Annotated in this window: 40 protein-coding genes and 2 tRNA genes (1 of these 42 cut by a window edge); 27 read left to right on the forward strand and 15 right to left on the reverse strand. The window is 36.2% G+C overall.

What is annotated here, in order from left to right; all coding sequences use genetic code 11:
* Positions 1-3: 3 nt before the first annotated feature.
* Positions 4-77: transfer RNA gene (locus M0R16_08985), tRNA-Ala, on the reverse strand.
* A gap of 60 nt (positions 78-137) precedes the next feature.
* Between M0R16_08985 and thpR the strand changes: the two genes are divergently transcribed.
* The 5 genes from thpR to infB all read left to right on the forward strand — a co-directional run bounded on the left by thpR (position 138) and on the right by infB (position 5,683).
* Positions 138-695: an RNA 2',3'-cyclic phosphodiesterase gene (gene thpR / locus M0R16_08990; GenBank protein ID MCK9613016.1), complete on the forward strand. Its 558-nt coding sequence runs from the start codon at positions 138-140 to the stop codon at positions 693-695.
* Between the two features lie 100 nt (positions 696-795).
* Positions 796-868 (forward strand) — tRNA-Gln (locus tag M0R16_08995).
* A gap of 57 nt (positions 869-925) precedes the next feature.
* Positions 926-1,381, forward strand: a complete 456-nt coding sequence (gene rimP / locus M0R16_09000; GenBank protein MCK9613017.1) for a ribosome assembly cofactor RimP — start codon at positions 926-928, stop codon at positions 1,379-1,381.
* A gap of 34 nt (positions 1,382-1,415) precedes the next feature.
* Positions 1,416-2,651 (forward strand): transcription termination factor NusA, encoded by a 1,236-nt coding sequence (gene nusA / locus M0R16_09005; GenBank protein ID MCK9613018.1) that lies wholly within the window; start codon positions 1,416-1,418, stop codon positions 2,649-2,651.
* 53 nt (positions 2,652-2,704) lie between these two features.
* Positions 2,705-5,683 carry a translation initiation factor IF-2 gene (gene infB / locus M0R16_09010; protein MCK9613019.1) on the forward strand — a complete coding sequence of 993 codons (2,979 nt, stop codon included), beginning with the start codon at positions 2,705-2,707 and terminating at the stop codon, positions 5,681-5,683.
* Between the two features lie 30 nt (positions 5,684-5,713).
* Here the strand turns inward: infB and M0R16_09015 are convergent, their stop codons facing one another.
* A complete protein-coding gene (locus tag M0R16_09015) occupies positions 5,714-6,481 on the reverse strand; it encodes a TatD family hydrolase (GenBank protein ID MCK9613020.1) in 768 nt (255 codons plus the stop codon).
* A 135-nt stretch (positions 6,482-6,616) separates the two neighbouring features.
* The gene (locus M0R16_09020) at positions 6,617-7,336 is read right to left on the reverse strand and encodes a glycosyltransferase family 2 protein (GenBank protein MCK9613021.1); all 720 of its coding nucleotides are present in this window, start codon (positions 7,334-7,336) and stop codon (positions 6,617-6,619) included.
* A gap of 110 nt (positions 7,337-7,446) precedes the next feature.
* On the opposite strand from M0R16_09020, the gene M0R16_09025 reads away from it, so the two are divergent.
* Positions 7,447-9,201 carry a hypothetical protein gene (locus M0R16_09025; protein ID MCK9613022.1) on the forward strand — a complete coding sequence of 585 codons (1,755 nt, stop codon included), beginning with the start codon at positions 7,447-7,449 and terminating at the stop codon, positions 9,199-9,201.
* Positions 9,191-11,119: a hypothetical protein gene (locus M0R16_09030; GenBank protein ID MCK9613023.1), complete on the forward strand. Its 1,929-nt coding sequence runs from the start codon at positions 9,191-9,193 to the stop codon at positions 11,117-11,119. The genes M0R16_09025 and M0R16_09030 overlap by 11 nt, the downstream gene beginning before the upstream one ends.
* A 4-nt stretch (positions 11,120-11,123) precedes the next feature.
* Here M0R16_09030 and cysS read toward each other — a convergent pair whose 3' ends face one another.
* Positions 11,124-12,602, reverse strand: coding sequence for a cysteine--tRNA ligase (cysS, locus tag M0R16_09035; protein MCK9613024.1), 1,479 nt, complete (start codon positions 12,600-12,602; stop codon positions 11,124-11,126).
* A gap of 121 nt (positions 12,603-12,723) precedes the next feature.
* Between cysS and M0R16_09040 the strand changes: the two genes are divergently transcribed.
* The 15 genes from M0R16_09040 to M0R16_09110 all read left to right on the forward strand — a co-directional run bounded on the left by M0R16_09040 (position 12,724) and on the right by M0R16_09110 (position 33,822).
* The gene (locus M0R16_09040) at positions 12,724-13,473 is read left to right on the forward strand and encodes an electron transfer flavoprotein subunit beta/FixA family protein (GenBank protein MCK9613025.1); all 750 of its coding nucleotides are present in this window, start codon (positions 12,724-12,726) and stop codon (positions 13,471-13,473) included.
* Between the two features lie 31 nt (positions 13,474-13,504).
* Complete coding sequence (locus tag M0R16_09045) at positions 13,505-14,476, forward strand: electron transfer flavoprotein subunit alpha/FixB family protein (protein ID MCK9613026.1); 972 nt, start codon at positions 13,505-13,507, stop codon at positions 14,474-14,476.
* A gap of 67 nt (positions 14,477-14,543) precedes the next feature.
* The gene (locus M0R16_09050; GenBank protein MCK9613027.1) at positions 14,544-15,458 is read left to right on the forward strand and encodes a restriction endonuclease; all 915 of its coding nucleotides are present in this window, start codon (positions 14,544-14,546) and stop codon (positions 15,456-15,458) included.
* Between the two features lie 189 nt (positions 15,459-15,647).
* Positions 15,648-16,892 carry an insulinase family protein gene (locus tag M0R16_09055; protein ID MCK9613028.1) on the forward strand — a complete coding sequence of 415 codons (1,245 nt, stop codon included), beginning with the start codon at positions 15,648-15,650 and terminating at the stop codon, positions 16,890-16,892.
* A 22-nt stretch (positions 16,893-16,914) separates the two neighbouring features.
* Positions 16,915-18,195 (forward strand): insulinase family protein, encoded by a 1,281-nt coding sequence (locus M0R16_09060; protein ID MCK9613029.1) that lies wholly within the window; start codon positions 16,915-16,917, stop codon positions 18,193-18,195.
* Positions 18,196-18,360: 165 nt separating this feature from the next.
* Positions 18,361-21,705 (forward strand): gliding motility-associated C-terminal domain-containing protein, encoded by a 3,345-nt coding sequence (locus M0R16_09065; GenBank protein MCK9613030.1) that lies wholly within the window; start codon positions 18,361-18,363, stop codon positions 21,703-21,705.
* Positions 21,706-21,798: 93 nt separating this feature from the next.
* Positions 21,799-23,271: an IMP dehydrogenase gene (guaB, locus tag M0R16_09070; protein MCK9613031.1), complete on the forward strand. Its 1,473-nt coding sequence runs from the start codon at positions 21,799-21,801 to the stop codon at positions 23,269-23,271.
* A gap of 45 nt (positions 23,272-23,316) precedes the next feature.
* Positions 23,317-25,305 carry a peptidylprolyl isomerase gene (locus tag M0R16_09075; protein MCK9613032.1) on the forward strand — a complete coding sequence of 663 codons (1,989 nt, stop codon included), beginning with the start codon at positions 23,317-23,319 and terminating at the stop codon, positions 25,303-25,305.
* A gap of 49 nt (positions 25,306-25,354) precedes the next feature.
* Positions 25,355-26,254: a hypothetical protein gene (locus M0R16_09080; protein MCK9613033.1), complete on the forward strand. Its 900-nt coding sequence runs from the start codon at positions 25,355-25,357 to the stop codon at positions 26,252-26,254.
* Positions 26,255-26,308: 54 nt separating this feature from the next.
* A complete protein-coding gene (locus tag M0R16_09085; protein ID MCK9613034.1) occupies positions 26,309-27,667 on the forward strand; it encodes a peptidylprolyl isomerase in 1,359 nt (452 codons plus the stop codon).
* Between the two features lie 19 nt (positions 27,668-27,686).
* Positions 27,687-28,655 carry an AAA family ATPase gene (locus M0R16_09090; protein MCK9613035.1) on the forward strand — a complete coding sequence of 323 codons (969 nt, stop codon included), beginning with the start codon at positions 27,687-27,689 and terminating at the stop codon, positions 28,653-28,655.
* Between the two features lie 32 nt (positions 28,656-28,687).
* Positions 28,688-29,851: a hypothetical protein gene (locus tag M0R16_09095; GenBank protein ID MCK9613036.1), complete on the forward strand. Its 1,164-nt coding sequence runs from the start codon at positions 28,688-28,690 to the stop codon at positions 29,849-29,851.
* Between the two features lie 51 nt (positions 29,852-29,902).
* Positions 29,903-30,994, forward strand: coding sequence for a hypothetical protein (locus M0R16_09100; GenBank protein MCK9613037.1), 1,092 nt, complete (start codon positions 29,903-29,905; stop codon positions 30,992-30,994).
* Entirely contained in the window at positions 30,987-31,475 is a 489-nt protein-coding gene (locus M0R16_09105; protein MCK9613038.1) for a gliding motility lipoprotein GldH, read from the forward strand. The genes M0R16_09100 and M0R16_09105 overlap by 8 nt, the downstream gene beginning before the upstream one ends.
* Before the next feature lies 1 nt (position 31,476).
* Positions 31,477-33,822 (forward strand): penicillin-binding protein, encoded by a 2,346-nt coding sequence (locus tag M0R16_09110; protein MCK9613039.1) that lies wholly within the window; start codon positions 31,477-31,479, stop codon positions 33,820-33,822.
* Between the two features lie 215 nt (positions 33,823-34,037).
* On the opposite strand, the gene M0R16_09115 is transcribed toward M0R16_09110, so the two are convergent.
* The 11 genes from M0R16_09115 to M0R16_09165 all read right to left on the reverse strand — a co-directional run bounded on the left by M0R16_09115 (position 34,038) and on the right by M0R16_09165 (position 49,698).
* Positions 34,038-35,534 (reverse strand): B12-binding domain-containing radical SAM protein, encoded by a 1,497-nt coding sequence (locus M0R16_09115; GenBank protein MCK9613040.1) that lies wholly within the window; start codon positions 35,532-35,534, stop codon positions 34,038-34,040.
* 924 nt (positions 35,535-36,458) lie between these two features.
* Complete coding sequence (locus M0R16_09120; protein MCK9613041.1) at positions 36,459-37,658, reverse strand: M20 family metallopeptidase; 1,200 nt, start codon at positions 37,656-37,658, stop codon at positions 36,459-36,461.
* A 12-nt stretch (positions 37,659-37,670) separates the two neighbouring features.
* Complete coding sequence (locus M0R16_09125; protein MCK9613042.1) at positions 37,671-40,895, reverse strand: hypothetical protein; 3,225 nt, start codon at positions 40,893-40,895, stop codon at positions 37,671-37,673.
* A 254-nt stretch (positions 40,896-41,149) separates the two neighbouring features.
* On the reverse strand, positions 41,150-41,905 hold the full coding sequence (locus M0R16_09130; GenBank protein ID MCK9613043.1) for a tetratricopeptide repeat protein: 756 nt from the start codon (positions 41,903-41,905) through the stop codon (positions 41,150-41,152).
* A 6-nt stretch (positions 41,906-41,911) separates the two neighbouring features.
* Positions 41,912-43,795, reverse strand: a complete 1,884-nt coding sequence (locus tag M0R16_09135) for a BatD family protein (GenBank protein MCK9613044.1) — start codon at positions 43,793-43,795, stop codon at positions 41,912-41,914.
* Positions 43,796-44,010: 215 nt separating this feature from the next.
* The gene (locus M0R16_09140) at positions 44,011-44,694 is read right to left on the reverse strand and encodes a tetratricopeptide repeat protein (protein ID MCK9613045.1); all 684 of its coding nucleotides are present in this window, start codon (positions 44,692-44,694) and stop codon (positions 44,011-44,013) included.
* 12 nt (positions 44,695-44,706) lie between these two features.
* A complete protein-coding gene (locus M0R16_09145; protein MCK9613046.1) occupies positions 44,707-45,678 on the reverse strand; it encodes a VWA domain-containing protein in 972 nt (323 codons plus the stop codon).
* Between the two features lie 82 nt (positions 45,679-45,760).
* Positions 45,761-46,765, reverse strand: coding sequence for a VWA domain-containing protein (locus tag M0R16_09150; protein MCK9613047.1), 1,005 nt, complete (start codon positions 46,763-46,765; stop codon positions 45,761-45,763).
* A 3-nt stretch (positions 46,766-46,768) separates the two neighbouring features.
* Positions 46,769-47,773 (reverse strand): hypothetical protein, encoded by a 1,005-nt coding sequence (locus tag M0R16_09155; protein ID MCK9613048.1) that lies wholly within the window; start codon positions 47,771-47,773, stop codon positions 46,769-46,771.
* Positions 47,774-47,775: 2 nt separating this feature from the next.
* Positions 47,776-48,651: a DUF58 domain-containing protein gene (locus M0R16_09160; GenBank protein MCK9613049.1), complete on the reverse strand. Its 876-nt coding sequence runs from the start codon at positions 48,649-48,651 to the stop codon at positions 47,776-47,778.
* Positions 48,652-48,702: 51 nt separating this feature from the next.
* Complete coding sequence (locus M0R16_09165; protein ID MCK9613050.1) at positions 48,703-49,698, reverse strand: AAA family ATPase; 996 nt, start codon at positions 49,696-49,698, stop codon at positions 48,703-48,705.
* A gap of 277 nt (positions 49,699-49,975) precedes the next feature.
* Between M0R16_09165 and M0R16_09170 the strand changes: the two genes are divergently transcribed.
* From M0R16_09170 to M0R16_09190, 5 genes are all read left to right on the forward strand, one after another.
* Complete coding sequence (locus tag M0R16_09170; GenBank protein ID MCK9613051.1) at positions 49,976-51,118, forward strand: T9SS type A sorting domain-containing protein; 1,143 nt, start codon at positions 49,976-49,978, stop codon at positions 51,116-51,118.
* A 153-nt stretch (positions 51,119-51,271) separates the two neighbouring features.
* On the forward strand, positions 51,272-52,690 hold the full coding sequence (locus M0R16_09175) for a carboxypeptidase-like regulatory domain-containing protein (protein ID MCK9613052.1): 1,419 nt from the start codon (positions 51,272-51,274) through the stop codon (positions 52,688-52,690).
* 60 nt (positions 52,691-52,750) lie between these two features.
* Positions 52,751-54,103: an outer membrane beta-barrel family protein gene (locus M0R16_09180; GenBank protein ID MCK9613053.1), complete on the forward strand. Its 1,353-nt coding sequence runs from the start codon at positions 52,751-52,753 to the stop codon at positions 54,101-54,103.
* Positions 54,104-54,122: 19 nt separating this feature from the next.
* A complete protein-coding gene (locus tag M0R16_09185) occupies positions 54,123-54,884 on the forward strand; it encodes a GLPGLI family protein (GenBank protein MCK9613054.1) in 762 nt (253 codons plus the stop codon).
* A gap of 386 nt (positions 54,885-55,270) precedes the next feature.
* On the forward strand, positions 55,271-57,671 hold the 5' portion of the coding sequence (locus M0R16_09190) for a hypothetical protein (GenBank protein ID MCK9613055.1). The gene runs 1,250 nt beyond the window's last position; 2,401 of the gene's 3,651 nt are visible here — the first part of the coding sequence; it begins with the start codon at positions 55,271-55,273; its stop codon lies off the right edge, out of view.

Here is a 57,671-nt window from a genome sequence, read left to right on the forward strand (position 1 = left end):
GTGTGGAGCGTATGGGAGTCGAACCCATGACCTTCAGACTGCCAGTCTGACACTCTAGCCAACTGAGCTAACGCCCCAACAGCTTGCAAAAGTAAAATATTTCTTTATATTTTTACAAAATTTTTTGTGTTTCTTCAATGAAAAGAATATTTGCAGCCATAAAAATTGAACCCTCAGTGGAGTTGCTTGAAAGTTTTGAAGCCCTCAAACAATCTTTGAAACATGAAAAAATTAAATGGGTGGGAAATAAAAACCTTCACTTGACATTGAAATTCTTTGGAGAAACACCTGAAGAAAAAGTAAATGAAATTTGTAGTGAATTTAAAAAAATATCTGCCGATTCATTTAATATCAGATTAATGAACTTAAAGATATTCGGCAGCCATTACAAACCTAGAGTAATTTTTATGGAAACAACTCTAAACCCGAACCTGGAAAAGTTAAGCAACCTCATACAGGAGTCTATATTGCCTTTGGGATTTGACCCCGGGCGAGATGCCATGGTGCTGCATCTAACATTGGGAAGAATAAAAAATATCAGCGATAAAAGATATTTTCAACAAATTATTCAAACGACATCCAACAGTTTTGTACTGAATCAATATGTTGACAGGTTTTATTTGTTCGAGAGCATCCTTCGGACTAAAGGGCCAGAATATCATGTGTTAGAGACATTCTTTTTTAAAAAGAATTAAGAATAACATTTATAGCGTTTAATGCAATAAGTTGAAAAATTATCTCTAATTGAAAAAAATGTTTGCAAATTGAAATTTTATGTATCTTTGCACCCGCAATTGTCCTATGGTGTAATTGGCAACACGTCTGATTTTGGTTCAGAAGAGTCCAGGTTCGATTCCTGGTAGGACAACAGAAAACGGTAAAGAGGAAGAGGGGACGTGAGTCCCCTATTTTATTGAATATAAATATGATAACAGAAAAACAGCTCAGCAGAATTATTAATAAAAAACTTCAGGATACGGAACTATTTTTAGTAGAAGTTAGTATCGGAAGAGGAAATCGTATTACGGTCTATATTGATTCCGATAAATATGTCAGTATTGATGATTGCGCTACACTTAGCAGGCATATTGAATCCGAACTCAATCGAGATGTTGAGGATTTTGAACTTGAAGTATCCTCCGCGGGCCTTGACAGACCTTTGAAAATTACCAGGCAATACACAAAAAACATTGGTAATGACCTTAAAATAACTTTGCATGATAATAAAATAATTGTCGCTGCTTTGTTAGGAGCCGACGAAAAAGAAGTACACCTGCTTATACCTGAAGACAAGAAAAACAAAAATCCGGAGTTGGAACTTAAACTTAAGTATAATGAGATTAAAAAAGCTCAGGTGATAATAAAATTTGAAAAGAAATAATAAATATTTGATTAACAATTAAAAATGCTGTACAATGGAAAGCATCAATTTAGTAGAATCGTTTTCGGAATTTAAAGAGTTTAAAAATATTGAACGCGAAACCATGATGCGTATCCTGGAGGATGTTTTCAGGCATATGCTTATAAAAAAATACGGTTCGGATGAAAATTTCGATATTATTGTGAATATTGACAAGGGCGACCTTGAAGTATGGCGTAACCGTAAAATTGTTGATGATAATGAGGTAACTGACGATAATAAGGAAATAGCTTATTCTGATGCAATAAAAATCGAACCCGATTTCGAAATAGGAGAAGATGTTTCGGAAGAAGTAAAGCTTTTGGATTTTGGCAGACGTGAAATCTTGGCAATGCGTCAAAACCTGATATCAAAGATACAGGAATATGAAAAAGAAAATATCTACAAAGAATATATTGAAAAAGTAGGCCAGATAGTTACCGGCGAAGTTTATCAGGTTTGGAAAAAAGAAATACTTGTGCTTGACGATGAAGATATAGAACTAATACTTCCTAAATCAGAGCAAATTCCCTCGGACTTTTATCGTAAAGGCGATTCTATAAGAGCTGTGGTTCTCAAAGTGGAAATGAAGAATGCCACACCTTATATTATATTATCACGAACATCACCTGTGTTTCTTGAAAGGCTTTTTGAAGCCGAAGTGCCGGAAGTGTTTGACGGACTGATAACTATAAAAAAGATTGTACGCATTCCCGGTGAACGTGCCAAGGTAGCCGTTGAATCTTATGACGACCGTATTGACCCTGTTGGCGCTTGTGTGGGAATGAAGGGTGCACGCATCCATGGGATAGTCCGTGAACTTAAAAACGAAAATATTGATGTGATAAATTTTACTACCAACACATCCTTATACATCAGCCGCGCCCTGAGCCCTGCAAAAATTTCTTCCATTAAACTCGACGAAAAAAATAAAAAGGCCGACGTTTTTCTGAAACCCGACCAGGTTTCTCTGGCGATTGGAAAAGGCGGATATAATATCAAACTTGCATCCAAACTCACCGATTATGAAATTGATGTGTACCGCGATGCAGATACGGATTTTGAAGATGTTGACTTACAGGAATTCACAGATGAAATAGATGAATGGATTATTGATGAACTAAAAAACATCGGCTGTGATACCGCAAAGAGTGTGTTGGAACTAAGTGTCGAAGAACTTGTACAGCGAACTGACCTTGAAGAAGAGACAATACGGGAAGTTGTCAAAATATTAAGATCAGAATTTGAATAAGCAAACCAATGTTGAAATAATTCAGGGAAAAAAGAAAATAAAAGCCTCATTATATGGAAGAATCCAATAAAACGTACCGCTTGAGTAAAATTGCCATTGAATTCAATATCAAGGTGGGTACTGTTGTTGATTTCCTTGCGAAAAAAGGGTTTAAAGTTGACAACAACCCTAATGGCAAAATTACGGGAGAAATGTACGAGTTGTTACTTAAGGAGTTTCAGACCCAGAAACAGGTGAAGGAAACATCCAAAAAACTGGATATTGGTATTTCTCGTCATGAAACAGTAACGCTTGATAAGGCCAAAGAACGTGAAATAGAAAATGATTTTTCACAGGATAAAGACTTGTTTATTAAAAATGTCCCTGTAACTTTTCCTGAAGAAACAAAAACAACAATAAAGTCAAAAGAGACAGAGAAAGAGACTGCTGAAAAAACTGAAAAAAAAGAGCCTGTTCAGGAGAGCAAAGAACCTGCTGCCAAAGAAAAAGGAAAAATTAAAAGAGAAGACATAATAGAAAAAACTATAGAAGCCGCTCCGACAAATGAACTGAAAATTATTGGCAAAATTGATATTGATAAAATAACAGAAAAGAAATCTACTAAAAAAACTAAAGAAGAAACCAAAAATACAAAAACAAAAAAGTCCCAAACTGAAGAAACACCGGAAAGTGATAAGAAAGTTGAAACAGAAGATGTTGTTGGAACCCCTGATAAAAAAACAAAAGCAAAGAAAAAAGAAGTACCTCAGGAAGAGCCTGCTGGAGAATTTGAAAAGCATGAAAAAGAAGTAGAACCTGAAGTTATTGAACCTGAAGTTAATATAAAAGCGGAAACCCCCAAAGATGATAACTTTATAAAAACGGAATATAAGGTACTTACCGGACCTAAAGTTGTTGACAGAATTATATTGCCTGAGATAAAAATTAAGGAAACTCCACCCCCAAGGCAATTTGCAGGCTCTTCATCTGACGAAAAAGCTCTTGGTAAAAAGAAAAAACGTAAACGCATTATAAAAGATTCTGCCAATGTAGCAAAACAACAGGTTACTCAATTTAATGAGCATGAGGATATTCATCGAAAATCTTCTCATAAAAAGCCACGTGGAAAAGCAACAGAACGTCCTGAAGTTTCTGACGAAGAGATACAAAAACAAATACGAGAAACGCTGGCACGACTTAGCACGACAACTAAATCAAAAGGAGCAAAGTACCGCAGGCAAAAAAGGGAGATGATACACCAGCAGATAGAAGAAAAGCAAATGTTGCAGGAAGAAGAAAAAAAGATTCTGAAGGTTACCGAGTTTGTTACTGTGAACGAAATTGCACAGATGATGAATGTCCCTGTGAACAATATCATTTCCACATGCATGACTTTAGGGCTCTTTGTCTCTATCAATCAACGCCTTGATGCAGAAGTATTGTCAATTGTTGCGGAAGAGTTTGGATATAAAACAGAATTTATTTCAAAAGAATTAGAAGAAACAGTTCATATTGATGAAGACAAGCCCGAAGACCTGACACCACGGCATTCTATTGTTACTGTGATGGGACATGTTGACCATGGGAAAACATTACTTCTTGATTATATAAGAAGTTCCAATGTCATAGCCGGTGAGGCAGGTGGTATTACACAGCATATCGGTGCGTACGAAGTTACTTTGGAAGACGGCAAAAAGATAACATTTCTTGATACCCCAGGCCATGAGGCTTTCACGGCCATGCGTGCCCGCGGTGCAAAAGTTACGGATATTGCAATCATCGTAATAGCCGCTGATGACAGCGTGATGCCCCAGACCGTAGAAGCCATTAATCATGCTATGGCAGCAAAAGTGCCAATAATTTTTGCTATCAATAAAATTGATAAACCAAATGCTAACCCCGACAAAATCAGGGAAGCGTTGGCAAATATGAATTTCCTTGTGGAAGAATGGGGGGGAAAATACCAGTGCCAGGAGATTTCTGCAAAAAAAGGAATTAATATTGATAAACTACTCGAAAAAGTTCTGCTGGAAGCTGAAATGCTTGACTTGAAAGCCAATCCGGACCACATACCTTATGGCACTGTACTTGAGTCGTCTCTTGAAAAGGGGCGTGGATATGTCGCAAAACTTCTCGTTCTCAATGGTACTCTGAAACAGGGGGATATGGTTTTAGCAGGATATAGCTTTGGAAGGGTTAAGGCCATGTACAATGAGCGTAACCAGCTTGTAAGTACTGCCGGTCCAGCATCGCCGATATTGTTGCTGGGGCTTAACGGAGCTCCACAGGCGGGCGACTCCTTCCAGGTGTTTCAGGATGAAAGGGAGGCAAAGGACCTTGCTAACAAACGCTTTCAACTGCAGAGAGAACAAAATATCCGAACTCATAAACATATTACCCTCGACGAAATAGGTCGCAGAATTGCTATCGGTGATTTCAAGGAATTAAATGTGATTATCAAGGGTGATGTTGACGGTTCCATTGAAGCCCTTTCCGACTCAGTAATGAAGCTTTCTTCCGCCGAAGTACAGGTTAATGTAATACACATGTCAGTTGGGCAGATCACAGAATCAGACGTATTGCTTGCATCGGCATCTAACGCCATTATCATTGGGTTCCAGGTTCGCCCTTCGGTTGCTGCACGAAAACTTGCAGAGCAGGAACAAATTGACATACGCCTGTATTCCATCATTTTTAATGCCATCAACGAACTGAAGTCTGCTATTGAAGGTATGCTTTCACCGGAAATTGAAGAAAAAATCGTTTGTAACCTTGAAGTAAAAGAAGTGTTTAAAATCTCTAAAGTTGGAACTGTTGCCGGTTGTATGTGCCTTGACGGAAAGATAACACGCAACACTTTGGTTAGGATAATACGTAGCGGGATTGTCGGCTATTCCGGGAAACTCGGCTCATTGAAACGCTTCAAAGATGAAGTAAAAGAAGTTTATGTCGGGCAGGAATGTGGTTTAAATATCGAAAATTTTAATGACATCAAAGTTGGGGATATCATCGAAGGTTACGAACAGATTGAAATCAAGAGGACACTTGCATAGACATTACAAAAAAACATCTCTAATCTTTTCTTAAAATCTAAAAATTTTTCTTGCGTTCACTGTTGTTGTATCAGCAACCTTTTCAATAGTGGTATTCAAAAGTTCTGCTATAAATTCTGATATTATTCGTATAAACGAGCTTTCATTTCTTTTGCCACGGTAAGGGGCAGGGCTAAGGTAAGGCGAATCTGTTTCAAGTACTATATGTTCGAGGCCAAAATGTTTCACCACTTCAGCCATGGAAGCTTTTTTGTAAGTTACCACACCGCCTATCCCAAGAAAAAACCCCATCTCAATAACTTTTTCTGCTTCCTGTAAATTTCCGGGGAAACAATGAAAAATTCCGCTAAGCCCACTGTTTTTGTAAGGCTTAAGTATTGATAATATCTCGTTTAAGGATTTGCGCGAATGAATGACAATAGGTAATTTATATTTCAATGCCATTTCAATCTGGAATGTAAATGATTCTATTTGTTCACGGTAATAAGTTTTATCCCAATATAGGTCAATGCCGGTTTCGCCAATACCATAATATTTGTTTTTACCGATTTCTTCATTAAGTAAATTAAGTTCTGCCTTAAAGTTTTCTTTGACGGATGTCGGGTGTAGTCCAAGCATAGGCAGGCATACATCGGGAAATTTATCACTGAGGTTCAGCATCTCATTTCTTGTTGTACTGTCAATATCAGGCAGCATTAATTTGTTTACACCATTTTCTATTGCCCGCTGTACAACAGTTATTATATCTCCGGCAAATTCTTCGGCATATAAATGTGTGTGGGTATCGATGAAGTACACTTTTTCTTGCTTTCAGCAAATATATTAAAATTTCGTCTTCCTTATTTATCTTGCATGGAAACAAAAAATGATGAATATTGAATTAAGAAGTTAAGCACTTAATCATTCATTATTTGATATTCAATATTCTATACGCTATTTACACTTGAAAAGCCCGTATTTCAATATGCAGTAGATAGCCCTGAAGCCATCTTTCCAGTTTATTTTTTTGCCTTCGGCATAGGTGCGGCCATAGTATGATATGCCAACCTCATAAATACGGATATTTTTCTGCCTTGAAATTTTTGCAGTGATTTCAGGTTCAAATCCGAAACGGTTTTCCCTGATAGTAATACTTTGTATAAACTCTCTTTTGAAAAGTTTATAGCATGTTTCCATATCGGTAAGGTTCAGGTTGGTGAACATATTTGAAAAATATGTAAGAAAACGGTTACCGATTGAATGCCAGAAAAATAATATTCTGTGAGGGTTTCCTCCAATAAACCGGGAGCCGTAAACCACATCAGCAAAACCTGAAAGAACAGGCCGGAGTATTATATTGTATTCTTCGGGGTCATACTCCAGATCAGCATCCTGAATGATAACATAATCTCCCGTAGCTTTTTCTATGCCTGTCCTTAGCGCAGCACCTTTACCGGCATTATTTTCATGTTTAAAGTATTGTATGTTTAATCCGGGATTTTTTTCGCAATAATTTAATATGGCTTCCTCAGTATTGTCCTTCGAACAATCATTGACAATGATTATTTCCTTTTCAATGTTTTCGGTAAGAACAACAGCTTTGACTTTGTCCAGAATAAGATGAATGGTTTTTCCTTCGTTATAAGCCGGAATAATTATAGAGAGGACAGGCATTTTTTTGTTACAAAAGTATTAATAATATTTATTACGTGAATAGATTAATTTTCCGAAAAGAATAAAAGCAGCACCAATTCGTTTGTATCTTTGCCCAAAATGATTAAGTGATGTACAGGAAACACCGTATTTTTTTTCTGTTTGGATTAATACTTGTGTTTGCTTTGCTTTTTTTGTATATAATTTATGAATACAAATACCAAAAATATTTTCCCAAAACACCCTGGGTAGATTACCGAATTCCTGCCTCAGACAGTGTATCATATTATAATACTGTTTTATATGATTTTGAAAATGTCGGAAATAATATGCTTGTCAGTGATTCTATAGCTTTTTCCGAAAAAAAATCTGCAAAATCAAATGGTAAATACAGTATAGTGATACAGAAACCTTTATCAGAGTTTCATGGAGAAAAGTATATTGCTGCACGTTACGGAGCATGGCTGTTTTTTAATAAAAATTCTCAGCCGGATAAAGGGAAATTGATATTTCAGATTGTAGATAAAAATAATAAACCCAGGTTTTCGTGCAGTTCTGATATTGATGAGGCTCATGGTATTGGAGGGGAATGGTTTTATGTGTGCGGCCTGGCCGATTTTAAAGCGCTTGCGATTGAACCTGAAGACATTATTAAAATGTATTTTTGGAGTGAAAACAGCCAAGAGATATATCTGGACGATGCTGTTATAACATTGGGTTCCGTTGAATTTTCAGGGACTGAACCCCTCCTTGACAACCGAGCAGATAATTATATATTTACTCAGCAAAGAAACATGCCTCCGTATCCTTTTGTTTATTTTGAGAAGCAAAATTCTGTAATTGTTTCCCATAACTCTCCACAAGGAGCAAGCGATAATTTTCTTCAAGTATTTAAAGATGATTTGCTTATTGGTGGAAAGTTTTTTAATGCCCCGGGATACAATCAACAGCTGGTTGTTTTCAGAAAAGGTATTCCAGTTATCATCTCATGGTTTGAGCAGGCTGGCGGCAAGCAGTTTATAAGAAAGATAAATACGGATAACTTACCTGAAATGAACATAGTGGTAAACCCTGTTACTACCGATATTGACGGAGATAGAGCGAATGAAGTTTTGTTTTTTTCTGAAACTTCAAAGTGGCTGGGTATTTTAAAATATAAACCGGCAAACACATCATTCTATTTGTATGAAATGGAAATACCCATCAATAAAAAAATGATTGCTAAGCCACATCAGATAATACCTGTAAAATCCAGCGATAATAATAAAATACAAATCCTGATTGCGGAAGGCAGTGGTGCTTTAAATCTTTACGCAACCGAAAACGAAAAGTGGGTTCATAAGACTTCATATTTTGTCCCCGAGGCCAATACTAATAAATATTATTGTCAATACGTAAGCGGTAATTTCAATATGGAAAAACAGCCGGCCAACCTCTTGCTTTTTTATCAGGATAAAACATCAGGTAAGGCTTATTATCAACTATATGAAATCAACAGCAAACAAAAAAACCTTACAAAAATTTTGCATGGCAATTTTGATAATCAATCGGATACACTTTATCCGCAAAACAAATTTTTTATTTGTGATATAGATAATGACGGTTTTTCAGAGTTCATCTCATATAATGATTCCCGTCGCCATGATTTTAAAATAATTGCTTGCGATAAAAAGGGTTTGTATGTTGTTGCAAATATTGATTTTACAGGATATGATAAAGATAATAACCCGAAGTATTATGAATTTTTGTCCATAGCTTCTGGCAATTTCGCTGCAAAAGATATGGCAGGGCTGATGCTAGTTTATGGAATGAATAAAAAAAACTCAACGGATTACGGTATGGACCTTTATAATTTCAAAAAAAACAAACCCGGCAATGAGTTTTAGGTTGAGACATATTTTTTATGCACTATGTATCATGTTGCTTTTACCATGTTGCAATCAGCTGGGAGTGAAGGAAAACAAGCAGTCTTTTGAAGTGGGAGAATTCCTAATACTTACTAATTGGAACACCTATGCAGAAGATAACACATCAAAAAAGAAAATTTATCTGGATTATACAAATGCTATCAATGGCTTTATAATTCCTTCTGCCAGTCAAACTTCAGATGGTTATTTCCATTTTGTTTTTAAAATAAAAAACACATCCGGTAACACACAAAAATTCCTTTACAAAATCTATTATCAGAACGAAACCTATAAGTTTAATGAATGTGAAGAAGGAAGCAATGAATATAATATTTTATCTCAGGAAAATTTTTATGGTAGCTGGGATAATTTTCCCGGTTTTATTGAAACCCCATTAATTCCTGCCGATAATAAATTTCATGCTATAGAATTCAGGCTGAGAATCACAGGAAATCCACGTAACGAAATCCACTACTATAAGGAAGGTAAAAACCAATTGTGGCAGCGAAACCCGCGAACAGGTGATTATAGCTTTATGCTGGTTGTTACAACAAGTGAAATAATTGAAAAAGAAATTATTCCAGCCTATGTTTCTGACATTAGTAAAACACAAAAAAAGCATTATAAAAATCCCTATTATTATTTTCTATATGGGAAAGGCAAAGATTTACCTAACACCTATGTCGTATGCCCGGCAGAAAGGCTGAACGTGATTGCGCAGCCCGACCTTGGTTTGGGGATTTATCTTAACACCGCTGATTTTGCTGGAAAAAATTTTCAGGAGAAATCATCAGGAAAATGCGGAAGCAGCAGCTTTCTTTATGAAAACGCGCCATTAAGCCCGTTTCTGAGCCATGTGGATTCTTCCGCGGCTTTTGATAATATACCTGTCATTGCAGATGTTATTGGCGAAGGCTACACTATACGGGATTACAATTGGAACCGGGCTTTTTATAAAAAAGAGGAATTAATCAGAACCAAACCCATGAATACCCCTTGCCCTTGCGAAAACCTTTTCCCAGACTACGTTAACAAAACCGTTCAAATTATTAATGAAGGAACTGTTTATGGCAAATGGAGAAAACAAAATGCCGGAGTTATAACCCGTCATGGTTTTACTTACGGTAAATATACTATAAAGATAAAAATGACAGAGTTGCTTAACAAAAGCGGTATGTGGAATGGACTCACGAACTCAATCTGGCTGATAACGCAGGCAGATGAAAAATGGAATCATCGCAGAACCTGTGATAAAATAGGGTACCTGCCAAAATACTGGGGAGGGAAAGACGATGAACGTGCTCAATATACAGGGTATTCGGAAATTGATTTTGAGATACTTAAAACAGTTCCTTATTGCCCTTCATACCAGTTTCCACCCTCTTATTTATATCCTAAGAATGATAAAACAAATAGCTCATGGTGGAATGTTCCTCTCCCTTCTTCTCTGAAGAATGATTCCGCAAATATTATGGTGTGTTGTACGAATTGGGATATGGCTTGCCCTGCTCCAGAAAAATATGATGTTGGATGCAATCCGATAAATTATAGCGGGCAAACTTTTATGTCGCACCGCTGGGATTACTGGTACCGCGCCTTAAATCAACGCACGCCGGCACCTGATGATGAACTTTTTGGAGGAGAATATTATTATTTCCAGATAGAATGGAAACCTACAGAGATTATTTGGCGCATCGGTCCGGAAAAAAATAAATTGAGAGTCGTTGGCTATATGAATAATAGTGTTACTTCTATCCCAAACAATCAAATGCTTCTTGTCATATCACAGGAATTTCATAATACAGACTGGTGGCGGGGCAGCCCATTCCTGCAACAATTCATTCCTTTCCCGAAAAAGGATTTGACAGGGACGATATTTGAAATCACAATTGAATAATTTTTCATTCAAGATTCCAAGTGGCGCCTTCTTTAGTGTCTTTAATGCTGATTTTTAAATTCTGCAATTCCTGGCGTATTTTATCGGATGTTGTAAAATCCTTGAGGCTTTTTGCGTCCTGACGAGCAGCCAGAATTATATTCATCAGCCCTTCTGTAAGTTGGCTGTTGTCTTGTGAAGATTCAACAGAAAGTCCTAAAATGTCAAAAAAGAAACTTCTGAAAACCTTTTCAAAGCTTGCTTTTGCTTCATTGTCAATGGTGGATTTACCTTCTTTGAGGAGGTTTATCCATTTTATGGCGTCAAACAGGTTAGCAATGACTATCGGGCTGTTGAAATCATCATTCATAGCATCATAGCATTGCCCGGGTAATGCTTTAATAAAAGCCCTCAGTTCGTCAGAAGTTTTTTCAGAAGTTTGCAGGCCTGATAGAGTAACTAAGGCATTGGACAAGCGTTTCAATCCTTTTTCAGAAGCCTGAAGGGCTTCGTTTGAAAAATCAAGCGTGCTTCGGTAATGCGCCTGAAGTATAAAAAACCGGATACTCATAGGGCTATACGCTTGAGTTAATAAGGAGTGGCTGCCATTAAAAAATTCTTCAAGAGTGATAAAATTGTTAAGCGACTTACCCATTTTTTGCCCGTTGATGGTTATCATATTATTATGCAACCAGTATTTGCAGGGTTCTGTGCCGTTAGCGGCAACCGATTGTGCAATTTCAGATTCATGGTGAGGAAATAACAAATCCATGCCTCCGCCGTGAATGTCGAAGTGTTCGCCAAGGTATTTTGCGCTCATCGTAGAACATTCGAGGTGCCATCCCGGAAATCCTTCGCTCCAGGGCGATTTCCATCGCATGATGTGTTCGGGCGAAGCTTTTTTCCATAAAGCAAAATCATAAGGGTTGTTTTTTTCATCCTGGCCGTCAAGTTTACGCGTATTCGTAATAAGTTCTTCAAGCACCCTGCCGGAAAGTTTGCCATAGTGGTTTTTTTCGTTATACTTTTTCACGTCGAAATATACCGAGCCGTTAGAAATATATGCATAACCTGTGTCAAGGATTTTTTCAATCATTTCCATTTGTTCAATGATATGACCTGATGCCCTTGGTTCGATGGATGGAGGCAACACATTAAGCAAGCGCATGCTTTCGTGGTAACGATAGGTATAGTATTGCACAACTTCCATAGGTTCAAGCTGTTCGAGGCGTGCTTTTTTGGCTATTTTATCCTCGCCTTCGTCGGCATCGTTCTCCAGGTGGCCAACATCGGTGATGTTTCGCACATAACGAACTTTATATCCAATGTGTTGCAGGTAACGGAATACCAGGTCAAAAGTGATGGCAGGGCGGGCATGCCCGAGATGGGGGTCGCCGTAAACAGTGGGGCCGCAGACATATATTCCGCAAAACGGCGGTTTTACAGGTTCAAAAAGCTCTTTCTTTCTGCTTAAGGTATTGTAAATTTGTATTTTTTGGTTCATCAGTTTCGAGTATTGATTTTGCAAAGTAACGAAAATTTGTCGTTTTTTTCTTTGCCAAAAAGATTATATTTGCAGAGAACACCATAAATAAATCAACTATTAGTAATTAATTAAATAAGCAATGAAAATTTTGGTTAGCTTGAGCAATGTGCCGGATACGACAACAAAAATCCGACTGACAGCGGATAAAAAAAACATGGATATGGAAGGAGTTCAGTGGGTTATTAATCCATGGGATGAGTTGGCTTTGTCAAGAGCTATTGAATTAAAAGAAAAATATCCGGCTGTGATAGAAAAAATAACAGTGATTCATGTGGGCGGCATCCATACGGAACCAACTATCCGTAAAGCTCTTGCCATGGGAGCTGATGATGCTATCAGGGTGGACACAGAGGCTAAAGACGCTTATTATGTGGCCGGACAACTGGCCGAAGTTATCAAAAATAATCCGTATGAAATTATTTTGTGCGGTATTGAATCGAGCGATTATAACGGATGTTCGGTAGGAGGTATGCTGGCAGAATTTTTGGGATTTGCCTCAGTATCTTCCGTATCTTTTTTAGACATAGAAAATGAAAATGTTACACTGAACCGTGAGATTGATGGAGGGTATGAAAAAATATACGCGAAGTTTCCTTTTGTAGCCATTGTTCAAAAAGGCATTGCTATAGAACCCAAAATCCCTACCATGAGAGGAATTATGACAGCACGCTCCAAACCCTTGCAGGTGATTCATGCAGCACAAATTGATTTTTTAACCGAAGAAATTTCCTATGACCTACCAGCATCCAAAACAGTATGTAAAATGGTAGCTGCTGAAAATGCAGGAGATTTAATAGACCTGTTGCGAAGCGAAGCAAAAGTTATATAATTACAAAACGACCTAAAACCTAAAAGAAAAAATGTCAGTATTAGTATTTATCCAAAATTGGGACGGCAAGTTTAAAAAACTCAGCTATGAATTGGTTTCTTACGCTTATGGAGTGGCAGACATGATGAAAACATCTGTGGTGGCGCTTTCCATAGGTAATGTTTCTGACGATGAATTGAAAAAAGCAGGAACATACGGCGCATCTAAAATCATTACTGTAACCGACAGCCGCCTGAACCAGCTTGAGAATCAGGCATACGCTTTTGTGATAGCGAAGGCAGCCGAAAAAGAACAGGCAAGTGTTATTGTTTTTGCCAACAATATGACTGGAAAAGCTCTGGCTCCAAGGGTTTCTGTAAAACTCAAAGCCGGTATGGTAAGCAATGCCGATGCCCTGCCATCATCGGCCGAGCCTTTTACAGTCCGCAAAAAAATATATAATGGCAAAGCATTTGCCTCGGTGGAGGTAAAATCTGAAATTAAAATAATTACTCTTTCACAAAATTCTTATGGAGTTTTTGAAAATCATACAGAAACAATCATTGAAAATTTTTCCCCTCAGTTTCACGACGAAGAATTTAACACAACAGTTAAAGAAACCAGTAAACAGGCGGGCAAGTTTTTGCTTACTGATGCCGAAATTGTTGTTTCAGGGGGGCGCGGCATGAAAGGCCCCGAAAACTGGCAACCCATCGAGGAATTGGCAGAGCTTTTAGGCGCAGCTACCGCATGTTCGCGTCCGGTTTCTGATGAAGGCTGGCGCCCGCACCATGAACATGTTGGTCAGACGGGAAAAATTATTGCGCCAAATGTATATTTAGCTTTTGGCATTTCAGGAGCCATACAACATTTGGGCGGTATAAGCTCATCAAAAATTATTGTAGCTGTCAATAAAGATAAAGATGCACCTATTTTTGAAGCTGCCAACTACGGCATAGTTGGTGATGCGGCCGTAATCATACCTGAACTTATTAAGAAAGTTAAGGAGATTAAAGGGCTGTAATCATAGTAAACTTCTGATGTTAATTTATAATTGACCACAAGCTTAACAACAAAAGAAAATATTATACATGATACCAGATTTTCAATCATTGATGTTACCGTTTATGAAACATATTTCTGACGGGATAGAACATTCAACAACTGAAACGCTAGACTCATTAGCTAAACAATTTGAGCTTACAGATGAAGAAATAAATCAATATTTACCGAGTGGTAACCAAAAAACATTTTATAATAGAGTTTTTTGGGCAAAAGCACATCTGAAAATGGCAGGTCTTTTAGAAAACACTAAAAGAGGGCATTTTAAAATAACTGAAAAAGGGAAACAAGCACTTGCGGGCAACCCGACAACAATTAATCTAAAATTTTTAAAACAATATCCTGCATATCTTGAAAATGCAGGAAGAACAAAAAATGATGATATTGTTAGTCTTCAAGACAATGAAATTGAATTTGAACTAACCGCAACACCTGAAGAAATAATAGAAAGTAATTATTTACAAATAAGAAAAAATCTTGCACTTGAAATTCTCTCAAAAATTAAATCTTGCAGTCCGTCTTTTTTTGAGAATTTAGTTGTTGAGTTACTTGTAAAAATGGGTTATGGCGGGACAATTAAAGAAGCAGGAAAATCTATAGGGCGTTCAGGTGACGAAGGAATAGATGGAATTATTAAAGAAGACCGGCTTGGGCTTGATGTCATTTACATACAGGCAAAGAGATGGGAGAATGTTGTGGGGCGACCTGAAATACAAAAATTTGTGGGAGCCCTAGCCGGACAAGGAGCTAAAAAGGGAGTGTTTATTACAACATCAAGATTTTCAAATGATGCAAGAGAGTATCAACCAAAAAATGAAACCAAAATCGTTTTAATTGATGGAGAGCAACTCGCAGACTTGATGATTGATTTTAACTTAGCAGTTACAACAATACACACATTCACTATCAAGCGGATTGACAATGACTATTTCGGAGAGGATTGACCAACAATAAGGAATAAGAACTCCGCAAAAAGTGAAACATTGGCAAGCGATTATTTTGGTTTCCATTAAATGTTAATTCAATATTTAAAAAAATTGTTCAGAGATATACCTTGTATTTTTATGAATTTTCTGATTTGTTTCTTAAAAAAACTATTATCTTATTAAGTATTGTAAAAGAAATATTAAACAATGATAAAATTCTCACATTTTGAGCTTGACAACGGATTAAAAGTGATATTAAACACGGATAAAACCACTCCCATGGTTGCGGTGAATGTGCTGTACGATGTGGGCGCCAGGGATGAACACCCCGGAAGGACAGGTTTTGCACATCTTTTCGAACACCTGATGTTCGGAGGCTCCGCCAATATACCTTCTTACGATACGCCTTTACAAAAAGCCGGCGGAGAAAACAACGCTTTTACCAGCAACGATATTACTAATTACTATCTGTCCATCCCTGCACAAAACATTGAAACGGCTTTTTGGCTGGAATCAGACCGCATGCTCAACCTGGCATTCTCCAAAAAAAGCCTCGATGTGCAGCGTAATGTTGTGATTGAAGAATTTAAACAACGATACCTGAACCAGCCTTATGGCGATACATGGCTCTTGCTTCGCCCTCTTGCTTATAAAAAACATCCTTACCGCTGGCCTACTATCGGTAAAGATATAAATCACATTGCTAATGCCACTATGGATGATGTGAGGGCGTTTTACGAAAAACATTATCACCCAGCCAATGCTGTTTTATCTGTTGTGGGAAATATCACAGAAAAAGAATTGCGCCTGTTATGCGAAAAATGGTTTGCTCCAATCAGGAAAGGAAAAAAGATGAAACGCTCATTGCCGAAAGAGCCTGTGCAAACAAAAAAAAGAACACAGTCGGTAACGCGTAACGTACCTTTCGATATGATTTGCATGGCTTACCACATGTGTGCGCGTAAGTCAAAAGATTACTACACAACAGACTTTATCTCCGATATTCTTTCCTCTGGCCATTCATCAAGGCTTTACACCAAACTGGTGAAAGAAAAAAAAATATTCAGCGAGTTGGATGCCTATATCACAGGAGATTTTGACGAAGGCTTGTTTGTGTTTCAGGGCAAACTTATGAAAGGCAAAAGCATGAAGCAGGCTGAGGAATCAATAATTGAAGAAATCAGTCAACTGCAGGAAACTTTGGTTGAAGAAAAGGAACTGCAGAAAATTAAAAATAAAGCGGAGTCGGCTATTGAATTCAATAATGTAAATATCCTGAACCGTGCATTGAAGCTTGCTGTTGCTGAATTACTGGGCGATACCGGCTTGATTAATGATGAGGCTGAACGATACGATGCAGTTACTGCAGTTGACATCCGGAGGTTGGCAAAAAAGATATTTGCCGAAAAGAATTGCTCTGTACTATATTACAAAGCCGGAAGAAAAAAATAATTTATTTATTTTATAACAAATCATGATGATTGACAGAAGCATACAGCCGGAGCTAAAAAAAATTGAAGCCCTGGATATTGCAGAACCCGAAGCGCTGAAACTGGATAATGGAATTCCGGTTTTTATATTCCGTTCAGGAAATATTGATATTATAAAAGTTGACATAGTGTTTGATGCCGGGGTATATTATCAGCCGGAACCATTGGTGGCTGGTTATACAAACAAAATGCTCCGGGAAGGAAGCGCGGGTTATACTTCATTTGAAATATCGGAAAAACTTGATTATTATGGTGCATGGCTTAGCCTCTCTGCCAATATGGATACAGCGAAAATTTCTTTGTCTGCACCTTGCAAACATATAAAACATGTTTTGCCGCTGCTTGCAGAAATGGTTAATTATCCCGCATTTCCTGAAAAAGAGCTAATGATACATTCTAAAAAAGACAAACAGACTTTTATTGAGGATATGGGGAAGGTGAATGAAGTGGCCGCTATGTATTTTAGGAGACAGTTGTTCGGAGCACAACACCCCTATGGCACCATAAGAATCGCAGAAGATTATGATAATTTAACTTCAGAAAAACTTTTAGCATTTCATGCAAGCAGATATCTGCCTTCGTATTGTAGAATGGTTATTTCCGGTAATATTAATAAAAATTTGCCAGGCCTTCTTAACCAATATTTCGGGTACAAATCCTCCATAAAAAGATCACGCGCAACAATAAATAGTTTTGAGCCTGAAAATGAAAAAAAGAAAAAAATAATTAGAATGGAAGGCAGTGTTCAATCGGCTCTGAGGGTTGGAAAAATTATGGTTAACAATACTCATAAAGACTATCTGAAAATTTTTATTTCAAATGTTTTGCTTGGAGGGTATTTTGGTTCCAGGCTTATGAAGAACATCCGGGAAGATAAAGGTTATACCTATGGCATTTATTCTGTTTTAACTCCTTTCAGGCACTCCGGGGCATTTTTTATTACCTCCGAAGTGGGAGCCGATGTTTGCAAAAAAGCGCTTCAGGAAATATATAAGGAATTAAAAAAAATAAGAACTGAACCAGTGCCTAATTCCGAACTTGACATTGTGAAAAAATACCTTACGGGAAGGTTGTCGCGTTCTTTTGACGGACCATTTGAAACAGCAAATTGTTTTTTATCCCTTCTTGGCTCCGGATTGAATTTTAAAAAATATTACCAAAATTATATCAAAACATTAAACTCAATAACTCCTGATGAAATAATGCATACCTGCAATCAATACCTGCATGAAAATTCCATGTTGGAATTAATAGCTGGAAAATAATAGAAAATACCCTAAAAAAGGATTTGATTAGCAAGTGTTTATAATATAATTTACGTTTTTTAATTTTGATTTTATAATGCTTAATGCTAATAATAAATTTTTTTGTTATTTTGCAATAAATAATTTTATATAAAAGCCTTGAAAAGGATTAAAATTTTTTTGTTATTGTTGCTACTCTCAGTGCCTGAAGTGTTGGCAACACATTATATGGGTGGTGAGATTACATGGGAATGCCTTGCTAACGGCAGGTATCGTTTTATCATGAAATTGTACAGGGAATGTGGTACTTCAGTTAATTATTATACCACCGAAACAATTAATGTGAGCAATTATTTACCGCCAACTAGCATAACTATGACTTTACGCCCCGGCAGCAACCCTATGGACGGACTGGATGGGGCTTTGGACGGGAAAACAGATATATCTCCCAATTGCTTTGATCCGAATCAGGAAATTAAATGTTACCCTCAACCAACATTATCTAATACCGGGGCTATTGAAGAATGGTATTTTACCTCTGATGCTGTTTATCCCAATGGTGTGTTGTTAAGTGGAACACCACCTGCAGCGGGTTGGATATTTTCACATTCTGATTGTTGCCGCAATCCGAGTACCAACATGGTTGATCCCACAAATTATAACTGGTATCTTAGAGCTATAATGTATTCTTTTCAGGGACAACCCGCATTTCCTTGTTTTGATAACAGTCCTGTTTTTGCAGAAATTCCCTCCACTGTTATATGTACAGGTTATCCTTTTCGTTATAATCATAATGCTACAGACAAAGAACTTGATTCTTTGTCGTTTGCATGGGCACCGGCTATGCAAAGCGTTACTTTGCAAATGGGTTATACTCCGGGTTATTCTTTCCTAAGTCCCCTGCCCGGTACCGCCCAGAACCCTTCTAACATTCCTGCAACCATGAACCCATACAATGGTGAAATATCTTACACATCTTATACTAACGGCGCTTTTGTTACAGTAACAAAGGTAACAGCTTATCGTTGCGGAATTAAAATAGCAGAAATATTCAGGGAAATGCAAATCGTTTTGCTAGCATGTCCCGGAAACAATGTTCCTCCGGATATTCCCGGCCCATTTTATAATCCTGTTTCAGGGATTTATGAATATACGGATACTGTCTATGCCGGTGATGTGGTAGATTTCGACATCACTATCATTGATAACGGCACACTACCTAACGGATTACCTCAGACGGTTACCTTAGAAGCTTCGGGACAGGAATTTGGTACGAATTATACAAGCACCACAGGATGTGTACGGCCACCATGCGCAACTTTAAACCCACCTCCCATCATATCAGCTATGTATGCTGTGGCTACGCATTTTCATTGGCAAACTAGTTGCGACCACCTTACGCATCCGGTATCAATCACAGGTATTCCGGGTATATGTGGAACGTTATTTAACGTACATAATTTCATTATTAAGGCCTATGATAACAACTGTCCTGCTCCTGGAATTAGGATTGCTACTATTTCAATCGTTGTTTTACCGCTCGCTGTTCTTGAACCTCCCGAATTAAAATGCACTAAAGTTCATGATAACGGAGATATTACTTTGAATTGGATACCTCCGCCTGATCCCCTGAATACATTCAATAGTTATCATGTTTATTATTCTGACTCACCTACAGGACCTTTTGTTGTGATTGATAGTATATTTGATTATAATGTGACTTCAAAAACATATTCAGGGTTGGGAGGGAATAGCGGGCAGAGGTATTTTTATATAAACACACGATCCGGTTGTTATGGGAAGTATTTTTCCGAAACAAACAGCGATACTTTAAGCACAATTTTTCTTGAAGTAACAACAGGAGGAGGTGGTGAGATTGCAAACATAACATGGAACCCAATACATGAACCATTACCTGTTACCTCCTCCCAATGGTATCATATTTATAGAGAATATCCTCCGGGTTCATGGAATCTTTTAGATTCAACAACAGCACTTAATTATCAGGATACTGTTAATATCTGCAGTGCTTTTATTAACTACCGTATTGAAATTTCTGACGCTACGGGCTGTATATCTGTATCTTCAGTAGATGGAGAAAACCTACATGACGGATTCCCACCCACTTTGCCTTTACTTGATAGTGTTAGTGTGGATTTAATCTCAGGGAAAGCGGTGCTGGGTTGGTCCCCAAGTGTCTCAGCAGATGTTGTTAAGTATTATATATATCATAAAATGGGAGCTCCCTGGTACCTGATTGATTCTGTGGATGTACCGCAAACACAATATGTTCATTTAAGTCCCAGTCCTTCCGATTCTTCAGTTAGCTATAGAATCGCTGCCGTTGACAGTTGTAAAAAACTTAGCCAGATGGGGCTTGAACACAAGACAATTTATCTTTCGCCACTGATACTTAATGCCTGCGCTGATAAAATAAGGCTCGAATGGACTCCCTATATTAACTTCCATCCAATACTTGACGGATATACTATTTTTGTTAGCGAAAATGGTAGCCCATATACAGAACTGGCCAATGTGCCGCCAACCATAACATCTTTCGAACACATTGGATTGAATAACAATTCCACTTATTGTTATTACATTAGGGCATTTACACTTAATAACCAAAAGACATCATCATCCAATACTCAATGTGCCTTGGTAACAAAACCAAACCCCCCAAAGTATGTTTATTTAAGATACGCAACAGTGGTGAATGATGATTATATAAGAATAGGATTTTTTGTTGATACAACAGCTTATGTGACCATGTATAAAGTATTGCGCTCTTCAGATGGTTTGAATTATGATACCATTGCCCTGATTCCTCCCAATAATGTATATGCTAATGTAAGCTATAACGATATGTCAGGCGATGTTCATCAGAGTAGTTATTATTACAAAGTAGTTGTTACTGACAGTTGCGACCTAGATGCTTTAGAATCCAACGTCGGCAAAACTATCTTTATAAATGGAAATGCAGATGATTATCTGTATAATTATATTTATTGGAGTCACTATGAGGACCGTTTGCCACAAGCATATAACATAATAAGAGAAGTTGAAGATTATGAGCCTTTTACTAAAATTCAAACACTTTCTTCAAGTGAAACAACTATGACCGACGATGTTGAAAGTTATACCGAAAGCAGTGGCCGTTTCAGATATTATGTTGAGGCTACTCTCTACGATGTTTATGATAGTACTTTTATTTTTTATGATACCGTACATTCAAATTATGTCCTCCTATTACAATCTCCTCGCCTTTATATGCCCAATGCATTTTGTCCTGATGGCATAAATAATATTATTAAACCCATTGGTGTCTTTACCGATAAGGACGATTACAGTTTTATTATATATAACCGCTGGGGCCAAAAACTTTTTGAAACTGCAGATTATAATGTGGGTTGGGATGGGACTTTTAACGGTGATAAATGCGAGTTTGGCATATATACTTACTATATAAAAATCACCAGCGCACAAAACAAGTCATTTGTAAAACGCGGCATCATTACATTAGTTCGCTGAAAACTCTTTGTTTTTTCGCATTTTTATTATTATGAATATAGTAAAGAAATTACTATTTTTCATATTTTTGCAGGAATTTTAAAAAAGTATAAAATGGAACCGGAAGCAGATAAATTTGTTGGAGAAGGCCTCACATTTGATGACGTCTTGCTCATTCCTGCTTATTCAGAAGTTCTCCCTAAGCAGGTTAATGTTTCTACAAAATTTACCCGTAACATACACTTGAACATACCCATTGTGTCTGCTGCTATGGATACTGTAACTGAGTCGTATATGGCCATTGCCATTGCTCAGGAAGGTGGTATTGGGGTTCTTCATAAAAATATGCCTATTGAGGAGCAGGCCAATGAAGTTCGAAAAGTGAAACGTGCTGAAAACGGCATGATAATAGACCCGATTACTTTAAAAAAAGATGCATTTGTTTATGATGCCCTTGAATTAATGCGCGAATATAAAATTGGCGGTATTCCTGTGGTTGATGATACCAATAAACTTGTAGGCATTGTTACTAACAGGGATTTGCGTTTCGAAAGAAATCACGGCCGCCCGGTATCGGAAGTAATGACCAAAGAAAACCTGATTACTACCACTGAGTTTACGGATTTTGAAAAAGCTGCTGACATTCTTCAGGAACACAAAATAGAAAAATTACCTGTTGTTGACAAGAATTACAAGTTGATTGGGCTGATAACTTATAAAGATATTATTAAAATTAAAGCCAGGCCAAATGCTTGTAAAGATTCAAGAGGTCGCTTACGTGTAGCAGCAGGAGTAGGTATCACAAAAGATTTGTTTGACCGTATTGATGCCCTTGTTAAGGCAGGTGTTGATGCTGTAGTGATGGATACGGCACACGGACATTCGAAAGGAGTTTTAGAAGCTGCTGTACAATTTAAAAGAAAATATCCTGATATTGACCTCGTGCTTGGGAATATAGCTACTGCTGAGGCCGCTCTTGACTTGGTAAAAGCCGGTGCAGATGCCGTAAAAGTTGGAATTGGCCCTGGGTCTATATGTACAACAAGGGTTATCGCAGGTGTAGGTGTTCCCCAATTGTCAGCTATTAATTCAGTAGCTAAAGCTTTAGAAGGTACGGGAGTGCCTTTAATTGGAGATGGAGGCATACGTTTCAGCGGAGATATGACAAAAGCCCTGGCTGCAGGGGCTCATAGTGTAATGCTGGGCTCATTGCTGGCTGGTGTCGAGGAATCTCCGGGGGAAACTATTATTTTTGAAGGAAGAAAGTTTAAGATCTATCGAGGGATGGGTTCTATTGAAGCAATGCAAAAAGGCTCAAAGGACAGATATTTTCAGGATGAGGTTGAGGATTTAAGTAAATTGGTGCCCGAAGGGATTGTTGGCAGAGTTCCATACAAAGGTACTTTGTCAGAGGTCATTCACCAAATGGTAGGCGGGTTGAAAGCAGGAATGGGTTATTGCGGCGCTGAAAATATTAAAAAACTGCAACAAGCAAAGTTTATTAAAATAACTTCTGCAAGTGTTGACGAAAGCCACCCTCACGATGTGATAATAACCAGGGAGGCCCCCAATTATAGTAGAAAATAATGAATTGTTTATTTTTATAATTTTGTGATTTTAAAATAGAATATTATGAAAAGATTAGTTTTTTGTTTACTGGGAATAGCATTAATAAGCAAATTATCGACCGCACAGAATGACGTTTTACTCACAGTGGCAGGAGAAAAAATTACTAAATCAGAATTTATTGCGGTTTATAATAAAAATAATGTCAAGGGCGAAGTGATGGATAAAAAATCACTGAATGAATACCTTGATTTATATATTAATTTTAAACTAAAGGTGAAAGAAGCAGAAGAACAAAAACTGGATACCTTTACTAGTTTTAAAACAGAATTGGCAGGGTATCGCAAACAACTTGCACAACCTTATCTAACAGACAGGCAGGTTGATGAATATCTTATTCAGGAAGCTTATGAGCGTATGCAACAAGATATAAGGGCAAGCCATATTTTGATCAGGATTAATAAAGATGCATTGCCGGAAGACACACTTGCTGCATATAAAAAAATTATGAAAATTCGTGACCGGATTTTAAAAGGGGAAGCTTTTGATGTTGTTGCTAAAGAAACATCTGAAGACCCTTCGTCACGTGATCGTGAAGACCCTACTTCAAAATCAGTCATTAAAGGCAACGGTGGTGACTTGGGATATTTTACTGTACTTGATATGATTTATCCATTTGAAAACGGAGCTTACAATACCGAAGTTGGTAAAATTTCAATGCCAATACGTACGGATTACGGCTACCATTTAATAAAAGTAACCAACAAAAGGCCGGCTATGGGGAAAGTTGTTGTTGCTCATATTTTTGTCAGTATTCCCAGAGATGCTAAACCTGAAGATTTGCAAAAATATAAAGACAAAATTTTTGTAGCATATAACAAAATCAAAGATGGAGCAAAATATGAAGATATAGCAAGTGAATATTCTGATGACAAAGGTTCTGCTTCAAAAGGAGGTGTCTTACCAGGTTTTGGAGTTAACAAAATGGTGCCGGAATTCATTGATGCTATTGCCGAACTGAAAAATACTGGCGATTATTCTGCTCCTGTTCAAACCATTTATGGCTGGCATATCATAAAACTAATTGAACGTAAGCCGGTAAAATCATTTGACGATGAAAAGATCATGTTAAAAAACAGGATACTTAAAGATAGCCGTTCCAACAAAAGCCGTGAATCAATTATTAACCGAATTAAAAACGATTATAATTTCCGAGAATACCCTGAAACAATACAAGACTTCTATACGGTAGTTGATTCTTCTGTATTTGATGGAAAGTGGGATGCCACTAAAGCTGAAAACTTAACAAAAACAATGTTTACCCTCGGTAACAAAACATACACACAAAAAGATTTTACGGCTTTTTTATCTCAAAAACAGGTAAAAAGAAATAAATCACATATCCAGGTTTTTGTAAACGAACGTTATGAAACCTTTGTTGAAGAAAGCTGCCTGCAATATGAAGATAGCAAACTGGATGAAAAATATCCTGAGTTTAAATCTCTGATGAAAGAATACAGGGATGGCATTATGCTTTTTGAACTTACAGATAAAAAAGTTTGGTCAAAGGCTATTCAGGATACCAATGGGCTGAAAGATTTTTACGAAAAAAATAAAACAAAATACATGTGGGGTGAACGCGTGGATGCCACTATTTTTACTTGCAAGGATGATAATGTGGCAAAAAGCACCCGTAAATTGTTGAAAAATTACGATAAAGGAAAAATAAAGGATATTGATATCTTGAAAAAAATAAACACCGACACCATTACAATGCTAAAGATGGAAAGAAAATTATTCAGTAAAGATGATAACCCGATTATTGACAATATGAAATGGGAAAAATACATATCTGATAATCAAGAAATTGATAAAAAAATTGTGTTTGTAATGGTTCATAAAGTTATACCTCCAGAGCCGAAACAGATTAAAGAAGCTAAAGGCTTAATTACAGCCGATTACCAAAACTATCTGGAAGAAGAATGGATTAAACAACTTAGGGCGAAATATCCTTACCAGGTTAATCAGGCAGTATTTGAATCTATATTGAAATAATTATATATGAATACTTGCAAAATGTGGTTTGAATAAAACCACGTATATTATGCCGGTTCAAATAAAATTTAAAGATATCATTATCAATGGCAAGGCTACTTGTAAAGCTTTATTATCAATTTTTGCAATAGTTGTTCTGTTTTTTTCCTGCAAGTCTGCCGATAATGATATGGGAGATGCTGTTGCTCGTGTTTATGATAAATATCTTTTCTTAAGCGAAATTGAAGAAATTCTTCCTGATGGTATCTCAAAAGATGATAGCATTTTAATTGTACAGGAATATATTGATAACTGGATACGACAGCAGCTTCTCATCAGGCAGGCAGAAAAAAACCTGAATAAAAATCAGAAAGATTTTGCCAAACAACTTGAAGAGTACAAAAATTCTCTGATAGTATTTGAATATGAATCGCAACTTGTGAAACAAAAATTAGACACAACGGTAACAGATAAAGAAATAGAAGATTATTATGAACAAAATAAATCAGATTTCGAACTTAAAGAAAATATAGTAAAAGTTGTGTATGTTAAAATACCCAAAAATGTTCCTGCAACTTTGCCCCATACACTTATACGCTCCGATAAGCCTCAGGATAAGAATAAACTACAGGATTTCTGCCATAAGTATGCAACTAACTATTATCTTGAAGACCAGAACTGGCTTTTATTTAATGATATATTGAAAGAAATACCCATCAATACTTATAACCAGGAAGAATATCTCAAAAATAACAGATTAATAGAAATACAGGATTCATCTTATACGTACTTAATGAATATCAAAGGGTTTATGATTAAAGAAAGCATTTCTCCAATTAGTTTTGAAGCAAACAATATCAGAGATATTATTATTAATAAGCGTAAACTTGAATTGATAGATAATATGAAAAATGATATTTATGAAAATGCTCTTCGCAATGGAGATTTTGAATTGTTAAAAAAGAACTGAAAGCATACTATTTTGTAATTAAAGAAGTTATTATCTGATAAATCATCCCAAGAAATGAAAATAATTCAAAAAGCATTAATTATATTCCTGATATTTTTACATTCACTTAGTGCAAACGCACAATCCGATACTGGGAAAATTATAATTGATCAGGTTGCAGCTGTAATCGGAAACAATGTCATACTCTTTTCAGATATTGAAAATGAATACATACAGGCTCTTTTGCAGGGAAATACTACCGGAAGCATTATCAAATGCGGCATACTTGAAGAAATAATGTTTCAGAAATTACTTCTGACTCAGGCGGATATTGATAGTATAACAGTGACCGACAAGCAGGTTGACAGTGAGATTGACAGACGGATTCGGTATTTTATCAGTCAGGTAGGAACACAGGAAAAACTGGAACAATACTTTAATAAAACTATACTGGAAATTAAAGAAGATTTGCGAGACAAAATTCGGGATTATCTGTTAATACAAAATGTGCAATCAAAACTCACACAGGATGTTAAAATTACTCCATCTGACGTAACTGATTTTTTCAACAGTATTCCACCTGACAGTCTCCCTTTGATTGGTTCTCAGATTGAAATTGCGCAAATTGTAAAAAAGCCTGTAATCAGTGAAACTGAGGTTCTGGCTGTAAAAGATAAATTAAAAGCATTGCGTGACCGTATTTTAAAAGGTGAAGATTTTGCTGTTATGGCAAATTTGTATTCTGAAGATCCAGGGTCAAACAGAAAAGGCGGAGAATTAGGATTTGTAGGCAGGGGTGAGTTTTTCCCTGAATTTGAATCTGCGGCCTTTTCTCTAAAACCCGGAGAGATTTCACCCATTATTAAAACAAAAAAAGGCTTCCATATTATTCAAATGATAGAAAGAAGGGGAGAATATATTAATGTCAGACACATTCTGATGAGTCCAAAAGCAAACCCTTCCGAGATGACAAAATCACTTCAGGAGCTCAACAGGATTGCCGAGTTAATAAAGAAAGACTCTGTTACATTTGAGAAAGCAGCAATTCTTTATTCTGATGATCCTTCAAAGCTAAATGGCGGTAAACTCACCAACCCATATACTGGTGATACCAAGTTTGCCCCGGAAGAAATTGACCCATTGATATATCTTGCCGTAGAAAAGATGAATGTTGGAGAAATGTCAGCTCCTACAATATTCACTGATGAAGAAGGGGTGCAAGCATATAGGATAATAATGCTTAAATCGCGAATGGACCCACACACAGCAAACCTCAAGGATGATTACCCGCAAATCCAAAACCTTGCATTACAAGTTAAACAAAATGATGCTATTAATAAATGGGTAATGGAAAAGACAAAAAATACGTACATATACATAGCTGACATTTATAATGATTGCAAACTTAAGTTTGATTGGATAACAAATGAATAAACGATAAACACTTTGTTTTATGACTCAATTTAAATCGGATGTAGAAGCTATGGAAGCGCTTGTTGAGAAATACAAAGCAGTAAAATCTGAAACTGCCAAAGTAATTATTGGGCAGGATGAGGTCATCAGAAATATCATCATTTCTATTTTCAGTAACGGTCATGCGTTATTGATTGGGGTTCCCGGCTTGGCAAAAACACTTATGATTAATACCATTGCCCAGGCTCTGGGACTGAATTATTCAAGGATACAGTTTACTCCTGATTTGATGCCTTCAGATATTATTGGCTCTGAAATCCTGGATGAAGAACGGAAGTTTCGTTTTATTAAAGGTCCGGTGTTTGCCAATATTATTCTGGCCGATGAGATTAACCGTACTCCTCCTAAAACTCAATCAGCCCTGCTGGAAGCCATGCAGGAAAAGGCAGTAACAGTAGCAGGGAAAACATTTAAACTTGATGAACCTTTTTTTGTCCTTGCTACACAAAACCCTATTGAACAGGAAGGTACGTACCCATTACCCGAAGCACAGCTTGACAGGTTTATGTTTAACATATGGCTTGATTATCCATCTTTCGAACAGGAAATAAATATTGTCAAATCAACAACGACTAATTACAAACCTTCTGTTAACGTGGTTCTTAAAGCCGATGAAATATTAGAATTTCAAAGTATCATAAGAAAAATTCCCGTCCCTGACAATGTATATAATTATGCAATAAAATTGGCCACAATTACTCGTCCTAATACCAATATTGCTCATCCATGGGCAAACAATTATATTTCTTGGGGTGCCGGGCCAAGGGCATCTCAATACCTTATTATTGGCGCTAAATGCAGTGCTGCATTAAACGGGAAATTTTCTCCGGATATTGAAGATGTTCATCAGGTTGCCAGACAGGTATTAAGGCATCGAATCGTGAAAAATTATAAAGCCGAAGCAGAAGGTATCTCAGCAGATACTATAATAGAGGAGCTTATTAAATAAGCATTGTATTCGTAAACATTGCTTTCCGTCCTATGAAGTTTATAGAAATTACAGGCCAGCTGCAGATAAAAAATTATCTGGTAAAAACTGTGAAGAATAGCAGGGTAAGCCATGCCCAGCTTTTTTTGGGCAGCGAAGGCTCAGGGAAACTTGCCCTTGCCATTGCTTATGCACAATTTATTTGTTGTACAAACAAACAATATTTTGAAAATAAGGATGACTTGCAGGGAGATTCATGCGGCATCTGCCCATCGTGCGTGAAGTTCAAGAAGCTTATTCACCCCGACATTCATTTTTTCTTTCCTGTAACGACAAGTGATGAGGTTAAAAGCAAACCCAAAAGTGAGAATTACATAAAACAATGGCGTAACTTTCTTATTGACAATGATTATTATGTGTCATTAAATGACTGGTACGATACTATTGATGTTAAAAACAAACAGGGAATAATTAACGCCGATGATTGTGATGAAATGATAAAAAAGATAAGCCTGAAAGCTTATGAATCGGAATACAAAATTGTTATCATTTGGATGGCCGAAAAGTTATATCATGCTGCTGCACCTAAAATACTAAAGATATTAGAAGAACCGCCTCAAAAGACTCTTTTTATACTTGTTTCTGAAAAACATGAACAGATACTCAAAACTATTCTTTCAAGGACCCAGTTAGTGAAGATTCCTCGCTTGAAAGCAAAAGAAATAAGTCAATTTTTGGTTCAAAAATATCAGGCTAACGAAGTGCAGGCTCGTAAGATAGCTAATATTTCTGATGGGAATATTTTATATGCTAAAACTTTATTTGCGGATGATGAGGAAGAAAAGGATAATATGATTAACCTTAGAAACTGGTTACGTATTTGTTATCGTTTTAATAAAGAAGATGTTTTAGAACTGAACCATTTTATTGATGATATCTCCAAAATAGGTCGCGAAAAACAAAAAAGTTTTTTTGCATATGCATTGAAAATTATCCGCAGTTCTTCTCTACAGAACCATGGGAACGAAAAACTCTTAAATCTGCTTGATGAAGAAAAAGAGTTTATTGAGAAATTTGCAAAAGTTCTTACCACTGATAAAATACCTTATGTCGCTGAAGAATTTAATAAAGCCATTTACTATATTGAAAGGAATGCAAATCCGAAAATCCTTTTTATGAACCTTACTTTTTTGCTCAACCAAATCATGCGGTCATAATATAAGCTGATTTTCATATTTTATGTAACTTTGCAGTAAGAGAAATATTTTATGAGTAAAGAAAAAAATGATTTTCTGACCCGGGGTTGCAGTTCGAAACCCAAAACACATCAGAAAAATGATAAATTATATAATCCTTCATGTTGTAAACGCAATGCTTATGATTGGCTTTCTAATATTCATCCGCCAAAAGTTTATAAAGCATTTCCTTATGTTGAAGTTCGTTTTAAAAACAGCCGCAAAGATTTTTTTATAAACTCGGATAATATTGATATTGAATTAGGTGATATTGTTGCCGTTGAGTCATCTCCTGGTCATGATATAGGAATTATAACCTTGATGGGGGAAGCTGTACGCTTACAAATGAAAAAAAAGCATTTCAAACCAGAAACCCGTGAAATAAAAAAGATTTATAGGAGGGCAAGGCCATCTGATATTGAGAAATGGATTTCCGTTGTCGTTCCGGAAGATGAAATACTTTTTAAAACTAAAAAAATAACTGCCGACCTTGAACTGGTAATGAAAGTAAATGATGTGGAATTTCAGGGCGATGGCACAAAGGCTACTTTTTATTATACTGCTGAAGACCGTGTTGATTTCAGGGAGTTGATAAAAGTACTGGCGGAAAAATTCAGTGTTCGCGTTGAGATGAGGCAAATTGGAGTGAGGCAGGAGGCGAGCAGCCTTGGTGGTATCGGAACATGTGGCAGGGAGCTTTGTTGTTCCAGTTGGATGTTTGATTTCAAATCAGTATCTACAAACACGGCAAGGGTACAGCAACTTACCATAAATCCGCAGAAACTTGCCGGACAATGCTCCAAACTGAAGTGCTGCCTGAATTACGAGTATGAATGTTATCTTGACATGCTAAAAGATTTTCCAAATACTGACATCCTTTTAAAAACTAAAAAAGGAATTGCCAATTGTCATAAGATTGATGTGATGAAAAAAATAATGTGGTTTTCCTACACAGATGATATGGCAAATATTTTAGCAATACCTGTGGAAAAAGTCAAAAACATTATATATGAGAATAAAAAGGGTATTCTTCCTGATAAATTGGAAGACTTTGCTCAGAAAAAGGAAAAGAAAATTGAATTTGAACATTTCGAAGAAGATTTATCAAGATATGCCGATGAATAAAATAAAAATTACAAGATTTTTTTTTGGGTATCTTATTATAATGTTTTTTTTAAATGCTTGTAATACAGGAGTTGTTATTGATAAGTTTAAAAAGATTGAAAATGGTACCTGGAGATCTTCAGATATAGTAAGATTTTCAGTGCCTGTGGAAGACACGCTGCAAATGTATGATTTCTATATCAACATTCGAAATACAAACGATTATGCTTTTTCAAACCTGTATGTTTTTATGAAGACTTTTTATCCGGATGGAAAGATATCTGCCGATACTTTGGAATTTTTTCTTGCCGACCCACAGGGTAAATGGCTTGGCAGTGGTTCAGGTAAATTGATTGACAACCGCATATTGTTTTCAAAAAATATAAGATTTCCTTTGGCGGGAATTTATTCTTTTGAGTTTGAACAAGCCATGCGAGAAGAAGAATTGAAAGGTATTGAAAATTTTGGTATCAGGATTGAAAAATCTCAAAAAGAAAATTAAAATGCCCGGGAAATCTACAAAAAACGAGAGCAAAAAGTATATCAAATTTCTGTGGATAATTTATGCCTCTTTTTTTGGATTGATTGTTTTATTATTTACGACAATATCTTTAGGACTTTTGGGCTTTATGCCAACATTTGAAGAATTGGAGAACCCACGAAGCAATCTGGCTTCTGAGATATATTCCTCCGACCAGGCCCTACTTGGAAAATATTATATTGAAAACCGTTCCAATATCCATTTCGAAGATTTATCACCCAATATTATTAACGCTCTTATTGCTACAGAAGATGCCCGGTTTACAGAACATGCAGGAGTCGATATTCGTAGTGTATTCAGAGTGGTTTTTAAGACAATCATTGGACGCAAATCCACTTCGGGAGGTGGCAGTACGATAACACAGCAGCTTGCCAAAAATCTTTTCCCACGTGATGACAATCAGGGAAAAATAAAAATGTTTATTACAAAATTTAAAGAATGGATAACTGCAATAAAACTGGAACATAATTATACTAAGGAAGAAATTATTGCTATGTACTTAAATACTGTTGATTTTGGTAACCAATCTTATGGAATAAAATCCGCAGCACGTACCTATTTTAATAAAACCACCGATTCTCTTAACATTCAGGAAGCGGCTCTTCTTATTGGAGTGTTAAAGGCTCCAACGAAATACAGCCCAACCCGGAACCCCGAAAATGCAAAAAAAAGACGCGAAGTGGTATTAAAACAAATGGAAAATTATGGATTTATTACGTCTCAGCAATATGACTCCTTAAGGCAATTGCCTATTGATATGTCAAAATTCAGAATACAGGACCATAATGTTGGCATGGCAACTTATTTCAGAGAATATCTTAAAACATTGCTAACAAAGAAAAAGCCCGTAGAAAGCGATTATGCTGACCTTAAAAGATATAAAGAAGAACTTGACCAATGGGAAAACAATCCTATATACGGATGGTGCAATAAAAAGCTTAAAGCAGATGGTACACCTTATAATATTTTTAAAGACGGATTAAAAATTTACACCACAATAAATTCTAAAATGCAGCGATATGCCGAGGAGGCCATAAAAGAACATCTCGGGAATGAGCTCCAGAGCGAGTTCTATCGCCATTGGAAAGGTGTAAAAAGGGCACCTTATGACTGGAGGCTCAGTGATGCTCAAATCGAAAAATTAATCATGCAAGGTGTGTATCGTTCTGAACGCTATCAGGGTTTAAAAAAAGAAAATTATTCCGAAGAAGAAATTATCAAGATTTTTAACACTCCTGCGCACATGAGAGTATTTGTTTGGGGCGGAGAAAAAGATACGGTAATGACACCTCTTGATTCAGTAAAATATTATAAATGGTTTTTGCTGGCAGGACTAATGTCAATGGAACCTCAAACAGGTTATGTGAGAGCTTACGTGGGTGGAATAAACAGCAAATATTTCCAGTATGACCATGTATGCCTGGCAAAACGACAGGTAGGCTCCACCTTTAAACCTTTTGTTTATACTGTCGCCATGCAGGAAGGGGAGTTTTCTCCTTGCACAAAAGTGCCCAATGTGCCTATTACTTTTGAGTTGCCCAATGGCGATAAATGGGAGCCAAAAAATTCAAGTGATTACAAGGAAGGAGAGATGATAGCTCTTAAAGAAGCTTTGGCAAATTCTGTGAACTGGATATCTGCTTTTCTGATTAAACGGTATTCTCCCGGCCCTGTAATTAAAGTTGCCAGAAAAATGGGAATTAAGAGCGATATTCCTGAAGTTTATGCAATATGCTTAGGAACTCCCGACCTTACACTGTATGAAATGGTGGGTGCTGTAAATACCTATGCTAATGAAGGAGTTTATATTGAACCGATTTTTGTTACACGTATCGAAGATAAATACGGTAACACTCTGGATAATTTTATTTCCAAAACTCAGGAAGCTATGAGCGAAGAAACAGCGTATCTTATGATAAATTTGCTGCAAGGGGTAGTGGAAAGCGGTACAGGTTCACGATTAAGGGGGCGATATCAACTTACTAATCAAATAGCCGGAAAAACTGGAACGACAGATAATAATTCTGACGGGTGGTTTATGGGTATTGTTCCAAATCTTACTACTGGAGTTTGGGTGGGATGTGAAGACCGCAGTGTGCATTTTCGCAGCACAGCCTTAGGTCAGGGAGCGAATATGTCCCTGCCAATTTGGGCTCTTTATATGAAAAAAGTGTATGCTGATAAAACCTTAAATGTTAAAACTGATGACCGTTTTAGCAAACCGTCAATAAAATTAAGCGTGGAAATTGATTGCGGTAAATATTATCAAAGTAATACTCCGCTTAATTTCGATAATAAAAACTTCTAAGTTTTTTTCAACACTTTAATATATTTTGTTAATAAAACAAAATGTTATTTTATCCCAAGATACGCAATAGGAAACGTAGTGAACTATTGAGTAGCGCGCAGGATTGTGCCCTGAATCTGGGTGGCTCCGACTTAGTAAATGCTCCTGACAATTTTTATATAAAGTCTATTAAGTAATGGTATAAGGTAATAAGAAAAATTCAGTAAAAAGCACTTTTACTTGTTATTTCTTTTACGTAAACCGTATATTGTTCTGAAGTGATACCCATAAATGGATAATGTAATTGCGTCAACTAAAGATGAAGGCCGCCTGAATAATGTCCAGAACATGAATTTCCAGAAATCTCTGCGTCCCTTGTTGATAATGCCAATAATCAACACAGATTTTATAAAAGCTATTAACGAATGAAAATCAAATTTCACAGGGTTAACAACGACAGGTTTATAATTGAGCAAAAGTTTCCTTATCCTTTTGTAATAAGGCTTTGTGTTGTATATATTCCGGATTATTCTTTTGTATCCTGCAATCAGTTCCTGATAATTCATCCGCGGAATGAAGTTCATAGACATATCGGTATTATTGCCCGAAGAGTTTTCTTTCGTTAACCTTTTTTCTCTTATCATACGTTTGTAAAGTTGTGTGTTCTTTGGGGCACTCAGCAATCCGACCATGGCAGTAACTATTCCGCTTTGCTGAATAAAATCGATCTGGCGTCTGAAAACCGAAGGAGAATCGCTGTCAAACCCGACAATAAACCCGCCGGAAACCTGCATACCAGACTGCTGTATCTTTTTTACGCTTTGCAAAAGATCACGGTCATTGTTCTGTACTTTATTGCATTCGTGAAGGGATTTTGTTTCCGGTGTTTCAATGCCGATAAATACTGAATTAAAACCTGTTTCAGCCATTAATTTAAGCAATTCATCGTCATCAGCAAGGTTAATTGAAGCCTCTGTATTGAAAGTAAAAGGGTTGTTGCGCTCAAGCAGCCATTCTTTCATCGCAGGCAGCAATTCATTTTTAATGACTTTTTTATTTCCAATAAAATTATCGTCTACAACAAATATATTTCCTCGCCAGTTCAGTTCGTATAATTTTTCCATCTCACCCAGTATCTGTTTTGTCGTTTTCATTCGCACCTTATGCCCAAGCAAAGAAGTAATTTCGCAAAATTCACAAGCAAATGGACACCCCCTGGTAACCTGTATGCTCATAGAGGCATAGTGACCTTTTTTTAATAACTGGAAGTCAGGGATGGGTGTTGAGGTGAGTTCTGCGAACTCGCTGGTTTTATAAATTCTTTTCGGCTGCCCGTTATTTAAGTCATTCAGAAAAAGTGGCAAGGTTATTTCAGCTTCATTGAGAATCAGATGGTCAATCTGCGGGTAGTTCTGATAATCCTGAGTAAACAAAGGGCCACCTGCAATGATTTTTACGCCATACTTCATACACTCACTGATAATAAAGTCCACCGACTCTTTTTGTATACCCATAGCGCTAATCATCACATAATCGGCCCAGAGAATATCCTTTGCACTCAGATGACCTATATTCAAATCGACCAGTTTTTTTTGCCAGTTAGCCGGAAGCATGGCTGATACGGTAATTAATCCAAGTGGGGGCAAGGCCGCTTTTTTTGAGATAAAACGCAATGCATGCCTGAAGCTCCAGAAAGAATCGGGGTAAAGGGGGTGAACTAATAATACTTTCATTGTTTAAAAATTGTTTTTAATAACTGTTTCTGAAATTACCTGCCGACACTTTATTTGTTAAAAAGTACATGGATGCCTGTGATGAAATGGCAAATGGTTTTCGGTTTTTTTTTACAGAGGATAAAATGAATGAGGGTTATATTATCACAGAACTTTTATGCAAAGAAAGTTAAATTTTTGTTATAAAATGTAATAATCTCCCGGAAAAGAATAGTACAATTCACGAATTTTCTAGTGTGACGACCTTTAAAGAGGTATATTTGATTTTTATGGGGCTTGCCCCCGCAATTTTATAATAGCTTGATGTGCTTAAGTAAAGGATATTTATTTTTTTTAACCAGAAAACTGTCAATTGTTAAGGAGCGCAGGGTACGCTTTTTGTGTCCAGGAACAGGTTTTGTGGATTATTCAAATGTCGCGGTAAAGGTTTGATATAAAGCAGGTAATAAGTTAAAAATCAAAAGGTTTTGTGCTGTATAAAAGGTTTTATGATTTTACTGTTAATGTTTTTTGAATACAATAAAAATAATTGTCATTCCATTAAAAAATAGTTTCTCAGATTTAAGGATGTTAAAATTCTGTCTGCTTATTAATTGCTCAACATCAGCAGTCTAAACATATTCAGATTTAAAGGGAAGATATTAAATAGTTTCATAAAGCGAAATGTAGTAAATTCTAGCCTGGTATTAAAATTCATTTTGTCTTTGAAACAGGCAGTTTCAGAAATAAATAAGCTTCCAGGTTTCAAAAATTCATATCTCAATCCATTGAAGACCTTCACGCAGCGTGCCCAAAGCATACCGGCGACTGGTTTTTTACCGGTAATTATCCCACACCCGGTGGTAATATAGTTGTAAGCTGTGCTTTTATAAATTATATTGAAAAATGAAATGAGCGGAGCTACCAGCCTGTTATGCAAAAGAGTTATTCCTTGGCCCCAAGTTCATTTATTGCAATCCATGCCATAAGCCCCATTCCAGTTTCCAGTGATTTTTCATCCACACTGAATGCCGACGTGTGAATATTGTAAATTTCTTTTTTCTTAGGTTCTTTAATACCAAGGCGGTAAAAACAGGAAGGAATAGTGTGTGAAAAATAGGCAAAGTCTTCAGCTGTCATTCTTAAATCAATTTCTTCTACATTTTTTTTCCCTAAATAATTTTCGGCATAATGTTCTACGCGGTGTGTGAGCCTTTCATCGTTAAAAAGAAAAGGATAACCTTCGTCAATAAATACATTTGCGCCGGCGCCGAAAGCAGCAGCAGTATTCGTTGCTATTTGTGTGATGTTTTCATGCGCTTTCTGCCTCCATGCTTCATCAACAGTCCGCAGCGTACCTTCGATAAACACTTCATCAGGTATTATGTTGGTTTTGCCGTTGCCGAAAATGCGGCCGAAAGATAAAACTGTCGGTATTGTTGGCGTTGCCATGCGGCTTACAATATCTTGAAGGTTAATAATAATATGAGAAGCTACAACCACTGGATCAATATTCATTTCTGGAGTAGCTGAATGACCTCCTTTGCCTTTCACGGTGATATAAATTTCATCAGTAGATGCCATGGATTTTCCATATTTTAGCCCGATTTTTCCTGTGTTGATGGAAGGATGCACATGCTGTCCAATCATACAATCAACTTTCGGGTTTTTTAATACACCTTCTTTTATCATAACAATAGCTCCTCCGGGATATTTTTCTTCTGAAGGTTGGAAAATGATTTTTATATTTCCGCCAAAATGATTTTTTATGTTGTTAAGAATTTTTGCACAGCCTATTAGGGATGCCATATGGATGTCATGGCCGCAGGCATGCATAATCCCTTCATGTCTCGAACTGAAGTCCAGGTTGTTTTTTTCGTTGATTTGCAGAGCATCCATATCAGCCCTTAATCCTACGGTTTTATTTCCAGGTTTTTTACCTTTGATAAGTGCAACAATTCCTGTTTTGGCGATGCCTCGTTTGTAAGATATTTTTTCTTTATCCAATGCTTCACAAATTATGTCCCCGGTTTTAAATTCTTCAAAAGCAAGTTCAGGGTATGCGTGTAATTGCCTACGGATATTTATAATTTCGTTAAGATATTTTTTTGAGTATTGCTGTATTTCTTTTTTTAATTGATTCATGCTATCACGATTTTAAAAATCAGTACTTAATGAAATATAAAATACGGGTTTCTGTATCAGTCCGTTTTCCACTCCCCAGGCCACATCAGCCCTGATAAAATATCCGAATAATTTCGTTCTAAGGCCAGCGCCAAAGCCGCCTACGATGGGGTCTCGCTTTTTAATCAAAGTTACCTGTATGGGGCCCCTCTGAACAACTTGTTGGGTTACAGTATTTTCTTCAGAATATGGGTTTAAACCCACCCAGGCAGTACCTATGTCGCCAAAGCCAACAATTTGAAGGTTAGTAATAAAATTATCCTTTAGGGGTTTCTTGGCAAAATAACGAACTATTGGAAATCGAAGTTCACTGTTAATTACGGCAAAAGTGGGGCCGTTACGGACATTCTGAACAAAACCACGCATGTTTGTCGCCAGGGTTTGGTATGTATAATTCTGTGTTTGAGAAACAACATTGGTGGTGTCAAACCCAGGTATTATCCAATTGTCAACACCTCCGAGATAGTATATAAGCTTATTTTTCCCAAAGGAGGTACTTGCAGCAAAACGGTTTGCCCAGATAAAAGTACGGTGAATCTTCTGATAATACCTGAAGTCGCAACCAAGTACAATAAGGTTGTTAAACTTTTTTTCAATCATTTGGTAATATTCCCCGAAAATCTTCCATCTCCACCCATAATAAATGTTTAATGTTTTATATTGAGTGTTATCATAAATCAGTTCTGCTTTTAATCCCGCACTGTACTTATGCAAATCAGGTAGTTGCAAATTGTAAATATCTGTTGAAGCAAAAATCAATTTATCATAACGCCCGTGGATAGTACCTTTTAAACTCAAAACTCTTGAAAAAGGCCATTTTAGAGTATAAAACAATGAATTTGAACGCATTTTAATAATAGAATAATATGTAGCACCTGTAAGAGCCTGACGATAATAAAACAAGCCTTTGTCGAGACGTTTTTTCAGGTTTTCAATACCGATAAAAAATTCGTTATTGTCAAGGCTGAATGAGATACTTAATCCGCCTGAAATCCTGAAGTCTTCGAGCAGGTCAATAATTCCAAGTTGAAAAGCCACATTAAATCCGGGATTCAGGTAAACCGGCGACCCTCCACCAGTGAAAGGTTGGTAAGAAGTGTTTAAATAATTAAAATCAATTTGTCCAACCAGTTGATTTATGGAGTATTCAACATTGTAGTTTTGCGCTCTCGGAATCGAAAAAGTTTTTTTGCGTATCACTGAATCTGCATAAAGAGAAGAATCAGATTTAATTTCTTTACTGAAAACATAGTTATTTATATCAATTTTTGATGTGTCGGAAATCATATCAATTTTGTCAATTAAAACATTGCCCTGCTTTTTATTTCTGTTTCGTGTTCTTTCTTTACTTTTTTTAGTTTTAATAATCTCAATTTCATCATAATTAATCATTGAGCTGTCAATGACCTCTTTTTCGGTCATGTGCTTTAAGTAAAGTGTTCTGTTATATGTGTTTAAAGGATTGGTTTTTTTTATTTGATTTGCATTTACTAGATCTCGCAAGTACATTTTATATCTTCCGTTTTCAAAAATTATTTCTCCGTATTTGGATGATTTAATATCTATATCATGTTCTATAATATTTCGATGGTAATCGGTTACAGCTGATGATAAGGTGAAATAACTATAATGTGTAGTGGTGTCAACAAAGTTGATGGTGCTGTCTATTCGTGCCAGATAACGGTTATATATTCCATTTTCATCGCTCAGGAATGAATATAGGTTTTGTTCATGTTGTGTGGGCATTATCTCGTTTGTGAACTCAGTGTTGGTGATTCTTCTTAAACCCTTATTTTTTGTTTTATAATCATAAATAAATATATCTGTATGTGATGGTAAATGTGTGATGGTGTCTTTATCGGAGGCAAGATTTGTTAGTACATCATATCGAATAGTATCATCAGGGCGGTTGGAACTGAATATTATAGCGTTGGAGTTATTCACAAACCTTGGATTAAGGTCGTCATAAATATCTTTTGTAATAGGCTCATAAGTGTGAGCAGCGAGGCTGTATACATAAATGTCTGTTTGTCCTTTCACAACTCCTGAAAAAACTATCAATTTTCCATTTTGTGAAAATGACATATCAAGAATTTTTTCCAGGTTAAAAAGTTGTTGTTTTTCAAAACGTTCCTCATCCATCATATACCAGTACATTAAATTTTTTCCTTTGTGTTCAAAAACAACGGAAAGGTATTTTCCAGAAGGGTGCCAGGCGAGCAATGGGTATGAGTAATCCACTTTTTCGTCAAGCTTATATCCACGTTTAAATATTTTTTTAGCTTTGTGTGTCTCAGTATCATACAGCCAAACTTTGTATTGTCCCATAACATTAGTGGTATATGCTGCAAACCTTCCATCAGGGCTTAGTTTCAACTGTTCATAAACGCAGCCCTTTTTAATGCGTTTTTGTAATGTTTCTCCTTCAGGCTTTTGACGCTCCAAATCTTCCTGCATATAAAGTTGTTCGTAATATAGCAGCCATTCTTTTGACAGATTTTTAAAAGGGATTCCGAGTACGTATAAAAAACCGTTTTCCGCATTTCTGCTGACTCTGGTAAGATATACGATGTTAGGTATTGCAGATTTCCCGTACTTGTCTTCAATGAATTTCCATATAGAATGCCCGGCATAAACAGCATCATCTCCGGTAAGCCCGTTATAACGCTTGAAATCATGCCTGAGTACTCCGTCTTTTACACTATTGTCAATTTCTGCATTCCAGTCTTCCGACAGATAAGATATCAATCCTAATGTAAACCATTGAGGAAGTGACATGAGAGCTGAATTCTTGATCATGGAAGTGATTCTGTCTCCATACATCATTTCATCAACAATGACCTGTGCGATACCTGCTCTTATTTGTTTTTCATAGTGGGTATGGCTGCCGTTGTAAAATAAAAAAACTTTTGAACCGACAATATGCGTAACTCCTCCGGTATTGTAATTCTCATTACTGATCAGCCCGATGTTGCTCTCCTGTAATTCGGAGAATTTGTTAAAAATGATGAATTGTATTTTCCCTTCCAGTTTGTATTCCAGCTTGCGCTCAACTTCTTTAAGGCATTTATTTGCATAGCGTGCTGTAAATATTGCCAGTTCCTTTCCATTCGTGTAAAAATATGTATCAAATTTATCAAATCTCATGAATGACCAGAACCTGTCAGAAAACTGAACGCGGTTTTTGCCGAAATTCATCTGAGAGCCATTATAAAATTGTGCAAATACTGGCAAAGCTAAAAAGGTCAACGATATGACTGCAATAAATTTTTTTTGATACCTGCGCATAACCCGGGCTCAATAATAGCGTAAAGTTACTTATTTTTAATGAAGAGTGTAAAGTGAAGAATGAAAAATTATATAATTAGCAATAAGTTGAAGCCGTACAGGGGGCTAAACGAAAATATTTTATGTTAAGTTGTTGTTTGAACTAATAACTCTTTATTTCGTTATTAGATAACTTCTACCACTGATTCCTGCACCCATCCATCACTGCCATTAGCAATCTTAATTTCTATCCAGGTTCCGACTTTGTCGGTTATTTTAACCTTGGTGCCTTCATGTATCACAAATATATCCTGGCTTTCGGCATCAGGTGAGCTTTTTACATTTACGGTAGGTTCGAAAATGATGGCCTCTTTTACAATTTGTAAATTGTGATACCGGCTGTAAGCGTTACCTGCGGAAGTTATTGTAAAAACCAGAAAGAAAATTCCCAGCCAGAAAAAAACCTTACGAACAGCAACGGTATTCCCGATAAGATAAACAGCAAGGGAAACAAAAAACAAAAATATAAAAACGATACTTAGAATCGCCCATGTATCTACCGAAAACCACTGTTGAAATACGTTCCACCAGCGTTTGTAAAAAGGTATGGGCAAGGCTTCTATTTTGTCAATTATTTTGGTGTTGGCAATATTGATGTTATAGTTAATTTTTTCGTTGGAAGGGTCAAGTTTCTTTGCCTTCTCGTAATAGAGCAGAGCAGAAGGGTAGTCGTTTGTTTTGAAATAAGCATTACCAAGGTTATAATACAGTTCAGGAGACTCAAAGCCGTTGCTGATAATTTTTTTGTAAAGCTCGATGGCAACACTGAATTTGTTTTCGGTGTATGCTTTATTTGCATCTGCAATAATCTCCTGATTCACAGAAGCAGAAGCTAAAAAACAGCTTGTCAAAAAGACTATATGGATGAAAAGTTTTTTCATGACAATTTACCTCAACTCCCTTTCTGTTTTTGTAATAATTTCCAATGCTTCGTTGTATAATGTTTCCATACCTTTTGAAGCTTCTGCGGGTGCGAAACGTGCAAATTCACAGTCGTTAAGGATTTCAATGAACTTATTACGTATTACTTCTTCAATATTTTTTCCTGCAAGTGTTTCTCTTGCGGTATCCAGCGAAAGTTCAGAAAGAGGTATCGAAAATTTATCACACACGTAGCCCCATAATGCTTTAGAAAGTTCCTGATAAAACGGTTCTCTCTGGGTTGCATGCATAAATTCATTGGCTTGTTTTAGCCTTTTAAGTGCAACTTTAGTGGCGCGTTTATGCCTGAGCAAGGAGGCGTTGCTCTGGAGTTTAATGTAACGGCGCATCAGTATTACAAATGCAATAAATAACAGAAGTGGAATGAGAAGTAAAATAAAATACAAACCGGAACCGAAAAAGAAATATCCTATCGGGTAAACTTCAAAGTCTTTATTTTCTATGAATTTAATATCACTACCGATGTATTTTATATCTTCTTTTCCAGCACTGCTGATGTATGCTCCACCGCTGCCATCACCTTTGCCAACCTTCAGGTTTAGTTCTCCTGAAGTCAGGCTTTCATAAGATTTATTGTTTTTATTGTAGTAACTTAATGTTATGGGCTTAAGAGTATAATTGCCTGGCGTGCGGGGAATGATAAGATAAGTAAAAGTTTTTGACCCTGAGATTTCATTTCCGGAAGAAATGTTTTCAGAAAGTTGAGGGTCATATACTTCAAAATCGGGTGGGAATTCAACATTCAGGTTATCTATCAGATTTAAATTGCCTTTGCCGTTAAGTGTTATGGTCAGGTTAACAGCTTCATTGGCTTTTACTTCTGTTTTGTCAAGTTTTGCAGACATGCTTAAGTTACCCACAAGTCCACAGAAATCTTCGGGTTTGTTGGACGGCAAGTCGCTGACACTGATGCTTAGTGAATTGGATTTTAATGTCTTTTTAACTTCCTGATATCCGCTGGTGAATGCATTCTGAAAAAATGGGTCGTTAAAGAAGGGGTCGTTGAAAAAATTTCCAAAAGGGTTATTTGCTTTTTTCTTAACAAGTATTTGTGCGATACATTCTACTTCGAGAGGCTCAATACTAAGCTTTCCGGCTTTCTGAGGGAATAATGCGACTTTGCGTATTTCGGCTACAGTATATTTTTGTCCGTTAATGGTTTCTTCATACTGGTTAACTTTGTCCCTGTTTTTTAGAAGGTCATAAGACCAGAACCCTGAAAAAGAAGGTAATTTCTGAATAGAGTATTGAGATATAGGGACACGGGTATATATTTTATAGGTAACCGTCAGTTGTTCTCCCTGCAATACAGAAGTTTTGTCTGCCTGAACTTTTACAAAAAGGTCGGTTGCGGAAGCATCGGCAGTTTGAGTTTGCTGGGTTTGCTGTGATTGCTTATTTTGCTGCTGAGTATTAGTATTTTTACCAGTATTTGTTACTTCAATAGTAAGGGAGTTGGAAGAAATCCATTGTCCGTTAACTTTAACTTTTGCAGGCTCGATTGAGAAATTTCCAGTTTTTTCAGGCACTATCGTATATATCCAGCTTTCGCTGCCGCCACCATTCTGGACAACCTTGCCATTGACAATCATTGTAACACCTCCGCCGGATGTTCTTGATGTGCCTATGACTGAGAAATTAGTAAATGAAGGTTTCTGAAAACTTTCGCTTTTTCCACCGGATAAAGAATAAGTAACCTGAATGGAATTGTTCAGCCCCATAGTTTTTGCACTGGCAGTAGCTGTTAGTTTCTGAGCGTAAGAATATCCTGAAAATGTAATCATTAAAACCAAAAAAAGAAATGTTACTATTTTCTCTATCTTCTTCATGCTAATTGATTCCTGACTGCTTTATTTTTTCAAAACTCGATAAAATTATAAAATAAAAAATAAGCTGTTGTGCAATTTAGAGCATAAATTCTTACGGTCAGATTGAGCAAAGTCGAAATCTGAACCTCCCATTCCCCGATTACCTTTGATATTACTGTGTTTCATTATTTAATAACACAACAGGATAAATAATACTAGTTATTTCATTCATAAATTTACCAGTCTTTTTCTGTCTTATAATTCTGATTTTTTAAAAGTTCTTTATCCATTTTTTCTCTTAGATTTTTTTCTTTATTCTGCAGTGCATTCAACATACGTTCGGCATCTTGTTTTGATATTTGCTGTTGCTTGTTTTGTTGGGTATTGTCCTGCTTCTGCTCTTGTTTTTGGTTCTGATTCTGCTGGTTTTGCTGCTGTTGTTGTTGCTGCTGCTGTATCATTCTTTTAGCATATTCCAGGTTGTATTTGGTATCCATGTCTTTGGAGTTAATACGTAAAGCGTTTTTATAAGATTCAATACCTTCCTGATACTTTTTCTGCATCAGCTGAGTGTTTCCAAGGTTATGATAGGATTTTGCAACAACATCTTTTGGTATTTCCGATTCGGCAAGGTTCTGGAATATTTTTTCCGCCTCTTCATATTTTCCTTGTTTGTACATAGCATCGCCAAGATTAAAAATGGCTTTATAATAGTTATTATTTTTTTCAAGCGCTTTCCTAAAGTTGATTTCTGCAGTTTTGTAGTCTTTTTTATCGTAAAGTTTATTTCCTTCCCTAAGTTCTTTAACGGCTTTTTGGGCTAATAATGGAGATATTAAACATGACAAAAAAAGTATGGCTATAAGTAAAGTAAATCTTTTTATTATACAAGGTATATTATATGATTTTTTTTCTCTCATGTAGCCATTAATTTATGAAAGTATTCGTTTTTTTTCAAAAAGATTTAGGTTGCGTGTAAGTCTTGTTGTTCTTTCCAGTATCATTAGTTCAAGAATTATCAAAAGTAATGCTACTGCAACAAAATAAATGTAAGTATTGCGGTATTCAGAAAACACTTTAGCTTCGTACTCTTTTTTCTCAATTTTATTTATCTCATCGAATATTTTGTTCAGTCCGGCGTCGTTGGTACTGGCTCTGGCATAAGTTCCTTTTCCTGCAGCTGCAACCTGTTGAAGCATGGTTTCGTTGAGTTTAGTTACAACTGTGTTTCCCGAATTGTCTTTTTTATATTCAATATTAAATCCATTCATTCCAATGGGAATAGGAGCACCTCCGGGGGAACCAATACCTATTGTATAAACTAAGATTCCTTCCTTTGTGGCATTTCGGGCAGCTTCAATGGCATCATCTTCATGATTTTCGCCATCAGATATGACAATGATGTTTTTTTTGTTTTTACTGTTTTTGTCGAACGAAACAGCTGCAAGGTTTATGGCTTCTCCTATAGCGGTACCCTGCGCCTGAATTATATCCGGGCTGGCTTCCTGAGCTAGTAATTTTGCAGCGGCGTAATCTGTGGTAATAGGTAAAAGCACTTGAGCTTTCCCCGCAAAAACAATAATACCTATCTGGTCGTCTTCAAATTTATCCACAAGTTTTGATATGGCCATCTGTGACCTTACAATTCGGCTGGGCTTTATATCCTGTGCCAACATACTATTTGAGATATCAAGAGCAATGATAATATCAACACCCTTCCGTTTTGTAGCGCTGAGTTTTGAACCAATTTTTAGGTTTACAATAGCAAAAACCAGCATGGTAAATGCAAGTAACAATAGGATAAATTTCACAACCAGTCTTGTCTGGGAATAATCAGTTATGATGCGGGATACTACAAATGTGTCGCCGAAACGTTGTATGGAATTTTTTTTCCAACGTAGCATCAGCCAAAATACCAATACAAAAAAGGGTATAAATAAAAGCGTAAATAAAAATATGAGATGATCAAATGCTACCATTTTCTTATCAGGGTATTTTTTTAAAAACTGTCAATCGTAATGTAATTTCAAGTGTGAGTAAGCATAATGCAATAAGAACAAAAATAAAATATTCGTCTTTTTTATTTTGAAATCTTGTTACATCAATTTTTGATTTTTCTAGCTTATTGATTTCATTATATATGTCTTCAAGCTTCTTTTTGTTTGTTGCTCTGAAATATTTTCCTCCTGTCATTTCAGCCACTTGTGTAAGCAGGTTTTCGTCAATCTGAACATCAATATTTTGATATTGTATTCCGAAAGGTGTCTGGAATGGGTAGGGTGCTTTGCCTAAAGTCCCTACTCCGATAGTATATACACGTATGCCGAATTTTTTAGCAATTTCTGCTGCAGTCAGCGGGTCAAGTGAACCTGTATTATTGATTCCATCTGTCAGTAGAATAATAACTTTACTTACAGCTTTGCTTTTTTTAATGTGAAAAACTGATAACCCCAGTCCGTCGCCTATTGCAGTACCGTCAGTTATCATACCGCTTTTTACTTGGGCAAAGAAAGACTTTAACACGGTATGGTCAACGGTAAGCGGGCATTGGAGAAAGGCTTCGGAACTGAAAATTATCAGGCCCATTCTGTCGTCAGGCCTTCCGTCAATAAACTGTATGGCTACTTCTTTTGATGCTTCCAGTCTGTTAGGTTTAAAATCTTCTGCCAGCATACTTCCTGAAATATCCAGAGAAATAAGTATATCAATTCCTTCAACTGTTATATCGCTTTTATCCAAGCTTGTCTGCGGACGTGCAAGAATAAAAATAAGAAGGGCGATTAACAGCATCCTCAGGATAAATGGCAAGTGTATAAGTCGTTGCCGTAATGAAGGCTGTATGTTTTCAATATGTTCCGACGATGAATAGCCTAATTCAGGGGTGCTGTTTTTGTATTTGTAAATATAATGAAATACCAAAAGGGGAATTATAAGCAATAGTAAGAGGAGCCATGGCTGGGCAAGATATATGTTGAGTATGCTAAGTATCATTGCTTATTCACTTATTTTTTTATCTTTATCTGTTGAAGTAGTATTTTCTGGTTTGGACTCAAAGACAGGCTGTGGTTTTGTTTGCTCAACAAATACAACACCATTTTTCAGGCTTGAGTCGTGCTCGTCGGGTAATGGTTGAAATTTAGCAAACTTTACCATATCGGCAAGTACAAGTATTTTTTCCAGCCTGCGGATTTCTCCTTCCGGTATTTGTTTTGTTTTTAATGATGCAATTACATCGAACGTAACCATCTCCATAGCTTCAACATGAAACTGGTCTTCAAGATAGGTACGTAAAATATCCGTCAACCTTGTATGAAATTCTTTGTTTTTCCCTGCTTGCCAGAGTTTTTCAATACGAAGGTTTTCCAGTTCTTTGAGCGCTTTTTCGTAAGGAGGTATCTTTGGCTTTTGTGGCAGGTTTATGATGGGTTCTTTTTTGCGTATCTTTCTGATTATATAAATAGCAGCAAAAAGTATAGCCAAAGCACCCAATCCCAGTAAAACCCATGGCAATATTTCTCTCCAGGTTAATGGCTCTCCCAGAGGTGTTTTAATGTCTTTGATGTCTTGCGTGGTATCCACGGCAACAGTTCTTACATAAAGCATTATAGGCATTGTGCCAACAAGGAAATTTGATGTGTCATCAGGCATTTTGTATGAAAACACCAGGGGGGGAATCGCAAAAGCGCCGGAGTCAAATGAAACAATATTCAGTGATTGAGAAATTGTAGTATATTTCTTATCAGCAGAAAAGCTTGTGTCCATTTTCATACGCGACACTACTTCAATTTCTTTGGTAAGTGTGTCGGCAATAAACGGGAAAGAAGGCGTTGCTTTTGATGGGAAAGTGAAAGAATAAGAATATTTGACTTGGTCCCCAATCAATATATTATTGGAATCTAAAGAAGCTATGGCTTCAGGTTTTTGTGAAAAAGTTAATACAGGGGTAAAACAAAAAAACATAAAATTTATTAAAACCAGCCATTTAGCGATATGTTTCATAACTATAACCTTGAACCTCTTTTCTTAAATAGTTTAATAAGCGGTTTAATAAAATCTTCATTGGTATTTATAACAGCCACATCCATGCGGCTTTTCAGAAAAATACCCTGAAGTCTTTTTTCGTGTTGTTGCCAGCGGTATTTATGTGTTTTGCGGAACTCTTCGGATGAAGTATCAACCCAAAAGATTTTATTGTTTTCAAAATCTCTAAGCCTGAGCAATCCTACTGACGGCATTTCTGTTTCCCTTTTGTCAATGATGCGTATGCCCACAAGGTCATGCTTTCTGGATGCAATTTTAATGGCATCTGAGAAATTAATATCCATAAAATCAGTCAGCAGAAAAGCCGTACAGCGTTTTTTTATGGCATTAGTAAGAAAACGAAGGGGTTCGGATAACTTTGTCAGGTTACTTTCAGGCTTGAAATCCACAAGTTCACGAATGATACGCAAGATATGTGAAGTGCCTTTTTTTGGAGGAATAAACTTTTCAATGCGGTCACTGAAAAAGATTACGCCCACTTTGTCATTATTTTGTATTGCAGAGAAGGCAAGCACGGCAGCAATTTCTATAATTTTTTCGGTTTTAAGCTGTTGTTGCGTGCCAAAATTATTAGAACCGCTTACATCTATGAGGAGCATTACCGTGAGTTCGCGTTCTTCTTCAAAAATTTTAACATAAGGGTGGCTGAATCGGGCTGTAACATTCCAGTCAATGGAGCGAATATCATCGCCATAATTATATTCACGTACTTCGCTGAAAGCCATACCCCGTCCTTTAAAAGCGCTGTGATATTGCCCAGAAAAAATCTGGTTGGTTAGTCCCCGCGATTTTATTTCAATTTTCCGAACCCGTTTCAGTAATTCCGACGTTTCCACAAAATGAATTTAATCATTATACAATTTCAAACTTCTAACTTCCAACCTCTTTTATGGGACTTCAACAATATTTAATATTTCATTAATGATTTCTTCCGTTGTAATATTTTCAGCTTCTGCTTCATAGGTTAGCCCGATTCTGTGCCGTAAAACATCGTGGCATACAGCCCTTATATCTTCAGGATAAACATATCCTTTGCGTTTGATAAAAGCATAGGCTTTAGCTGCCAAAGCAAGGTAAATACTGGCGCGCGGTGATGCCCCATAGTTTATAAGCCCTTCAAATTTTTTCAGATTGTATTTTGAAGGGTAGCGTGTCGCAAAAACAATGTCGGTAATATAGTTTTCAATTTTTTCGTCAATATAAACTTCCCTTACTATAGCCCTGGCTTTGATAATATCGTCTGTTTTAATAACAGGTTTGGTAGCTAAAGCTTTGTTACCAACATTTTGCTTCATAATCAGCTTTTCTTCTTCCTTGTTGGGGTAGCTAATCACTACTTTCAGCATAAAACGGTCAACCTGGGCTTCGGGTAATGGGTATGTACCTTCTTGTTCAATGGGGTTTTGTGTGGCAAGCACAAGAAAAGGTTCAGGTAAGGGAAATGTTGTGTCGCCAATAGTTACCTGTCGCTCCTGCATAGATTCAAGTAAAGCACTTTGGACTTTTGCCGGTGAACGGTTGATTTCGTCTGCCAAGATAAAGTTTGCGAAAATAGGGCCTTTGCGCACGTTAAACTCTTCTTTTTTCTGGCTGTAAACCATAGTTCCGACTAAGTCGGCAGGTAACAGGTCGGGAGTAAATTGTATTCGGTTAAACTTTGCATCAATGGCATTAGCCAGTGACTTAATAGCAAGAGTTTTTGCCAGACCGGGAACTCCCTCAAGCAAAATATGGCCATTTGATAACAAACCTATAAGTAATCTTTCAATCATGTGTTTCTGACCAACGATGACTTTTGCCATTTCCATCGTTACTATATCCACAAAAGCGCTTTCACGCTGGATACGCTCATTAAGCTCTCTGATATCAATTACTTCCTGCATAATTTTAAATTTTTGGGACACAAAATTAAAAAAGTGATTTAGGGTATTTCAAGAGTTTTTTTGTTAAAAAATGTTAATTATAAACCTAAATATCCAAATTAATAACAACACTTTTTTTAAAAAAGTATGTGTGTAGAGAAAAATTTTCTTAAACATAAAAAATTATCAACAAAAAAGCAAAATGGGCATAACTTAAAAAAATATTTTTTGAAATTTAATCGAATAGTAATACATTTGTTGTGTTTATTTAAAAAATTTAAACCAAAAACATTTAAAAATGAGTAAAAAATTAATTGCACTGTTGATATCCATTATATTTTGCTATAATGCTGGGGCACAATGGGTAAATAAGTCATTTATATATGATTCACAAACGCGCAGTTATCGAGTTTATACAGCTCCCAATTATAATCCGGCAAACCCAGCATCACTGGTAATAACTTTGCACGGTTTAGGTGACAATATGACGAATTTTAGTACAGCATTGAAATTTAATTATATTGCCGACACAGCAAATATTGTGATAATTTGCCCTCAAGCTATTTCTGATGCTATAGCTGGAACCGCTTGGAATTCTGGTGCAGGTTTTATGGGATATTATCCAAATTCGACGGTCGATGATGTTGGATTTATTAATGCATTAGTTGATACAACCAAAGCAAATTACTCAATTGACTCTTCAAAAGTTTATCTGTGTGGATTTTCCATGGGCGGATTTATGACGGAAAGAATGGCCTTGCAATCAAACAGTAAGTTTGCGGCTTTTGCATCAATGTCGGGCACTATTGGTTCTGGTATTACGTCGTTTAATCCTGGGCGTCCAATTCGTATTGCCCATTTTCACGGAACTTCTGACGCAACAGTTGCGTTTTCTGGTAATTCTTATGGAGTAGATGCTGATTCACTTATTAATTTTTGGGTTTTAAATAATGGCGGCAGTTTCACTCATGATTCTATCCAGTATCTTAATACTGTTAATGATAACATAACTGTTGATCGCTTTAAATATTCTACCGGTAATCCAGACAATGAAGTGTGGTTTTTTAGAATGAATGGTGCTGACCACACTATTTTATACAAGCCAACAAACGACATTACTGAAATTTACGAAATGTGGCTTTTTTTCCGAAATATTATTGATCCTACGGCTGGAATTTATGCATCTGCAAGCGAGAAAAAGAACGTTCAGGTTTATCCTAATCCGGCTGCGGATTTTATTAATGTGATACTACCGGAAACATCAGAAAAAATAAAAGTAGAGATTTATTCTGTTCACGGAGCATTGGTTTATTCTGCAATAGTTCAAAACTCATTTCATCATATTTCATTGGATAAAGCTAAATTCCATAATGGAATGTATTTGATTAGAGTGTCCGGGGCATCTGTGAACTATACACAACAAATTATTATTCAGAAATAAAACTGTTTTACTGGTTTTAATCAAAGTTTTTGCAGATTTTTGAATTTTTTTTGAAATAAATGTAATTTATTTCATTTTGTTAAGTTTATATTGGCGATAAATGTAACAAATCTGAATGTCATCTCTCTATTAAGTGACCAATAAATAATTTAAGTGAAATCAACCAGAAAAATAATCTCAATATTATTGTTTGCTTTTTCAATAGTATCTTATGCGCAAACACCCCAGCGAGTAACCATTAAAGGTATTGTTAAAGATAATGATAATAACGAAGCAGCTTTTGCCACAGTGATGCTGCTTGGCCCAAAAGACTCCACATTGCAGAATTTTACACAAAGCAATGAACATGGCGCTTTTACTTTTAATAATGTAAAAAATACGTCATACCTGCTCAAAGTATCTCATATCAGTTTTTTGCCTTTACAGTTAGCCATAGAGCCTTCAAATACTGCAATTAATGATCTGGGTGCGGTGGCAATAAAGCCTATTGCAAAAGAGCTTTTTGAAGTGGTGATACGTGAAGCGAAAGCCCCGTTGACTATCCGGGGTGATACCATTGAGTATGATGCAACAACCTTTAAAGCCCCTCCGGGTTCTACGGTTGAAGACTTGCTTCGCCGCCTGCCGGGTATCGAAGTGGATATTTCAGGCAATTTGAAATCTCAGGGCAAAGATGTGAAGCGTGTGTATGTGGATGGTAAAACTTTTTTTGGCGATGACCCCACAGGAGCCACAAAAAACCTTGATGCAAATACGGTTTCAAAGGTACAGGTGTTCGACGAAAAATCTGAACAGTCGAAATTAACTGGTGTGGATGACGGGGTAAAAGAAAAAGCTATGAATCTGGAACTGAAAGAGGAATATAAAAAAGGCTCTTTCGGCAAAGTAACTGCGGCAGCTGGAGCTAATGAAAAAGGTGTTTTCAGATGGGCCGGACGAGGGAATTTTAATCGTTTTGATAAAAAAAATCAATTGTCAATTATTGCTTATGCAAACAATATTAACGAAACTGGTGTCAACTGGGAAGACTATAGCGAGTTTAAAGGCCAGTCCACTTTCGACCAGTACGATAACGGAGATTTTGGCTTTAGCAGCGGAAGAGGAAGATATTATAGTTTCGATGATTCCGACTCCCCTATGAATAATTTCGACGGGCGCGGCTTTACAAATAATTATGGCGGCGGGGTGAATTATAATTTTGACAATACGAAAACAAAATTTAATGTTTCGTATTTCTATAAAAACAACAACCAGAAATATGACCAGTTTAATTATAAAGAAACTTTATACAGTGATAGCTCATTTTTTAATTATGATACAACAAACTATTCCGATTACAGGCAAAATCACACATTATCAACACGCATTGAGCAAATTTTCGACTCTAACAATATTATTATTGCCAAAGCCAATGTTAGATATAGTTCTATTGGTGCAAGCTCTTTAAATAATAGCATTTACTCTGTTAACGATATTGATATTTTAAATGACTTATTTACAAATAACTCAAACGGTAAATATTCCTGGAGGCTTACAAGTGCTGCAATATACAGGCATAAATTTAAAGTTTAGGGACGCTCTTTTGCGGTAAGTGCCGCCTATAATAAAAACCCGGGCGACGATAACGAAGATTTGTATTCTTTGAACAGGTTTTTTATTAATGCTTACGAAGAAATCATTCATCGCATGTCTGCAAAAGACTACGATAAACAGCAGATAAAATCCAGCCTGCTTTATACCGAGCCACTTTCTAAAAAGTTTTTTATAGAATTATTTTATAATTTCAATACGATTAACAATAAAGTGAACAGGCAGATTACCGATGCTCTGAATAACGACATCAGAATTGACAGCTTGAGTGTTTTTTACACTAATGATGTGATGATAAACCGCCTGGGGGGCGATGTGCGTTATTCTTACAACGGGCTGAATATTATGCTTGGCGTGGCAGGGCAATACCTGCAAATGAAAGGAAAATATTCTGTGGATAAAGATATGCCTTTACTCACCGAACCCATCAATAAAAGTTATTGGAGCCTGAGCCCAAAATTTACCTTCACTTACGAATTCCCGAACAACATGTGGCTGGAATTTGATTATGGCTACGATGTTACGGAGCCTTCATTTGAATACCTTCAGCCTGTGCCAAATGTTTCGAACCCTTTATATCGCACAGAGGGAAATATTAACCTGAAACCGGAACGCACACACAATATTGGTTTTGATTATCATTATTACAATCCGGCATCATTTACACACCTCGGCGTGAACAGCAGTTATAATTATTGTGCTAATGGAATTTCTTATAATCATAATGTTGTGATGACAGACTCCATTGGCATCGTTACTGTTTCAACTCCTGATAATAATTCGGAAACACATAATGTGAATTCATGGATGTGGATTGGCTACCCCATCATTAAAACAAAATTTACCAACGACTGGAGCCTGGGCTTCTGGTACGATAATTCAGGTTCATACATAAATGATGTTTTTAATGAAAGCAATCAATACCGTTATTATTTGAACACCTCATTCAGTATCACTCCGGTAAGCAAACTTGTCATTGCTTTGTCGGGCAGGGCTTCCTTAATTGATTCACGCCTTTCCATAAATACAGAAAGAAATCAATTTATACAGTCATATACAGCAGGTTTGTCCTTGAAATGGCAGTTTACTAAGAAAACTTTTTTTGAGAGCAATTTCGATTATAAGTTTTACCGCACTTCTTTATACGATTATGATGAAAACATTCCCATCCTCAACGCTTCCATAAGACAGCTTCTGGGAAAGAAAAACAATTTTGAGTTACGCCTTGCGGCTTTCGATATCTTTGATAAAAGAAAATACATACAGCAATACAGCTCGCAAAACTACAACATCCGCTCTACGGCCGAAACACTGGCGCGCTACTTTATGTTGAGTTTCAGCTATAATATTAAAGGATATGAAACCAAGCTCAAAAAGGACAGGCATTTCTTTTAAAAAAGTTAACCATAAATATATGAAAAAGGCACTCATTTTCATGTTTTTTCTTAGTTTGATACCTTTCTTTTCAGGCAAAACTTTTTCACAACAAACCGAAGGAACTATAAAATACCTTACCACTTACGACTGGGTGAAAATGCTCAATGCCTGCGATTATCTGAGCAAGGAACGCAAGGAAAAAATCTCGTATATGTGGGGCAACCGTTCCGAGTGGAAGATATACGAATTGTTGCATTTCACTGCCAAAAAAACCAAATTTGAAGAATCGGAAGAAAGCGCAGACCCAAGAGAAGATGATGGCTATTCGGGACGTAAAGAAACTTTTTTTATGACCTGCGATTTTGAAAACAATACGATGTTTGATGCCATCACAACTCTGGGAAAAGTTTACCTGATTGAAGACAGTTTAAGGAAACCCGACTGGAAGATACTCAACGATATGAAAGAAGTGGCAGGGCATGTTTGCATGAATGCCTCGCTCACAGATACACTCCGTAACCAGAAAATTACCGCATGGTTTGCACTTGATATTCCCCTACAGGTGGGCCCCGACCGCTTTTTCGGCTTGCCGGGAATGATACTGGAAGTGAATATTAACAAAGGTGCCTGTGTGATCACTGCCGAAAAAATTGAAATGAAAAAGCTTTCCACGGAGTTCGACCTCCCTAAAAAACTCAAAGGGAAAAAAATTTCAAGCGCCGAATACCATGCAGTTTTGAAAAAGTTTTATGACGAAAAACGCCAGGCTGAAGAATTCCCATGGGGGGTGAGGTATTGATGCTTTTGCAAAACTCTGGTTGCTTCTGTGGAAGAATATGCCGTGCTTTTTTAACCACAGAGAAAACAGAGGAAAAAACAGAGTTGCACAGTGTTTTAATACCATTACTTGATATAGTTTAATGCATCTTTTTTATTGGACTATTACAGATACCGTATCGGTATAAGATAGTATTGAGATATTTTATTTTGGTAAAATAAAACTGTTTCTGAGTTTGCAAAATGTTGTAAATAATTTATTTTTGTAATAATAAAGTTGCATAATGTTGGGAATGCCATTAGTTTTTGGATGTAAAAGCTTACCAAAGGTTGGGTTATAAACGAGTTATGCCTCACCCTGAAAAAAGAGATGGCACCCCTTAGTAACATAGAATAGAAATTTGAATAATGATTAATTGGAAAGCATTTGAAGCAAAATATGAAAATCGAGAACAGTGGGCATTTGAACAAATGACTTACTTCCTATTTTGTATTGAAATCAATAATATTACAGGAGTTTTCAGATATAAGAACCAAACAGGAATTGAAACAGAACCAGTTGAAAAAGAAGGTGTCTTTTATGGTTTTCAGTCAAAATACTATACGACTTCTATATTTAAAAATAAAAATGACATTATAGATTCAATAAAAAAAGCAAAATCAAAAAACAAACCTTTAAATGTAATTTACTTTTATTTAAACAAGGAATTATCTGAAAGCAATAAAAAGGATAAGAAAAAACCACAATATCAAATTCAAATCGAAAATGAAGCTGACAAAGTTGGCATTAAAATAGAATGGAGAGTAAAAAGCCATTTGGAATTTCAATTATCACAACCTACAAACAATTGGATTGCAAATATTTTTGCAGGTGTAAATTCTATTTGTCCAGAATTCTTCAAAAGCCAAAATGAAAAAGAAATATCTAATCTTGGTCCACGATTTAATGAAGAATTAAATTTTGAGTTGCCAATAGCAAAATTATTTGATGTTCTCTCACACAATAATATTTTCTTTCAAAGATTTTTAATAACAATTGATAATTGGTTAACTGAGAAAAGTTACCGAAAACAAAAAGATAATAAATATTTATCAGAACTTGAACAAGAACTAGAGTCAATAAGAAAGGATTTGTTAGACTGGATTACTCGTTTTGAGTATTCTATAGATGAGCAAATACAATTTGCAAGTTTTCTTGATAGACTTCAACAACTAAATGAAAAAATATCCAACAAACGAAATGAATTGTACGAACAAAAAGATTGGAAAGGAGAACACAAAAAATTTGAAAATGAATTAGGAAGATTGAGAGAAATTGAAAATGAAAACTATGAATTTTTAAAAGAAATAGAAGACCTAAAAATTAATTTAGCAAATAATCCTACTTTGATTATTCAAGGTGATGCAGGTTGCGGTAAATCGCATTTACTTGGAGATATTGCAAGGCAAAGAAAAAATCAATCCTTACCAACAATACTTCTATTAGGGACAACTTTTAATAACTCTAATACTATTGAAAAAAACATACTAAATATATTAGATCTAAAATATAGTTTTAAGGAATTTCTAACCGACCTAAACAATATAGGACTTTTTATAAATTCAAGGGTGTTAATCTTGATAGATGCGATTAATGAAGGAGCAGGTGTTGATTTATGGAAAAATCAAATAGCAGGTTTTATAAATGAAATACAAAAGTATCCTGCAATAGGATTGGTACTATCTATTAGAAAAACCTATTTTGATGATATTATTCCGAAAGATTTCAAAACAAATTCCCAAATCAATATTATCACTCATGTAGGTTTTAAAGGTAATGAATATGAAGCATTGAAATTATTTTCTAAATTTTACGGTTTAACATTGCCAAACTTCCCAATTTTAAACCCTGAGTATTCAAATCCTCTGTTTTTACATTTGATCTGTGAGTACAGTAAAAATTTACCTGAAAAGTGTTTCCCAAAAGGCTTTAATGGTATTACTAAAATATATAATTCATACAAAGAAATACTGGATCTTAAATTTGGAGAAAAAAGACATGAATATAAAAATAGGAAAATTGTAACAAAAGCTATTGAAGTTTGCTCAGATGCACTTTTTAATACAAAATATGGTCAATTAGAACTAACTAAAGCGATTGATTTATTTGATGACAAATTTCCACGTTTTCCTCACTTACTTACTGACTTAATTGAAGAAAGTGTCTTTGTTAAAATGAGACCAGAATATGAAGAGTCTCGTAAGGATTTCATTTCTTTTTCATATCAGAAACTAGGCGATTTCTTTATGACAGAAGATTTATTACTTACGTATTCAACAAAAAATAAATTTATAAAAGCCTTTAAGGAAGAAGAGAAATTCAAAAGGATTAGAGATAATTATCAATGGCAGTACAATGGTATAGTTGAAATATTTGCTGTGCTTTTACCAGAGAAATTTGACTTAGAACTGTTTGAATTAATTGAATTATTTTATAATAAGAATGAAGATAAAAGAAATAAAGAATGGGAACAAAATCACACCTTTGAAGCGTTCACAAGAATACTACTAGATAGTTTAAAATGGAGAGATATATCATGTATTAACGAAGAAAAAATAACTGATTGGCTTGTTGATAAAGGCAGAATTGACAATAATGAATGGTTAAACACATTAACAGAGCTATCAGCGACCCCAAATCATCCTTTTAATAGTGATAGACTGCATGGGATATTAATGAATCAAACTATGCCAAAACGAGATAGCTTTTGGCAAGAGTATTTAAAGTATAATAATGGTCATGATGATAATAATTTAGCCTTTCCTCTTA

The organism is Bacteroidales bacterium (genome assembly GCA_023228145.1).
In the GTDB taxonomy this organism is placed as follows: Bacteria; Bacteroidota; Bacteroidia; order Bacteroidales; family CAIWKO01; genus CAIWKO01.

What these genes read in the sequence shown, in the direction of transcription:
- M0R16_09050 (MCK9613027.1), top strand. Translation starts at nt 14,544, where the DNA reads ATGATACCAGATTTTCAATCATTGATGTTACCGTTTATGAAACATATT.
- M0R16_09155 (MCK9613048.1), bottom strand. Translation starts at nt 47,773, where the DNA reads ATGAAACATATCGCTAAATGGCTGGTTTTAATAAATTTTATGTTTTTT.
- M0R16_09095 (MCK9613036.1), top strand. Translation starts at nt 28,688, where the DNA reads ATGAAGTTTATAGAAATTACAGGCCAGCTGCAGATAAAAAATTATCTG.
- cysS (MCK9613024.1), bottom strand. Translation starts at nt 12,602, where the DNA reads ATGAACCAAAAAATACAAATTTACAATACCTTAAGCAGAAAGAAAGAG.
- M0R16_09185 (MCK9613054.1), top strand. Translation starts at nt 54,123, where the DNA reads ATGAAAAAGGCACTCATTTTCATGTTTTTTCTTAGTTTGATACCTTTC.
- M0R16_09110 (MCK9613039.1), top strand. Translation starts at nt 31,477, where the DNA reads ATGCCCGGGAAATCTACAAAAAACGAGAGCAAAAAGTATATCAAATTT.
- M0R16_09135 (MCK9613044.1), bottom strand. Translation starts at nt 43,795, where the DNA reads ATGAAGAAGATAGAGAAAATAGTAACATTTCTTTTTTTGGTTTTAATG.
- M0R16_09105 (MCK9613038.1), top strand. Translation starts at nt 30,987, where the DNA reads ATGAATAAAATAAAAATTACAAGATTTTTTTTTGGGTATCTTATTATA.
- M0R16_09045 (MCK9613026.1), top strand. Translation starts at nt 13,505, where the DNA reads ATGTCAGTATTAGTATTTATCCAAAATTGGGACGGCAAGTTTAAAAAA.
- M0R16_09060 (MCK9613029.1), top strand. Translation starts at nt 16,915, where the DNA reads ATGATGATTGACAGAAGCATACAGCCGGAGCTAAAAAAAATTGAAGCC.
- M0R16_09125 (MCK9613042.1), bottom strand. Translation starts at nt 40,895, where the DNA reads ATGAATTTCGGCAAAAACCGCGTTCAGTTTTCTGACAGGTTCTGGTCA.
- M0R16_09145 (MCK9613046.1), bottom strand. Translation starts at nt 45,678, where the DNA reads ATGCTACGTTGGAAAAAAAATTCCATACAACGTTTCGGCGACACATTT.
- infB (MCK9613019.1), top strand. Translation starts at nt 2,705, where the DNA reads ATGGAAGAATCCAATAAAACGTACCGCTTGAGTAAAATTGCCATTGAA.
- M0R16_09090 (MCK9613035.1), top strand. Translation starts at nt 27,687, where the DNA reads ATGACTCAATTTAAATCGGATGTAGAAGCTATGGAAGCGCTTGTTGAG.
- M0R16_09140 (MCK9613045.1), bottom strand. Translation starts at nt 44,694, where the DNA reads ATGAGAGAAAAAAAATCATATAATATACCTTGTATAATAAAAAGATTT.
- M0R16_09115 (MCK9613040.1), bottom strand. Translation starts at nt 35,534, where the DNA reads ATGAAAGTATTATTAGTTCACCCCCTTTACCCCGATTCTTTCTGGAGC.
- guaB (MCK9613031.1), top strand. Translation starts at nt 21,799, where the DNA reads ATGGAACCGGAAGCAGATAAATTTGTTGGAGAAGGCCTCACATTTGAT.
- M0R16_09100 (MCK9613037.1), top strand. Translation starts at nt 29,903, where the DNA reads ATGAGTAAAGAAAAAAATGATTTTCTGACCCGGGGTTGCAGTTCGAAA.
- M0R16_09150 (MCK9613047.1), bottom strand. Translation starts at nt 46,765, where the DNA reads ATGATACTTAGCATACTCAACATATATCTTGCCCAGCCATGGCTCCTC.
- M0R16_09030 (MCK9613023.1), top strand. Translation starts at nt 9,191, where the DNA reads ATGAGTTTTAGGTTGAGACATATTTTTTATGCACTATGTATCATGTTG.
- M0R16_09165 (MCK9613050.1), bottom strand. Translation starts at nt 49,698, where the DNA reads ATGCAGGAAGTAATTGATATCAGAGAGCTTAATGAGCGTATCCAGCGT.
- M0R16_09170 (MCK9613051.1), top strand. Translation starts at nt 49,976, where the DNA reads ATGAGTAAAAAATTAATTGCACTGTTGATATCCATTATATTTTGCTAT.
- M0R16_09020 (MCK9613021.1), bottom strand. Translation starts at nt 7,336, where the DNA reads ATGCCTGTCCTCTCTATAATTATTCCGGCTTATAACGAAGGAAAAACC.
- M0R16_09040 (MCK9613025.1), top strand. Translation starts at nt 12,724, where the DNA reads ATGAAAATTTTGGTTAGCTTGAGCAATGTGCCGGATACGACAACAAAA.
- nusA (MCK9613018.1), top strand. Translation starts at nt 1,416, where the DNA reads ATGGAAAGCATCAATTTAGTAGAATCGTTTTCGGAATTTAAAGAGTTT.
- M0R16_09025 (MCK9613022.1), top strand. Translation starts at nt 7,447, where the DNA reads ATGTACAGGAAACACCGTATTTTTTTTCTGTTTGGATTAATACTTGTG.
- rimP (MCK9613017.1), top strand. Translation starts at nt 926, where the DNA reads ATGATAACAGAAAAACAGCTCAGCAGAATTATTAATAAAAAACTTCAG.
- M0R16_09080 (MCK9613033.1), top strand. Translation starts at nt 25,355, where the DNA reads ATGCCGGTTCAAATAAAATTTAAAGATATCATTATCAATGGCAAGGCT.
- M0R16_09120 (MCK9613041.1), bottom strand. Translation starts at nt 37,658, where the DNA reads ATGAATCAATTAAAAAAAGAAATACAGCAATACTCAAAAAAATATCTT.
- M0R16_09130 (MCK9613043.1), bottom strand. Translation starts at nt 41,905, where the DNA reads ATGAAAAAACTTTTCATCCATATAGTCTTTTTGACAAGCTGTTTTTTA.
- M0R16_09055 (MCK9613028.1), top strand. Translation starts at nt 15,648, where the DNA reads ATGATAAAATTCTCACATTTTGAGCTTGACAACGGATTAAAAGTGATA.
- M0R16_09085 (MCK9613034.1), top strand. Translation starts at nt 26,309, where the DNA reads ATGAAAATAATTCAAAAAGCATTAATTATATTCCTGATATTTTTACAT.
- thpR (MCK9613016.1), top strand. Translation starts at nt 138, where the DNA reads ATGAAAAGAATATTTGCAGCCATAAAAATTGAACCCTCAGTGGAGTTG.
- M0R16_09075 (MCK9613032.1), top strand. Translation starts at nt 23,317, where the DNA reads ATGAAAAGATTAGTTTTTTGTTTACTGGGAATAGCATTAATAAGCAAA.